51 protein-coding genes and 2 tRNA genes (2 of these 53 running past the window's edge) are annotated in these 57348 nt (G+C 66.4%); 23 read left to right on the top strand and 30 right to left on the bottom strand.

Annotated elements, in window-relative coordinates; genetic code table 11:
- The 3 genes in view from C3E99_RS07860 to C3E99_RS07850 are tightly spaced (at most 10 nt apart) and all read right to left on the bottom strand, a layout consistent with a single transcriptional unit that may run on beyond the window.
- Positions 1-64 carry the 5' portion of a D-alanyl-D-alanine carboxypeptidase family protein gene (locus C3E99_RS07860; protein ID WP_083675084.1) on the bottom strand. 1163 nt of this gene lie to the left of the window's left edge, so only the first 64 of its 1227 coding nucleotides appear in the window; it begins with the start codon at positions 62-64; its stop codon lies off the left edge, out of view.
- Positions 65-74: 10 nt separating this feature from the next.
- Entirely contained in the window at positions 75-1037 is a 963-nt protein-coding gene (locus tag C3E99_RS07855; protein WP_104959661.1) for a septal ring lytic transglycosylase RlpA family protein, read from the bottom strand.
- Positions 1021-2088: a lytic murein transglycosylase gene (locus tag C3E99_RS07850; protein WP_076075373.1), complete on the bottom strand. Its 1068-nt coding sequence runs from the start codon at positions 2086-2088 to the stop codon at positions 1021-1023. Before C3E99_RS07850 ends, C3E99_RS07855 begins: the two co-directional genes overlap by 17 nt.
- A gap of 141 nt (positions 2089-2229) precedes the next feature.
- Between C3E99_RS07850 and C3E99_RS07845 the strand changes: the two genes are divergently transcribed.
- The 6 genes from C3E99_RS07845 (at position 2230) to C3E99_RS07820 (ending at position 8041) form a co-directional block, all read left to right on the top strand.
- A tRNA-Ser gene (locus tag C3E99_RS07845) sits at positions 2230-2319 on the top strand.
- A gap of 89 nt (positions 2320-2408) precedes the next feature.
- Positions 2409-3614 carry a tyrosine-type recombinase/integrase gene (locus tag C3E99_RS07840; protein ID WP_234002643.1) on the top strand — a complete coding sequence of 402 codons (1206 nt, stop codon included), beginning with the start codon at positions 2409-2411 and terminating at the stop codon, positions 3612-3614.
- Entirely contained in the window at positions 3611-3859 is a 249-nt protein-coding gene (locus C3E99_RS07835) for a sigma factor-like helix-turn-helix DNA-binding protein (RefSeq protein ID WP_158682197.1), read from the top strand. Before C3E99_RS07840 ends, C3E99_RS07835 begins: the two co-directional genes overlap by 4 nt.
- A 52-nt stretch (positions 3860-3911) precedes the next feature.
- On the top strand, positions 3912-4829 hold the full coding sequence (locus C3E99_RS07830; RefSeq protein WP_104959658.1) for a HEPN domain-containing protein: 918 nt from the start codon (positions 3912-3914) through the stop codon (positions 4827-4829).
- 330 nt (positions 4830-5159) lie between these two features.
- Entirely contained in the window at positions 5160-6689 is a 1530-nt protein-coding gene (locus tag C3E99_RS07825) for a DEAD/DEAH box helicase (RefSeq protein WP_104959657.1), read from the top strand.
- Complete coding sequence (locus C3E99_RS07820) at positions 6686-8041, top strand: hypothetical protein (protein WP_158682195.1); 1356 nt, start codon at positions 6686-6688, stop codon at positions 8039-8041. Before C3E99_RS07825 ends, C3E99_RS07820 begins: the two co-directional genes overlap by 4 nt.
- A gap of 229 nt (positions 8042-8270) precedes the next feature.
- Here C3E99_RS07820 and C3E99_RS07815 read toward each other — a convergent pair whose 3' ends face one another.
- Complete coding sequence (locus C3E99_RS07815; RefSeq protein ID WP_104959655.1) at positions 8271-9338, bottom strand: tellurite resistance/C4-dicarboxylate transporter family protein; 1068 nt, start codon at positions 9336-9338, stop codon at positions 8271-8273.
- A 713-nt stretch (positions 9339-10051) separates the two neighbouring features.
- Here C3E99_RS07815 and C3E99_RS07805 point away from each other — a divergent pair.
- The 4 genes from C3E99_RS07805 to C3E99_RS07790 all read left to right on the top strand — a co-directional run bounded on the left by C3E99_RS07805 (position 10052) and on the right by C3E99_RS07790 (position 17456).
- Positions 10052-13255: an autotransporter outer membrane beta-barrel domain-containing protein gene (locus C3E99_RS07805; protein WP_076075381.1), complete on the top strand. Its 3204-nt coding sequence runs from the start codon at positions 10052-10054 to the stop codon at positions 13253-13255.
- A gap of 97 nt (positions 13256-13352) precedes the next feature.
- Positions 13353-14045, top strand: a complete 693-nt coding sequence (locus C3E99_RS07800; RefSeq protein ID WP_324787714.1) for an RNA polymerase sigma factor — start codon at positions 13353-13355, stop codon at positions 14043-14045.
- The gene (locus C3E99_RS07795; protein WP_076075384.1) at positions 14035-14958 is read left to right on the top strand and encodes a FecR family protein; all 924 of its coding nucleotides are present in this window, start codon (positions 14035-14037) and stop codon (positions 14956-14958) included. The genes C3E99_RS07800 and C3E99_RS07795 overlap by 11 nt, the downstream gene beginning before the upstream one ends.
- A gap of 2 nt (positions 14959-14960) precedes the next feature.
- Complete coding sequence (locus C3E99_RS07790; RefSeq protein ID WP_104959654.1) at positions 14961-17456, top strand: TonB-dependent receptor domain-containing protein; 2496 nt, start codon at positions 14961-14963, stop codon at positions 17454-17456.
- Between the two features lie 444 nt (positions 17457-17900).
- Here the strand turns inward: C3E99_RS07790 and C3E99_RS07785 are convergent, their stop codons facing one another.
- Positions 17901-19040, bottom strand: a complete 1140-nt coding sequence (locus C3E99_RS07785) for an acyl-CoA dehydrogenase family protein (protein ID WP_104959653.1) — start codon at positions 19038-19040, stop codon at positions 17901-17903.
- A gap of 105 nt (positions 19041-19145) precedes the next feature.
- A complete protein-coding gene (locus C3E99_RS07780; RefSeq protein ID WP_076075389.1) occupies positions 19146-20339 on the bottom strand; it encodes an acyl-CoA dehydrogenase family protein in 1194 nt (397 codons plus the stop codon).
- A gap of 175 nt (positions 20340-20514) precedes the next feature.
- Between C3E99_RS07780 and C3E99_RS07775 the strand changes: the two genes are divergently transcribed.
- Complete coding sequence (locus C3E99_RS07775) at positions 20515-21591, top strand: MBL fold metallo-hydrolase (protein WP_083675212.1); 1077 nt, start codon at positions 20515-20517, stop codon at positions 21589-21591.
- On the opposite strand, the gene C3E99_RS07770 is transcribed toward C3E99_RS07775, so the two are convergent.
- From C3E99_RS07770 to C3E99_RS07750, 5 genes are all read right to left on the bottom strand, one after another.
- Complete coding sequence (locus tag C3E99_RS07770) at positions 21588-22472, bottom strand: PAS domain-containing protein (RefSeq protein ID WP_104959652.1); 885 nt, start codon at positions 22470-22472, stop codon at positions 21588-21590. The genes C3E99_RS07775 and C3E99_RS07770 overlap by 4 nt on opposite strands.
- Before the next feature lie 115 nt (positions 22473-22587).
- Complete coding sequence (locus C3E99_RS07765; protein ID WP_076075397.1) at positions 22588-24216, bottom strand: TadG family pilus assembly protein; 1629 nt, start codon at positions 24214-24216, stop codon at positions 22588-22590.
- Between the two features lie 2 nt (positions 24217-24218).
- Positions 24219-24578, bottom strand: coding sequence for a TadE/TadG family type IV pilus assembly protein (locus tag C3E99_RS20110; protein WP_083675213.1), 360 nt, complete (start codon positions 24576-24578; stop codon positions 24219-24221).
- Positions 24579-25040: 462 nt separating this feature from the next.
- Complete coding sequence (gene yghU, locus C3E99_RS07755) at positions 25041-25925, bottom strand: glutathione-dependent disulfide-bond oxidoreductase (protein WP_076075402.1); 885 nt, start codon at positions 25923-25925, stop codon at positions 25041-25043.
- A 267-nt stretch (positions 25926-26192) separates the two neighbouring features.
- Positions 26193-27398: a CaiB/BaiF CoA transferase family protein gene (locus tag C3E99_RS07750; RefSeq protein ID WP_234002642.1), complete on the bottom strand. Its 1206-nt coding sequence runs from the start codon at positions 27396-27398 to the stop codon at positions 26193-26195.
- A gap of 457 nt (positions 27399-27855) precedes the next feature.
- On the opposite strand from C3E99_RS07750, the gene C3E99_RS07745 reads away from it, so the two are divergent.
- The 3 genes from C3E99_RS07745 (at position 27856) to hspQ (ending at position 31715) form a co-directional block, all read left to right on the top strand.
- On the top strand, positions 27856-31077 hold the full coding sequence (locus tag C3E99_RS07745) for an amidohydrolase family protein (RefSeq protein WP_076075405.1): 3222 nt from the start codon (positions 27856-27858) through the stop codon (positions 31075-31077).
- 82 nt (positions 31078-31159) lie between these two features.
- A tRNA-Ser gene (locus C3E99_RS07740) sits at positions 31160-31249 on the top strand.
- An 88-nt stretch (positions 31250-31337) separates the two neighbouring features.
- Positions 31338-31715 (top strand): heat shock protein HspQ, encoded by a 378-nt coding sequence (gene hspQ / locus C3E99_RS07735; protein WP_076075407.1) that lies wholly within the window; start codon positions 31338-31340, stop codon positions 31713-31715.
- Between the two features lie 12 nt (positions 31716-31727).
- Here the strand turns inward: hspQ and C3E99_RS07730 are convergent, their stop codons facing one another.
- Entirely contained in the window at positions 31728-32600 is an 873-nt protein-coding gene (locus tag C3E99_RS07730) for an ABC transporter permease (protein ID WP_067113577.1), read from the bottom strand.
- Between the two features lie 109 nt (positions 32601-32709).
- Here C3E99_RS07730 and C3E99_RS07725 point away from each other — a divergent pair, with 109 nt between their 5' ends.
- Positions 32710-33393 (top strand): GcrA family cell cycle regulator, encoded by a 684-nt coding sequence (locus C3E99_RS07725; RefSeq protein ID WP_076075410.1) that lies wholly within the window; start codon positions 32710-32712, stop codon positions 33391-33393.
- Entirely contained in the window at positions 33390-33863 is a 474-nt protein-coding gene (locus tag C3E99_RS07720; RefSeq protein ID WP_104959650.1) for a PaaI family thioesterase, read from the top strand. The genes C3E99_RS07725 and C3E99_RS07720 overlap by 4 nt, the downstream gene beginning before the upstream one ends.
- Here C3E99_RS07720 and C3E99_RS07715 read toward each other — a convergent pair.
- On the bottom strand, positions 33851-34672 hold the full coding sequence (locus tag C3E99_RS07715) for an outer membrane protein (protein WP_076075412.1): 822 nt from the start codon (positions 34670-34672) through the stop codon (positions 33851-33853). The genes C3E99_RS07720 and C3E99_RS07715 overlap by 13 nt on opposite strands.
- A gap of 170 nt (positions 34673-34842) precedes the next feature.
- Here C3E99_RS07715 and parE point away from each other — a divergent pair, with 170 nt between their 5' ends.
- A complete protein-coding gene (gene parE / locus C3E99_RS07710; protein ID WP_076075415.1) occupies positions 34843-36822 on the top strand; it encodes a DNA topoisomerase IV subunit B in 1980 nt (659 codons plus the stop codon).
- Between the two features lie 50 nt (positions 36823-36872).
- Positions 36873-38225 (top strand): serine hydrolase, encoded by a 1353-nt coding sequence (locus C3E99_RS07705; protein ID WP_076075417.1) that lies wholly within the window; start codon positions 36873-36875, stop codon positions 38223-38225.
- Here C3E99_RS07705 and C3E99_RS07700 read toward each other — a convergent pair.
- The 16 genes from C3E99_RS07700 to C3E99_RS07625 all read right to left on the bottom strand — a co-directional run bounded on the left by C3E99_RS07700 (position 38194) and on the right by C3E99_RS07625 (position 52421).
- Positions 38194-38985 carry a LysR family transcriptional regulator gene (locus tag C3E99_RS07700; RefSeq protein ID WP_067108945.1) on the bottom strand — a complete coding sequence of 264 codons (792 nt, stop codon included), beginning with the start codon at positions 38983-38985 and terminating at the stop codon, positions 38194-38196. The two genes, C3E99_RS07705 and C3E99_RS07700, sit on opposite strands and share 32 nt — an antisense overlap.
- The gene (gene apaG, locus C3E99_RS07695) at positions 38982-39383 is read right to left on the bottom strand and encodes a Co2+/Mg2+ efflux protein ApaG (protein WP_174521650.1); all 402 of its coding nucleotides are present in this window, start codon (positions 39381-39383) and stop codon (positions 38982-38984) included. The genes C3E99_RS07700 and apaG overlap by 4 nt, the downstream gene beginning before the upstream one ends.
- A 17-nt stretch (positions 39384-39400) precedes the next feature.
- Positions 39401-40609, bottom strand: coding sequence for a trans-sulfuration enzyme family protein (locus C3E99_RS07690; protein ID WP_067108946.1), 1209 nt, complete (start codon positions 40607-40609; stop codon positions 39401-39403).
- Positions 40606-41661 (bottom strand): 3-isopropylmalate dehydrogenase, encoded by a 1056-nt coding sequence (gene leuB, locus C3E99_RS07685; protein ID WP_067108948.1) that lies wholly within the window; start codon positions 41659-41661, stop codon positions 40606-40608. Before leuB ends, C3E99_RS07690 begins: the two co-directional genes overlap by 4 nt.
- A 166-nt stretch (positions 41662-41827) precedes the next feature.
- Positions 41828-42577 (bottom strand): DNA repair protein RecO, encoded by a 750-nt coding sequence (gene recO / locus C3E99_RS07680; protein WP_104959649.1) that lies wholly within the window; start codon positions 42575-42577, stop codon positions 41828-41830.
- A gap of 4 nt (positions 42578-42581) precedes the next feature.
- Positions 42582-43241: a hypothetical protein gene (locus C3E99_RS07675; RefSeq protein WP_104959648.1), complete on the bottom strand. Its 660-nt coding sequence runs from the start codon at positions 43239-43241 to the stop codon at positions 42582-42584.
- A gap of 49 nt (positions 43242-43290) precedes the next feature.
- Positions 43291-43683 carry a PaaI family thioesterase gene (locus C3E99_RS07670; RefSeq protein ID WP_076075423.1) on the bottom strand — a complete coding sequence of 131 codons (393 nt, stop codon included), beginning with the start codon at positions 43681-43683 and terminating at the stop codon, positions 43291-43293.
- A gap of 50 nt (positions 43684-43733) precedes the next feature.
- Positions 43734-45668: an excinuclease ABC subunit UvrC gene (uvrC, locus tag C3E99_RS07665; protein ID WP_067109017.1), complete on the bottom strand. Its 1935-nt coding sequence runs from the start codon at positions 45666-45668 to the stop codon at positions 43734-43736.
- 125 nt (positions 45669-45793) lie between these two features.
- The gene (locus tag C3E99_RS07660; RefSeq protein ID WP_076075425.1) at positions 45794-46342 is read right to left on the bottom strand and encodes a F0F1 ATP synthase subunit B family protein; all 549 of its coding nucleotides are present in this window, start codon (positions 46340-46342) and stop codon (positions 45794-45796) included.
- A complete protein-coding gene (locus C3E99_RS07655; RefSeq protein ID WP_104959647.1) occupies positions 46335-46832 on the bottom strand; it encodes a F0F1 ATP synthase subunit B family protein in 498 nt (165 codons plus the stop codon). Before C3E99_RS07655 ends, C3E99_RS07660 begins: the two co-directional genes overlap by 8 nt.
- A 94-nt stretch (positions 46833-46926) precedes the next feature.
- On the bottom strand, positions 46927-47157 hold the full coding sequence (locus C3E99_RS07650) for a F0F1 ATP synthase subunit C (protein ID WP_067108963.1): 231 nt from the start codon (positions 47155-47157) through the stop codon (positions 46927-46929).
- Positions 47158-47198: 41 nt separating this feature from the next.
- Positions 47199-47981, bottom strand: coding sequence for a F0F1 ATP synthase subunit A (locus tag C3E99_RS07645; RefSeq protein ID WP_067109020.1), 783 nt, complete (start codon positions 47979-47981; stop codon positions 47199-47201).
- A gap of 54 nt (positions 47982-48035) precedes the next feature.
- Positions 48036-48536 (bottom strand): AtpZ/AtpI family protein, encoded by a 501-nt coding sequence (locus C3E99_RS07640; protein WP_419964904.1) that lies wholly within the window; start codon positions 48534-48536, stop codon positions 48036-48038.
- A 96-nt stretch (positions 48537-48632) separates the two neighbouring features.
- The gene (locus tag C3E99_RS07635; RefSeq protein WP_083675087.1) at positions 48633-49031 is read right to left on the bottom strand and encodes a YdbL family protein; all 399 of its coding nucleotides are present in this window, start codon (positions 49029-49031) and stop codon (positions 48633-48635) included.
- 28 nt (positions 49032-49059) lie between these two features.
- Entirely contained in the window at positions 49060-49275 is a 216-nt protein-coding gene (locus C3E99_RS07630) for a YnbE family lipoprotein (RefSeq protein ID WP_067108972.1), read from the bottom strand.
- Complete coding sequence (locus C3E99_RS07625) at positions 49272-52421, bottom strand: YdbH domain-containing protein (protein WP_234002641.1); 3150 nt, start codon at positions 52419-52421, stop codon at positions 49272-49274. Before C3E99_RS07625 ends, C3E99_RS07630 begins: the two co-directional genes overlap by 4 nt.
- A 214-nt stretch (positions 52422-52635) precedes the next feature.
- On the opposite strand from C3E99_RS07625, the gene radC reads away from it, so the two are divergent.
- Together radC and rnk are read left to right on the top strand one after the other, a co-directional pair.
- Positions 52636-53328, top strand: a complete 693-nt coding sequence (radC, locus tag C3E99_RS07620) for a RadC family protein (RefSeq protein ID WP_104960343.1) — start codon at positions 52636-52638, stop codon at positions 53326-53328.
- 265 nt (positions 53329-53593) lie between these two features.
- Positions 53594-54007, top strand: a complete 414-nt coding sequence (rnk, locus tag C3E99_RS07615) for a nucleoside diphosphate kinase regulator (RefSeq protein WP_076075432.1) — start codon at positions 53594-53596, stop codon at positions 54005-54007.
- A 92-nt stretch (positions 54008-54099) separates the two neighbouring features.
- Here the strand turns inward: rnk and C3E99_RS07610 are convergent, their stop codons facing one another.
- Positions 54100-54594: a calcium-binding protein gene (locus C3E99_RS07610; RefSeq protein ID WP_076075434.1), complete on the bottom strand. Its 495-nt coding sequence runs from the start codon at positions 54592-54594 to the stop codon at positions 54100-54102.
- A 201-nt stretch (positions 54595-54795) separates the two neighbouring features.
- Between C3E99_RS07610 and purB the strand changes: the two genes are divergently transcribed.
- The 3 genes from purB to pyrF all read left to right on the top strand — a co-directional run.
- The gene (gene purB, locus C3E99_RS07605) at positions 54796-56112 is read left to right on the top strand and encodes an adenylosuccinate lyase (RefSeq protein WP_076075435.1); all 1317 of its coding nucleotides are present in this window, start codon (positions 54796-54798) and stop codon (positions 56110-56112) included.
- Between the two features lie 386 nt (positions 56113-56498).
- Entirely contained in the window at positions 56499-56828 is a 330-nt protein-coding gene (locus tag C3E99_RS07600) for a lipopolysaccharide assembly protein LapA domain-containing protein (protein ID WP_076075437.1), read from the top strand.
- Positions 56825-57348 carry the 5' portion of an orotidine-5'-phosphate decarboxylase gene (gene pyrF / locus C3E99_RS07595; protein ID WP_067183738.1) on the top strand. It continues 151 nt past the right edge of the window, so only the first 524 of its 675 coding nucleotides appear in the window; it begins with the start codon at positions 56825-56827; its stop codon lies beyond the right edge, outside the window. The genes C3E99_RS07600 and pyrF overlap by 4 nt, the downstream gene beginning before the upstream one ends.

The raw sequence follows: 57348 nt of genomic DNA, 5'->3' as shown, positions 1-57348 counted from the left end.
GCGCCAGCGTCGCGGCCAGCGCGGCGCCACCGCCCTTCGCGATCGGGAAGCGTTGCGACATCATGCGAGGCGTCTCAGCGGTCGCGTATAACGACGGCGTCGCGGAACCCCTTCGCCTTCGCCTTGCCCAGCGCGCCCTGCGCCTCGCCGTCGCTGGCGAAGGGGCCGATCCGCACGCGCCACAGCTTGCCGGCCCGGCTTACCGTGCCGCCGACCGTCTTCGCCGCGGCGGCGGCGCGCGCTTCGGTGCTGAACGCCGCGACCTGCACGACATAGCCGCCGCCGGTCGCTGCCGGCGCCGCCGCGGGCTTTTCCGGTGCCTTGGGCGCGGCCGCGGCAGCGGGTCCCTCGACGATGAAGCGGTCGTCGCCCGGCTTCGCGTGGCCCGACGCGATCGGGGCGGCCGGCTGCGGCGCCGCGACGGCAGCGGGCTTGGGTTTCGGCACGTCCTTCAGCTTGGTGCGCAGAATGGCGAGCAGCGAATCGGGAGTGGCCAGCCGCTCGGGCACTGCCCTGCCCGCGCGAAGCTGCGCTCTTTCGGCGGCGGGCGGATTGGTGCGCCGCACGCGCACCGCCGCCACGCCGTCGGTCAGGCCGAGCTGCTGCGCCGCGCCGCGCGACAGGTCGATCAGCCGGTCGTTCGCCATCGGCCCGCGATCGTTGATGCGCACCAGGATCGTGCGTCCGGTATCGAGCGCGGTGACCTCGACATAGCTTGGCAGCGGCAGCGTCTTGTGCGCCGCGCTGATCGCGGCGGGGTCGAAGGTCTCGCCGTTCGCGGTGGGGTTTCCGGCGCGTTCATCGCCATACAGGCCCGCGTAGCCGACCTCGTCATAATCGGGGATATCGGCGGGGGTGTAGGTGACGCCGCCGATCGCATAGGGCTCGCCCAGCATCGCCGGGCCGTCGGCGGTCGCGGGCACCGGTGCGGGCGCAGGCCCCGGAGCGGACCCGCCGCGCTCGCCGCCGAAACCCCCACAGGCCGACAGCAGCAATGCCGCTCCGGCCAGTACCCCGCCCCTAACGATCGATCTCATCGGCCAGCAACCCCACAGACAGCGCATAAAAGTTGGAGCAATTATAGTCGAGTATCGCACGATAATTGCCGGTCAGCAAATAGGCGGTCTTGCCCGGGCCGTCGGGCTCGAGCAGCGTCGCCTGGATCGCGCCGTCGGGCCAGCGGCCGCCGATCGGCTGGAAACCGTCGGCGCGCCATTCGGCCATGCTGCGCCAGCGGCTGTAGCGCGCGAACACCCGCGGACAGCGCGTCGGCTGGAGGCGCGTCGCGAAGCGGACGCGGTCGAAGCCGTCCGGAACGCGCACCGCGACGCCCCACGGCTCGCCCTGCCGCCAGCCGGCGCGGCGCAGATAGGCGCCGATCGATTCGATCGCGTCGGCTTCGCTCGACCAGATGCGCGCGACGCCGTCGCCGTCGCCGTCCTCGGCGACCTGCAGATAGACCGAGGGCAGGAATTGCGGATAGCCGAAGGCGCCGGCCCAGCTTCCTTTCAGCACGCTGCGTGGCACGCCCTTCTCGACCATTTCCAGCGTCGCGAGGAACTCGGGCTCGAACAGGCTGCGCCGCCGCCCCTCATAGGCGAGCGTCGCAAGCGCTTCGGGCAGATCGAAATTGCCTGTCACCGCGCCATAGGCGGTTTCGTGGCCGAAGATCGCGATCATGATGCTCGTCGGAACACCCGTGCGCTGCTCGATGCGCGACAGCAGCGGCAGCAGCCGGTCGTGGACGCGTCGCCCGCCGTTGATCCGCGCGGCGTCGACATGCTTGGCCTTGTACGGAGCGAAGGCCGGAATCGGCGTGTCGGGTGTCGGCGGACTGCCCAGATTGTCGCGGTCGAGCGCCACCACCCGCGCATTGTAGCGCAGCCCCGCCGTCACGCTGTCGAAAGTCGTTCGCGATACGCCGCGCGCCTGCGCCTTGGGCCACAGCGACTGGACATAGGTATCGAACCCCGCGTCGCCGCTCGCCTGGGCCTGCACCGGCGCCGAAGCGGCCAGCAGCCAAGCCGACAATATCGTGGCCGAAGAACGGAAAAGGCGCCCGAATCCGAATTGCTTGCTGCGTGTCATCGCTTACCCATAGGCAAGGAATGACGCCGATGCACCAGCCTTGAACGCGCGATGCTGCGACGACCCGAGTCAAAGCCGCGCCGGGCCGTGGCGGGATGTTTCGCTTGCCGCGTGTCATCCGCACGCTATGGCGTCCGCAAAGGACAGGTGGCCGAGTGGTTTAAGGCAGCGGTCTTGAAAACCGCCGTGGGTGCAAGCTCACCGTGGGTTCGAATCCCACCCTGTCCGCCAGGTTTCAATCCCACTCTTTCCCGAACCGTCTCCGAGACCCCAGCTTAGCTGCGGGTTTGAGGTGCGATTCGTATCCCTGTGCGTCCCACATGGTCCAGGCCGACATTTTTGCCAATGTGGGACTAAATTTTATGATCAGAGGGATGAAAAGCACTTCGAACGGGCTGACGAAGCCCAAGGATAAACAGCGGCGTGTGAGTCTCGGTGACGGCCTTATGCGCCTCGAACGGCCGGGAGGCACCAGCAGCTGGGTGTGCCGGGTCCAGAGCGATGGCGTGCGCCGCGACTTTGGCCTTGGCAGCTGCCAGAAGGTCAGTCTGGCCCAGGCGCGCGAACTGGCGCAGGAAATTCGTAGCCAGATCGAGATGGGCGTTGACCCGCAAATAGAGCGGCGCAAGCGGCAGGCGGTACCGACCTTCACGGAAGCCGCCGCGAAGACCTACGAGATACACTCGAAGACGTGGCGCAACGGCAAGCATCATGCGCAATGGATGCGCACGATGGAGCTTTACGCCTTCCCGCACATCGGGAAGTTCAAGGTCGATCAGATTACCGGTCCGATGATCCGCGACCTGCTTGCGGAAATCTGGTTGGCCAAGCCGGAGACCGCGCGCCGCGTCCGGCAGCGGATCGGCGCGGTCCTCGATTGGGCCTATGCGTCAGGCTACCGCGAAACCGATGCTCCGATGCGCGCGATCACCAAAGGCCTGCCTCGCCAGCCGCGTCGCGACAATCATTTTGCGGCCATGCCCTATGAAGATGTGCCTGCCTTCGTGCAGCGTCTCCGCGAGCGAGAATCATTCAGCCGCCTCGCGCTCGAATTTGCGATCTTCACCGCCGCCCGGTCCGGCGAGGTTCGTGGCTCGACGTGGGGAGAGTTCGACCTTGAAAAGGGGCTGTGGAAGCTCTCCAAGGACCGCATGAAGGCATATCGGGAGCATGTCGTCCCCCTCACCCGCCGACCGCTGCGTATCGTCGAGCGGTGCGCGCGATTGCGGATCAAGGGCTGCGACCTTGTCTTTCCCGGTCTGCGGCGCAATCGCCCGCTGTCGGATCAGACGCTGACCAAACTGCTCAAGGAAATGGGCGAGCCTTACACGGCGCATGGCTTTCGCTCGTCGTTCCGCGATTGGGTCAGCGAAGAAACGAACCATCCGAGCGACGTCGCCGAAGCTGCCCTTGCGCACACGGTCGCGAACAAGGTTGAAGCTGCCTATCGGCGCGGCAACCTTCTCGAAAAGCGGCGCGTCATGATGGAGGATTGGGCAAACTATTGCGATGGGAGGAAGCGGTGAGCCGCTACACCCGCGCGCGGCGCCACCTGCTCCGTAAGTACGAGCGCGCAGTCGATCGGATCGACGAGGAGGATCGTGCGATCTTCCTCGGCCACCGCGTCGAGGAGCTGAGCTATCGCGACCTTGCGGAGCGCCATGGCGTCAGCGTTGCCGAGGTCGAACAGGCTATGATCCGTAGTTTGCAGGTCATCGCCCAGTCGGTCGATGGAAAGAAGCGCAGATGGTGGCAATTCTGGCGGCGCTGAAGCGGGTTCGATCTTGCCAATCAGCCGCCGCGCCGACAGGGTGCCGCCAGCGATGAAAACCGATCTCGACCATCTTCCCGCCAACAAGCAGCGCGAACTTGAGCGCGTGAAGCAAATCATCTTCGAGGAATTCGAGGACGCGCTGGCGCTTGGCACGATGAGCTGGAAGAAGAAGGGTCGGATCGATAAGATCATCCTCTATGGCAGCTATGCGCGCGGCGGCTGGGTCGATGAGCCTCATACGGCAAAGGGCTACCGCTCGGACTTCGACCTTCTCATCATCGTCAACGATAAGCGCCTGACCGAGAAGGTCGATTTCTGGGGAAAGCTCGAAGACCGACTCATTCGCGAACTGGCGATTGACAAGACGCTCAAGACGCCGGTCAACTTCATCGTTCACACCTTGCAGGAAGTGAACGACGGGCTCGCCCACGGCCGCTATTTCTTCATGGACGTCGCGCGCGACGGGATCGCGCTATACGAATATGACGACAAGCCGCTTCACACCCCTAAGCCAAAGACGCCCGAACAGGCGCTGGCGATGGCGCGCGAATATTTCGACGAGTGGTTTCCGTCAGCAATGGGCCGGGAAAAGCTCGCTCGATACGCGGTCCAAGAAGGCCTATTGAAGCACGCGGCATTTGAGTATCATCAAACAGCAGAGACACTCTACCACTGCGTCCTGTTGGTCTGCACCTTCTACACGCCGCACGTCCACAATCTCGCCTTCCTGCGCACACAGGCCGAACGGATCGACATGCGGCTCGTCGATGCTTGGCCGCGCGAGCGCCGCGAAGATCGAGCGCGGTTTGAGAAGCTGAAAGAGGCCTATGTGAAGGCCCGCTATTCGAAGCACTATCGCATCACCGAAGAGGAGCTGACGTGGCTTGGTAGCTGCGTCGAGGAACTCGGCCGCGCGGTCCACGCGATTTGCTCGGAGCGGATCGCCGAACTCGAAGCCAGAGCCTGAATTCACCCCCAATCAGCCCAATGCCATACGAAAAGCACGCGGCTGCGCGCCGTTTCGCGGGTCGGGTATGCAGAATCATCAGGCGCACGCTGCGCAGGAGAAGAATGACGTAGCGCAGGTCGGCGGTCTTCAAAACAGCCAATCTGCGATACGCCGGGTATCCGGCTGGTTCAGAAAGGGGTGGTCCGAATAGTTTATGAGATGGAAATCTTTTCCTACCACCGCCAAATCGTCTCCTCGACCCAGTCGTTGTCAAATATTTGTACTAACGACTGATAGACCTTGTTGTCGCTGCAACTATCGTCCATCCCATTGCAGGGGGGAAAGTCTATGAAGTTTGGATTACCCGAAGGCCATGGCCTTCCACCTGAGCTACTGGCTAGCGGGTTATTGCATCGCGATGAGTTCGGCGAATATCAGCTTACCGATGTTCAGTATGCAGCGCTAGAGGCAGGTGTCGCAAGCGGAACGAGCATTTTGGCGGTGGCCCCCACCTCCAGCGGGAAAACCGACGTGGGGTTGTTTGCAGCCGCTAGTTGGCTTCATCGCGGGCTCGCGGATGGAGCTAGGGTAGCCTTTCTGACGTCCCACAGAGCTTTGGCGCGGCAAAAGTTCGAGGAACTGCGGCGGCGATTTGCGCCGCTGTTCACGTTGGCTCCGACGGAGATTGTGCTGGCAACGGGCGATGACGTCATCGACGGAAATGGCGATGCCGCAGTCGATGCGTTCGCCGCGCCAGTCCTGATCGCAACGTACGAAAAGTATCTTAATATGCTGGCCGGGTCGGGTTTGCATTTAGGCGCGGCCAACACTTGTCTTATAGCCGACGAGATTCAGCTCATCGGAGACGTCACGCGAGGCCAAAACGTTGAGATTTTAATGACGCTGCTGCGACAATCTGTCGGGCAGATTGTTGGACTTTCGGCTGTTCTAGAGCGGCATTACGCTACGCAGTTAAGCGAGTGGCTAGGCGCTGAGTTAGTGTTTGAGACAGAGCGTGAGATAGAGTTGTTTTACGAACTTCGAACATCTGAAGCGACCTACGAAACATCGACTCGCTCTCAAGATGGGCCGGAACGCTTGGAAAAGCGCGTTTCTGGCACTCTTGAGATTTTAAAGGAGCTTCTGCGCGAAGGCGCGACATACGAGCCGATTGCAGTGTTCTGCATGACAAAAAAGCAAGTTTTTGATCTGGCCGAAGCATGGGCGGTTGAGGCCGGTCGTCTCGGTGCCACACGAACTGAAGACCTCCCTCTGTTCCGCGAGCCGACCACCTCTTCAGAGGAGCTGGGTCGTTATTTGCCGCACCGCTTTGCTTATCACACTGCGGACTTAAATGAAGACGAACGCGTAGCCGTCGAAACGCGTCTTGATAGCAGCACGTTGCGAGTGGTTTTTGCTACAACTACTCTCGCTGCTGGATTGAATTATTCCTTTCGTACTGTAATTATTCATTCGTGGCGCCGATGGGATAGCCGAACGAGGTCCTATGTCCCAATCCAGCGGTCCGAATTCCATAATATGGCTGGTAGGGCGGGCCGACTGTCGCATGTGGATACGCCGGGAAGAGTGATTTATTTTGCCGCTGATGGCCAGGAAGCTCGCGCCGCCGGTCGATATTTATCGTGGTGGGAGTTGGACGAATTCGCCCCCCGCATCGACCCTGTCAGCTTCTCACCGCTTGCCTTGCAGTTGTTCGCCGCGAACGTGGTCGATACTGACGATAGCCTCTGTGCATTCCTCCAAAATACATTCAGCGCGGAACGCGAACTGGAACGAAACCCTAGCCAACCTCAGATTTGGCGCCAAGCTGTTACGCAGTCGCTCTCCGAATTGCGAAATTGGGGCTTCGTCGCGTGAGCGTGCGAGTGACAAATGCGGGCCGCGCAGTAGCGCGCTCAGGCTTGCTCCCGTCGACGGCTCATGAGCTCCTTTCGTATCTTTCATCAAAGGCCGCTGAACTTTCTGCGCTTATGATTTCTTGCGCAAACAGCGAGCTGGAGGATTGCGACGATTTCGCGTTCGTGCTCGTCCACGCCGCCTATAGCAGCACGGAGTACAGCCGGAGCCAGATCAGGCGCAGATTTCTTCCATATCAGTTGCTCACTGCGGAAATGACAGGCCCGCAGATTAGGCTACGAAATCTGCTTTTTCAGCCACACCAATCCGACGCTGTTAACGCCGCCATACTCGCAAGGCGTTGGATGTCGGGCGTGCCAATGCGGCAACTAGAGTCTGCCCTCGATGTGCGAAGCGGCGTCCTCTCTGCGATGTTCGCGGACGCCGCCAACATCCTTCGCGGTGTTGCCGACATCTTGTACGCTGCAACCTCCCCGCAGTCAGTCAACGAACTGCCGACTGGGGTACCGCTTTCGGCTACACCGACATTAAATACTATCATCGCATCGATTCGACGGATCGCCTCGCGGCTGGATGCCGGTTTACCTGACGATGTTTTGTGGATGCGAAGCCTTACGCTTGACGGCGTGCCGGTTTTGACCCGGAACGAAATAATGCTTTTACGAGAAGCTGGAATGCTGAGCCCAACGGACCTGCTGGATCCGGGTAACTTTCCCAAACTGCTGGACGCTTTCGGCCCAAGGTCGAACACGAGCATGGCATCGGCTCAAAACGTGCAGCAGGCAACCCGGACATGGAGATTAGAAGAGCGGGATCGTCTGATTGAATCCCAGCGCAAACGGTTACCGGCTGAATGTAGGGACGTGCTGCTCCGCTTCTACCGCACGAGGGAAACTGAGTTTGAAGGTGTGCTAGAGGAGATATTCCGGTGCTTCGGAATTTCGATAGACGCCCGAGATCAACCAGGCACGACCTCGTTCCCTGATTTCGTGGTATCACCGCTTGGAAAACAACTGGCGATAGAATGTAAATCGAAAGTCGTTGGCGAGGCGGTGACATTCAACGACGCTACCGACGTAATTCGTAAGGCCGGAGTAAACGGCTACGGCGCAGCGTTTAAAGTCACCGTATGTCAACCATACATTAGCCCTGACGTTCCGAGAAAGCTCGCAAACTGTACCGACCTTTGCGTCGTCAACGCGGACGACATTGCTGAGGCGTTCGTTCAGCTCAAGGTGGGGCGAATAACCCAGCAAGACTTCACCGATTGGATCAGTCGGCCAGGACAGGCTTCAAGGGAACATCTAACTCAAAGCAGCCGACCTTTAATCCCCGCGACCTCTGCGCCATGACGTTAACGATATTTTCCGTTGATGAGGTCTATGGCGTAAGCAGGAAAACAATAGACAATGATAGCGTTTCATGGCAGAAGAGTTGCACGGACTGAATCATGAATTCAGATGCGCGGTGGAACCGTGTGGGTCCGAAATCACGTGGATGTAATTTGAAAAATTATTTCAAATACATAGATTTCACTTAACAAAACCACCCTGTCCGCCAATATGACCCCGCCGGCAAGGATCAGCTCCGGCTCGGCCGCGCCCCGCGTATCAGCGCGCGCAGCATGCCGTAGAATGTGATCGTCCACGCGGTCAGGGCGATCCAGAAGAAGGCGCGGGGCAGCGCGAACAGGAAATCGAGTTCCATCGCCCGGTTCATCTGCCATGTGCTGGCCGCGTACATGCCGAGCGGAAACACCGCGCCCCAGTAAAGCGGGTCGTAGCGCAGCGGGAAACGCTCGTAACCGTGCCGCCAGATGCTGAGCAGGACCAGCATCGGGATCCACCAGGTTCCCGTCGCCCAGTAGAACACCGTGACCCCCTTCAGGAACGGCAGCAGCGATGTCAGAAACGGCGCGTGGGGCGCGTTCAGGATGAGTAGCGAGCCGGCCAGCGTCGAGATCGCCATCGCGCCCATGTTGATCCAATAGGGCGGCGCAAGGTCGCCCGGCGAAAAATGAAAGAAGACATAGCGATAGAAGATCAGCGACATCATCCAGATATAGAGCATGCCGCCCCACAGCCACATCGACAGCGCCAGCAGGTTAAACTCGAGCCGGTAGGGCTGGCCGATGCGCGCGGCGAGCAGCGCGCTGGAAACGGAGATCGCCTGGGTCGCCACCACCGCCAGAAGCCAGCTTCCGCTGATCCCCTTGTCGAGCGTCGGCTTGTTGTGCCGCACCGTCAGGGCGGTGAAGATCGTGTAGGTCAGGCAAAGCCAGAGGATGGCAGCGAACAGCCACAGCGCCTTGCCCGCCGCGACATTGCCGTCGAGAATGAGGAACTGGCTCGCCAGAATGCAGGTGCCGGCGACCGCCGTGAAATAGCCCGGCCCGGTCAGATGTTCGACCATGTCGCCGAAGAACCGGCGCGGATAGCGCCACGCCCGCGCCGCATACAGCAGGCACAGCACGGCATATTGCACGATATTGAGATAGAACAGCGCGCGGGCGATGTTCGGATGCGCCATCATCGAGGCCGCGAGAGAGACGATGCCGGTGGCCATGACCAGCCCGAAATAGGCCGGCGACAGATCGGCAAGGCCCGTCCGCGGCGCCAGCGGATCGGATCTGTCGCTTCCCCTCGTCATGCCCCTTCCCCCTCGGAAATGTCCCCGACAAATATGTGGGGCAGGTCGAGGTCGTCCGCCGTTCGCTCGGCCGGCCCCCCGGACAGCTTATAGAGGGGGTATGGGACAGAAAAAGGGCGACCGGATCGCGCCGGCCGCCCTTCTTCTTTTCCGATCCGATTGGATCAGGCCTGCGGGCCCGGAGCCGGTGCGGGCTCTTCGGTCGGAGCGGGTGCGGGCTCGTCCGTCGGGGCGGGCGCCGGCTCTTCGGTGGGCTGCGGTGCCGGCGCGGGGGCCGGTTCTTCGGTCGGCGCCGGAGCGGGTTCTTCCGTCGGGTCCGGGGTGTCCGTCGACTGGGCGAACACGGCGACCGGCGAAATGAGGAAACTCGCCGCCACGACGGACATAATCGCATTCTTACGCATGATCTCTCCTTGAATTGACTGCGTGGCGGAGAGAAAAAATGGTCCTCCCCGCGCTCAATCTGCCGTTCCATGCAGATCGAGGAGCGCAACGTGCGCCATTCCGAAATCGTTCCGGAAGGTTGCCGGCTTCGGCGTGTCGTCGGGATAGATGCTTGGAATTACGCGATGAACTGTTCCGCGTGATCAGCCCTCCCCCGACTTTCGCATGGAGAACGCCTGTCCGGAAAATATGTTTCAAGGCCGCGGCGTGGCGGCTCCGTCTTGCGATTGTCCCGGGAGGACATTCCCTGCGATCAAAAGAGGATTTCCATGCGCAAGACCCTGCTGGCATCGACCTGCCTTGCCGCCATGACGGCGGCGCCCGTTCATGCCGAAACGACGATCGGCACCGCCACGACGACCCCGGTGCGGACCTCCACGGTCAACGCCGGCGCGGCCGACGACATCCGGATCGGCAAGGACGGTTCGATCAAGCCGACCGGCGGCACCGCCGTGACCATCGACAGCAACCACAAGGTCGCGAACGAAGGCACGATCGCGATCGGCGACGCCGACGACGCCACCGGAATCTTCGCCGGCGCGGGAACGACGGGTTCGATCACCAACGCGGCGACGGGCAAGATCATCATCGACGAATCCTACGCACCGACCGACATCGACAATGATGGCGACATCGACGGACCTTTCGCCGTCGGTCGCAACCGCACGGGAATCGCGACCGGCGGCGCCTTCACGGGCGATATCGTCAATTCGGGCGCGATCACGATCGAGGGCAATGATTCGGCGGGCATCCGGCTCGGCGGCCCCCTGACCGGCAAGTTCACCAACGACGGTACCGTCACCGTGCTCGGCGACAATGCGCTGGGCGTCGGGTTGCAGGATGTGACGGGCAATGTCCGGCTGGCCGGGACCATTGCCGCGACGGGCCAGAACGCCACCGCGGCGCGATTGGCGGGCGACATCGACGGCGCGCTCGTCGTGCAGGGAAGCCTGACGGCGACCGGCTATCGCACCACGACCCCGCCGGCCGACCCGTCGAAGCTCGATGCCGACGATCTGCTGATCGGCGGTCCGGCGCTGTCGATCGAGGGCGACGTGACCGGCGGCATCATCCTCGCCGTGCCTCCGAAGGACGGCAGCGGAACGGGCACCGACAAGGATAATGACGGCATCGAGGACGCGAAGGAAGGCTCCGCCGCGGTCCGCTCCTATGGCTCGGCGCCCGCGATGCGGATCGGCGCGACGGGCCGGGATATCGCGATCGGCGCGGTTGCGGGCACCGGAACCGGCTTCGGGCTGATCATCGACGGCACCGTCACGGGCAACGGGCTCTACGCAGGTATCGACGGGCTCGGCGTGCAGATCGGCGGCATGGGCGGCGCGGTCGACATCGCGGGCGGCATGGGCGTCGCCGGGACGGTCAGCGCGCTGTCGAAGGACAGTTCGGCGACCGCGATCCTGATCGGTGCCGGCGCGACGGTTCCGGAGGTCCGCATCGCCGGCAAGGTCGAGGCCGCGGGCGGCGGCACGGCGACGGCCATCTCCACCGCGCTGCGCATCGACAGCGGCGCCGATGTGGCACTGGTCCGCAACAGCGGCACGATCAGCGCGAAGGCAAGCGGCGAGGACGGTACCGCGCGCGCGATCTTCGACGCGTCGGGAACCGTAGACCTGATCGAAAACAGCGGCACGATCAGCGCCACCGGCGCCGCGGTGGGCTCGGGTCGCAATGTCGCGATCGACCTGTCGGCGAACGGCGCCGGCGCGACCGTGAAGCAGACCGAGGTCACGGCTGGCGTTGCCGCGCCCTCCATCGTCGGCGACGTGCGCTTCGGCGCCGGCAGCGACATCTTCGACGTCGCCGACGGCACGGTGAAGGGCAACGCCTCTTTCGGTGCCGGCGACAACCAGCTCAAGCTCTCGGGCGACGCGGCCTATACCGGCAACGCCAGCTTCGGCGGCGGCAATGACAGCGTGACGCTCGCGGGCACATCGAGTTTCCGGGGCGACGTCGATTTCGGCGGCGGGGCGGATACGCTGTCGATCGCCGGCAAGGGCCTGTTCTCGGGCCGTCTCTCCAATGCGCAGGGGCTGGCGGTGAGCGTCGACGGCGGCACGTTCGACGTGACCGGCGCCGCGACCATCGAGTCGCTTTCGGTCGCGGGGAACGGCGTCCTCGGCGTGACGCTCGACGACGGCGCTGCCGGAACCGCGCTGACGGTGCAGGGCAATGCCGGCTTCGGCGAAGGATCGAAGCTCGCGCTCAAGCTGTCGAGCATCGAAAATGCCGAGGGCGAACATATCGTCGTCACAGCGGGGTCGCTGACCGGCGCCGACAAGCTGACCGCCGAAACGACGCTGCTTCCCTTCCTCTACAAGGGCGTGCTGAGTTCGACCGCGACCCAGCTCATCGTCGATGTCTCGCGCAAGAGCGTGGCCGAACTCGGCCTCAACCGCTCCGAAGCGGGCGCCTTCGACGCGGTGTTCGAGGCGCTCACCGCCGACGAGGCGATCGAGGGCGCCTTTCTCGGGATCACCGATGGCGAACAGTTCCGCGGCCAGATGCAGCAGATGCTCCCCGAACATGAAGGCGGGGTGTTCGAAACGCTCACTTCGGGCTCGCGCGCGCTGGCGCGCCACCTTCAGGACCCCAACGCACCCTATCAGGACGAGGGGAAATGGGGCTATTGGGTCAACCAGGCAGTCTGGGGCACGTCCAAGGGGCTCGGCAACACCGCGAGCTACGACGTCTCGGGCTGGGGCATTTCGCTCGGGGCGGAGATCGAGACCGGCGTCGGCAATTTCGGCGGGTCGGTCGCCTTCCTCAGCGGCAAGGACAGCAACGGCAGCAACGACAACGAGGTCAGCTCCAGCCAATGGGAGGGCGCGCTCCACTGGCGGCTGCGCTCGAACGGCTGGCTGGCCAACGCCCGCGTGTCGGGCGCCCCGGTCAGCCTGAAGGGCACGCGCGTATTCCGCGCCGAGGTGGACGGCAAGGCAATCGAAAAGACGATGCGCGGCAAATGGGACGCGACGCTGTGGTCGGCTTCGGGTTCGGTCGCGCACGACGGGCGCCTCGGCGGCCTGTCCTTCCGTCCGACGGTCGCGGTCGACTATTACAAGCTGAAGGAGGACGGCTATCAGGAAACGGGCGGCGGCGACGCGCTCGACCTCAACGTCCTCGGCCGCGACAGTGACGAACTGGCGGTGTCGGGCACCGTGGCGCTCGGTCTCGATTTCGGCGGTTCCGACCAATATGACGGCTGGACGCGTTTCGAGATCGAGGGCGGGCGGCGCGAGATCGTCAGTGGCACGCTCGGCACGACGGTCGCTTCGTTCAAGGACGGCACGCCCTTCACCCTGACCCCCGATGCGCGCACCAGCGGCTGGATCGGCCGCATCCGCGGCATCGGCGGCAATTCGGCCTTCCAGGTCGGCGCCGAACTGTCGGCGGAGGAGCAGCAGAGCCACTTCGGCTGGGCATTCCGTGCGAGCTTGCGGGTCGGCCTCTAACCCCCGAGGCAGCCTCGCGGCAAGGGGGAAGCGCCCCTCCTCACCCATGCTTCCCCCTTGCCAACCGGCCGACGCCAAACGCCCATCGGACACCGCCATGACCGCCCTCACCCTTCCCCGCCCGACCTCGATGCCGTCCGGCATCGCCGCGTCACGGTTGCGGATGTCGCAGGTGGCGCTATATCACGGCGCCATCAGGGGACCGGAGGACCGGGCCGGCGGCGTGGGCGCCGGCGCACTGCAGGCGACGTTCCGAACCAGGTATTTCATGACCCAGGCGACCGATCGAGACGAGGCCGCGCACGGCATCGAAGGCGTATTGCTCGCCCACCGGGCGCAGGTCGTCCGTTTCCTCGAACTGCGCGGCGCGGGCGACCAGGCGGAGGATCTGTTTCAGGATCTGTGGATGCGGCTGACCGAACGGCCGACCGGGCCGATCGCGAACCCGCTGTCCTATGTGATGCGATCGGCCAACAACCTGATGCTCGACCGCTATCGCGCCGCGCGCCAACGCGCGCTGCGCGACCGGGCGTGGAGCGAGACGGCGGCGGCCGAGCCTCCGTCGGCCGAGCGCGCGCTGATCTCGCGCGAGCAGCTGGCGATGGTCGAACGCACGATCGCGGCGACCGGCGAGCGCTCCGCGCACATCTTTCGCCGTTTCCGGGTCGACGGCGTCCAGCAGCGCGATATAGCCGCCGAGATGGGGGTGAGCCTCAGCACGGTCGAAGCCGACCTGCGCAAGGTCTATGCCGCGCTCGCGGCGGCAAGGAGGCAATTCGATGCGCCCTGATCGCGATTCCGCCATCGAGGCGCAGGCGATCGACTGGGTCGTGCGCCAGCGCGATCCCGGCTTTGCCGAATGGGATGCGTTTGCCGACTGGCTCGCGGCCGATCCGGGGCACGGCGCGGCCTATGACGCCATTGCCGGCCTCGATGCCGATCTCGACGCCCTGCCCCCCACCCGGCGATCCGAGCCGTCCGTGCGGCGCGGACCGTCGCGGCGGGCGTGGTTCGGTGGCGCGGTCGCCGCGGCGCTGGTCGGGGCCATCAGCCTCTCGAGCCTCGGCCTGTTCGACGGCACCAGCCGTATCGAGACCGCGGCGGGCGAGCACCGTACCCTTGCGCTGGCCGACGGATCGCGGATCGAGGTCAACGGCGCCTCGCTCCTCATCCTCGACGACGATCGCCCCCGGTTCGCGCGGCTTGAACGCGGCGAAGCGATGTTCCATGTCGTCCACCGTGCGGACGAACCCTTCGTCGTCGAAGCGGGCGGCGCCGAACTCGTCGACCTCGGCACCGCCTTCAACGTCGTGCGCGCGAACGGCCGCACCGCGGTAGCGGTGTCGGAGGGCGTGGTCGCCTACAACCCCCGGCGCGAGAATGTCCGCGTCGTCGCCGGACAGGGGCTGGAGGCCCGCGACGGCGACCGCGCGGCACCGGCGCCGCACGCGATCGACGTCGCCAACGTCGGCGGCTGGCGCACCGGGCTGCTCGTCTACAACGACACGCGGCTGACCGACGTGGCGGAAGACCTGCGGCGCACCGCCGGCATCGACCTGCGGATCGCCCCCAACGCTGCCGACACCCGCTTCCGCGGCGCGTTGATCCTCGCAAAACACCCCGCCCGCACCGTAACAGACCTCGCTGCGCTGTCGGGGACGCGCGCCGAGCGGCAGGGCGATGGCTGGGTGCTGTCGCGCTGACGATGCGGTTCCGGCTCTCCCCCCTCCTGTTTAACCCCCTTCTTGTCACTGGCGCAGCCTTGGCGCTGGTCGCGCCGGCGCAGGCGGCCGAGGAGTGCATGTTCGATGTCCCGAAGGGCAATCTGTCGGCGGCCCTTCCGCTGCTCAGCCGGCAGGCCGGGGTCAGCATCAGCGTCGCCGACGCCGAACTGTGGAAAAGCCGCGTCCGCCCGGTGCGCGGGCGGATGAGCGTCGATGCGGCGATCCGGCGGATGCTCGACGGAACGCAGGCGCGCGCCGTGCGCGTCAGCGACACGAGCTGGCGGATCGAGCGCCGGCCGGTTCAGCGGGTCGCACGGCGGTCAACCTCGCCACCGCGCGCAACGCCGCCGCCGCGGGCGCAGGTGCCCGATCATCTCGTCGCCCGGCCCGAGGACGAGATCATCGTCACGGCGAGCAAGGCCGACACCCCCTATTCGCGTTTCGCGGGCGTCGCCACGATCCTCGATGGCGGCGATCTGGCGTTCGGGGGCGAGCGCGGGATGGATTCGATCCTCTCACGCGTAGCGACGGTGTCCTCGACCCACCTTGGCTCGGGGCGCAACAAGCTGTTCATCCGCGGCATCGCCGATTCGAGCTTCACGGGGCCGACGCAGGCGACCGTGGGGCAATATCTGGGCGACATCCGTCTCAGCTACAACGCGCCCGATCCCGACCTGCGCCTGTACGACGTTGACGCGGTGGAGGTGCTCGAGGGGCCTCAGGGCACCCTCTATGGCGCGGGGTCGCTCGGCGGCATCATCCGCGTCGTGCCGAAGGCGCCGAATCCAGGCGCCATGGAGCTTCAGGCGATCGCGGGCGCCTCGATCACCCAGCATGGCGATCCGGGCGGCGACATCGCCGCCATCACCAACCTGCCGGTCGGGGACGATGGCCACGCGCTGCGCCTCGTCGGCTACATGCTCACCGACGGCGGCTATATCGACAATCCGCTGCGCGGGCAGAAGGACATCAACCGCGTCCATGTGCGCGGCGGCCGTGCGACCTTCCGCTTCGATGCGGGCGACGCGTGGACGATCGACCTCGGCGGCGTCTATCAGGCGATCGTCTCCGACGATGCGCAATATGCCGACCGCGACGCGCCACCGCTCACCCGCAATTCGCTCGTCGAACAAAATGCTAAGGCCCGCTACGGGCTCGGCACGATCGTCATTGCCAAGGATTGGGACGGGCTGCATTTCCAGTCGTCGAACGCCTTCATCCGTCATCGCCTCTACGAGCGCTTCGACGCGACCAGCGAGCAGAACCCCTCGCAGGTGCTCGACCAATATAACGCCTTCATCCGTCATCGCCTCTACGAACGCTTCGACGCAACCGGCGAGCAGAACGCCTCGCAGGTGCTCGACCAATATAGTGCAACGCGCATGCTCGTCAGCGAGAGCCGGTTGTCGCGCCCCTTCCACGCTGGGCTCGGCTGGGTCGTCGGCGCGAGTGTCATCGACAATCGGACCCGGCAGCGCCGCGAATATGGCGCTACGGTGCTGCGCGCGCCGCTGACCGGAGTCACCAACCGGATCACCGAGTTCACCGGCTATGGCGAAGCGACGCTCGAACTGCTTCCGCGCCTCGTTGCGACCGCCGGGCTGCGCTTGTCGCACGCCCGGCTGGGCGGCAGCGGCGAGGACGTGCCCTTCGTCATCGCGATGGCGGGCCGCGCGATCACCGCGCACCGGACCGAAACCGATCTCCTGCCCTCTGCCTCTCTGCTCGCTTCGCCCTTCGCCAATCTGACACTCTATGCGCGCTATCAGGAGGGATTCCGCCCCGGCGGGCTCGCGATCGACAGCCATTTCGTCCGCCGCTTCCGCAACGACCAGGTGCGGACATGGGAAGCCGGCGTGCGCTTCGGCGAACGGGGGACCAGCCCCTTCGACGCCAATATCTCGCTATCCTACAGCCGCTGGCGCGACATCCAGGCTGATTTCATCGACGCAAGCGGCTTTCCGACCACCGCCAATATCGGCAACGGCCGGATTACCAGCGTTTCAGGCGCGCTCGCCTGGCAGCCGGGTCCGGCGCTGTCGTTCGAACTCGGCGCCGTCTACAACCACAGCCGGGTCGACGAACTGTCGTCGCTGATCGCGCCGATCGCGATGGCGGCGCCGGCGCGACTTGGCCGCATCCCCAATGTCGCCAGCCACGCGGTGCGCGGCGCGGTCCATTATGTCGCGCCGGTCGGCGACGAGGAATTGCGCGTCGGCGGCTGGGCCAACTATGTCGGTCCGTCGCGCCTCGGCATTGGCCCGGTGCTCGGCGAAGGCCAAGGCGACTATGTCGACACCGGGTTCGCGATGCGATTCGGCAATGCCCGGCGCGGGCTGTCGCTGACCCTCACCAACCTTTTCGACGCCCGCGGCAATCGCTTTTCGCTGGGCACGCCGTTCGTCGAGGACGGGCCGGGCTACGCAACCCCGCTTCGTCCTCGCACGCTGCGGATCGCGGTGGACGTCGCCTATTAGAACATGATGACATTGGGCGGACTCGTCATTGCGAGCAGTGGCGAAGCTGCGCGGCAATCCAGAGTTGTGCGGCAAACGCCCTGGATTGCTTCGCTTCGCTCGCGATGACGAACTACTTCAATCGAAAGTCAACGGAATCCAGATCGACCCGCCTCGTCTTTGCGTGCCAGAAAAGCGCTTTCCCACATCGCCGCGTGCCAGCCTCCGTGCATGGCCCCTTCATCGCATGGAACAGGCGGCCTTCTGTCAGAAGGAAGGCTTTTTCGGAAGGCGCGCGCCGGCATAGGAGGCCAAACGAGGGGTACGTAATGTGACCTTTGTATACTTTGAAATAATATTACGCGCCTCGAAGCCCATCGCGGTCGGCTCGCGTCGCCCCTTCCCCTGAGAGTAAGGAGTGATTCGATTTCGAATGGAAAAAGCCCGAAAGCGAATGGCCTCGCCTCACTCCGCCAGCACGAGCCGCTCGTAACGATCCATATGATAGTCGGCGCTCCCGAACTGGCCTTCGATCAGGGTCGCGCGCTTGAAATAATGGCCGATCGCCAGTTCCTGCGTGATGCCGATACCGCCGTGGGTCTGGATCGCATTCTGCCCGACGAACTTCGCGCCGCGGCTGACCTTGTTCTTCGCCGCCGATACCGCCGCCATGCGCGCCGCCGCGGGCAGGTCGAGCTTCAGTGTCCCCATGATCGTCATCGAACGAGCCTGTTCGACCTCCATGAACATGTCGACCATGCGGTGCTGAAGCACCTGGAACTTGGCGATCGGTACACCGAACTGCTTGCGCTGCTGGGTATATTCGAGCGTGCCTTCGTGCAGTTTCTGCATCACGCCGGTCGCCTCGGCGCACACCGCGACCGTGGCTTCGTCGACGATCTGCTCGATCAGCGGCAGGCCGTCCCCTTCCTGTCCGAGCAACGCGTCGCTGGGGATCGCGACATTCTCGAAATAGATTTCGGACGCACGGTTGCCGTCGACCGTGGAATAATCGCGGCGGACGATGCCGGGCAGCTTCGCGTCGATCAGGAACAGCGACACGCCGTCGCGGTCGCGCTGGCCGCCGCCGGTGCGCGCGGTGACGAGCAGGTGCGTCGCCCACGGCGCCGCATAGACGACGCCCTTGTGCCCGTTCAGCACCCAGCCGGCGCCGTCCTTCTTCGCGCTGGTCTTCAGGTTCGCAAGGTCATAGCGGCCCTGCGGCTCAGCATAGACGAAGGCCACGATGGCGTTGCCCGCGATGATCTCGGGGATCAGCGCGTCGGCCTGCGCCCCGCCCACCGCCTTCAGCGCGCCACCCGCGATGACGACAGTCGGAAGATAGGGCTCGATCGCGATGACCTTGCCCAGTTCCTCCATAATGATCGCATTTTCCAGCGCGCCGCCGCCCAGGCCGCCATGCTCCTCGGCAAAGGAAGCGCCGAGCATGCCGAGATCCTGCGCAAGCGCGGTCCAGATCGCCGGGTCGCGGCCCGTGTCGCTGGCAATGAACTTCTGGCGCGTCTCGAAGCCATAGGTGTCGGCCAGAAAACGCGACAGCGTGTCGCGGATCATGTCCTGCGTTTCGGTGTAAGTGAAATCCATTTTTTCTATCCCCGTCGCCCCCGCGAAGGCGGGGGCCGCTGTAGGTTCACATTGCGGCGCCGAATAAGGCCGATTGCTGCCCCCGCTTTCGCGGGGACGCCGCCGTCACAATCCCAGAACCATCTTCGCGATGATGTTGCGCTGAATCTCGTTCGACCCGCCATAGATCGTCGTCTTGCGCATGTTGAAATAGGTCGGCGCGGCGCGATGCGCATAGTCAGGCCCGATCGGATGCTCGTTGTCGCCTTCTCCGAAGCCTCGGAAATAGGGCGCGCCGTAATGGCCGACCGCTTCGAGCGTCAGTTCGGTCAGGCGCTGCTGGATTTCGGAGCCCTTAATCTTGAGCAGGCTCGACTCCGGTCCCGGCCCCTTGCCCGCGTTCGGACCGGCAAGCCCGCGCAACTCGGTGAATTCGAGCGCGGTCAGGTCGATCTCCAACTCGGCGAGCTTGCGTTTGAAAAAGGGGTTGGCAAGCAGCGGCCGATCGCCGTCGAGTTCGGTGCGCGCGATGGCCTTGACGCGCTCGACGCCGCGCTTCGACGATGCGACCCCGGCGATGCCGGTGCGCTCGTGCGCGAGCAGGAACTTGGCGCAGGTCCAGCCCTTGTTCTCTTCATAGACGCGCTGGTCGACGGGAACACGGACGTCCTCGAGGAACACCTCGTTCACCTCATGCTCGCCGCCCAGCGTGATGATCGGGCGCACGGTGATGCCGGGCGACTTCATGTCGATGAGCAGGAAGGAAATGCCCTCCTGCTGCTTGGCATCCTTGTCGGTGCGGACGAGGAAGAAGCCCCAGTCAGCATATTGCGCCATCGTCGTCCAGGTCTTCTGGCCGTTGACAACATATTCGTCGCCATCCCGCACCGCCACGGTGCGCAGGCTGGCGAGGTCGGACCCCGACCCCGGCTCCGAATAACCTTGGCACCACCAATCCTCGCCCGACAGAATGCGCGGCAGGAAGCGTGCTTTCTGTTCCGGCGTGCCGAAGGTGTAGATGACGGGACCGACCATCGCGAGGCCGAACGGCATCAGGCGAATGCAGTCGGCGCGAGCGGTTTCCTCGGAGAAGATGAAGCGCTGCGTCGGCGTCCAGCCGGTGCCGCCATATTCGACCGGCCACGCGGGCGCCACCCAGCCCTTCTTGTAGAGAATCCGGTGCCAGGAGAGGAAATCCTCCTTGGTGAGTTCATCGCCCTCGTCCTGCTTGCCGCGCAGTTCGGCGGGATAGTTTTCGGCGATGAAGTCGCGCACTTCCTTTTGGAAGGCGAGGTCTTCGGGGCTGAACTCCATGTCCATCTTTTGATTCTCCCTTGGGCAGTGGCCCCTTTTAACGGGCGCTCACCTTTACGTAAACGGCAAGTTGCGCCTCGCAACCTTCACCACTGTGAACAGGGCGCAGGTTGCGCCGAACGGCACGGCTTGTCCAGCGGCCTTCCGTGCCGCATGAAGGGGGAAACAAGTGGGGGACATGATGACAAGAGGCAGGCGTGCGGCGCTTTGGGCGCTGCTGATCGTAGGTATGACCGCCACGGCGGCTTTCCTGTTCCAGCGTCCGATCGGGCTGTGGCTGTTTGAGCGCGGGGCCGAGCGGGCGGCCGGACGCGATCGGCTGGCGGACCTGCCCGACGGCCTGCACGTCGCTTTATGCGGCACCGGATCGCCCTTGCCCGATCGCCGCCGCGCCGGATCATGCACCGTTGTGATCGCCGGCAAGGCGATGTTCGTGGTCGACGCGGGCGAAGGCGGAGCGCGCAACATCTCGTTGATGGGATTGCCCAATCCCCGGATCCGCGACCTGTTTCTCACCCATTTCCACTCGGACCATATCGACGGCATGGGGCCGATGATGCTGCTGCGCTGGACCGCGAGCGGCAACGAAAGCCCCCTTCCTGTCCACGGCCCAGAAGGCGTCGAGGCGGTGATTGCCGGCTTCAACGCCGCTTATGCCGCCGATAATGGCTACCGTACCGCGCACCACGGCGCTACGATCACGCCACCGGCGGCGGCGGGCGCCGTCGCGATGCCTTTTGCAATGCCTACGGCGCCGACCGCCATCTACGCGGCGGATGGTTTGCAGGTCATGGCCTTTCCCGTCGATCATCGCCCGGTGTGGCCCGCGGTCGGCTATCGCTTCGACTACAAGGGACGCAGCGTTGTGATCAGCGGCGACACTGCGCCGTCGCCTTCGCTCGAAGCCGCGGCGAAGGGTGCAGACCTGCTGATCCACGAGGCTCTCCAGCCGAAGATGGTACAGCACCTCTCCGATCGCCTGACGGCCGCCGGGCGGCCTCAGACGGGCCGGATCATGCACGACATCCTCGATTATCATGCCAGCCCCGCGCAGGCCGCCGACAGCGCACGCCGCGCGGGCGTCCGGATGCTCGTCCTCAGCCACATCGTCCCGCCCCTCCCTTCGCGCTACTTCGACGCGGCGCTGCTCGACGGCGCCGATAATCGCTTCGACGGCCCGATCATTGTCGGCGAGGACGGGCAATATTTCTCCCTGCCAGTCGGCAGCCGTGCGATCGATCGTGGAAGCTGGTTCTAGCGGCGCACCGCCAGGATTACCGCGCCTTCGCTCGCATAGGCCGATCGCCGCTCGACCATGGCGAGCGTGACTGACACAACACTGCCGCCACGAGTCACCAGTTCCGACGCGATGCGAACAGGGTCGCCTGTACGGAACAGGCCTTCGAAAGCCTCGGTGAAAGCGTGCCGCTGCCCGGCCGCGAGCAGCGCTGAGAAGCGGAGGTGGGGGATTGCGGACTGTTTTGCGCCGATCATGGCGGCGAGCGCCGGGTTGGCCGCCTCGATCGCCTCGCGCACCGACACGCGAGCGACCCCGATCGTCCCGTCGATCTCGACCGCGTCGGCGAGCGCGCGCCGGGCGTCCTGTTCGGCGCGCGTCCCCCACGCGTCGCTGATGTCGCGCAGCACCATCGCCCCGCCGATCGGCAGCGGGAGGAGGTCGACACGCAGCCAGCGCTGCGGCTCGATCAGCCCCGGCACCTCGCCGGAGAAACGCTCGCGATGGTCGAGCATCCGCAGGAAATGCGCGAACAGCACCGAGCGCGCGAACCCCGGCAGGACGTCGGGCAAGGGCCGGCCGATCAGCGCGGCCGCCGCCCGTTCGAGCAGATCGGCGGCCGCCGGATTGACCCCCGCGACGCGGCCTGTGCGGTCGACGAGGATCACCGCGTCACGGATCGCCTCGATCAGCGCCGCCTGCGATGCCGCCAACGCGTCGCGCCCTTCCGCCTCCCCCTTGCCGTCGAGGCGGCGATAGTCGGCGAGCGAGATCAGCACATGCGCATCCTTGCCGTGATGCGTGACCATGACCGGCTTGCGCGACGCCTGCAGGCGCCAGTTCGCGAAACCGCGAATGAATTCGGCAGCGGGCACGCGCTGCGGTTCCCTGACCGTCTCCATATCCGTCTCCCCGGATCGAGCCTTTCCCTCGCATTATGGCATGCCGGTGCGGCATTTGCCTCGAAACCCGACGCAAAAATGCGGATTCGCGTCCGGAACGGCACCGGATCGGTCCTCACACCAGCCGGGTCCGTCCGCAACGCAGCGCGTTGACCCGCGCGTCGGCCTCACCCAGGTGGAGGCCCAGCACGCCCGTCAGCCCCTCGATCACCCCATCGAGCGCCGGCGCCGCGGCGCCCACGGTTTCGCCGACCAGCGATGTCAGCGCGCCGGCATTGAGCCCGAGGCCCAGCAGGTTGACCCGCAAATCCATGTCGCGGGCCAGCGAGCGCGCCACCCCGCCGGCAAGGCCGCTGCTCTCGACCGTTTTGACCGTGCCCGCCGCGATCTCGGCGCGCGAGAAGGCGAGCGATTTTTCGGATTGGTCCGCCAGCGTCAGTTGCGCCCGGGCATCGACGCTGGCGAGCGGCAGGCGCAATACGCGCGCCATCTGGGGCGCGAGCGGGCGCTGCATGTTCGCGAAATCGCCGTTGCTGACCGTCCCGATCGCGAACGTCGCGGGCGAGGTGGTGACGGCCAGCGTCACGCCTTGATCGCTGCCGCCGCAATCCATGTCCGAAATCCGCGCCGCCGCCGATCCCAGTTCTGCGACGATCGGCAGTTCGACGCTCGTCAGCAGCGGCGTCGCGATCCGGCTGACGATCTTCAGCCGCACCTGCGCCGTGCGGACGACCACGTCCTGATCGTCGGTCACCGCGATCAGCGGCGATTGCGCCGGCGGCTCGCCGATCAGCAGCGCGACGTCGATCGCCGAGCCGCCCGGCAGGTCGCTGGCCAGCGCGAGTTCGAGTTGGCGGTTGGCGTTGCCGAGCGCCAGCATCGCCTGCATCAGGCTCATCAGGTTCACGTCGACCCGGTCGGCGGCATCGGCGCGGATGCTCGACGCGCGCGGGCCGAGGTCGATCGCGCGCGACGGGATCAGGGCGCGCGGCAGCGCCTTGTCGGCGATCGTCTCCAGCGTATCGGCGACCTGTCCGTCGCTCGCGCGCGCCAGCGCCGACAGCACCTGCGGCAACGTCGCCTGCATGTCCAGCGTCTCGCCGAACGTCAGCGCGTCGGCGTGCAGTTCGGTCCGCAACGCTTCGGAAAAGGCGAGCAGATCGACATCGGCGCTCGCCAGCGCCTGATAGTCCATCAGCGACAGTTCGACGCGGCTTCCGGTCAGCGCGGAGAGCAGCGCGTTGGGAACGCCGCCGCGCAGCGCCGCGACGCGCGAGCCCAACGAAAAGGCCGCATAGCCGCGCCGCGCGCCCGTGGCGGTGACCGCGACGACGCTATGGCTTCGGCCGGTCAGGAAACCGCCGAAATAGAGCGGGCTCGGCCGCGTCAGGCGGATGCGGACGGCGTTGGGCGATACGCCCCCGGCGACGAAGCGCTGTTCCGCCGCGACGGCGGAGTCGGGCGTATAGCGTCCGGGCTGGAGCGCGGCGATCGCTATGCCGCAATCGCAGTTCGCGGCGATGATCCGCTCTGCCGCCGCGCGCTCGGCGCCCGGATGCGCGGCGGCGGCGAGCGCCGCGGCGTCGGCAATCCCCTGAAGCTGGCGGCGGTCGAGATAGAGCGAGCCGATATCGACCGCGAAGGCGGCGGAGCCGATCAGCATCGTCATCGCAAAGGCGGTCAGGACGCTGACGCCGCCGCGCCGGTCGCAAGGTAAAGCGGAAAGGCGATATGTCTGGAGCATGGTCAATCCACCGGCAGTTCGAAGGTCGCGCTCGACCGGATCGGGCCGGCGGGCGACGGGACGAGCGAGGAACGCAGGAAGCTGTCTTCGGGCACGCTGAAACTGACGGCGACGGTCAGCGCGTCGGCGGTTTCGGTCACGGCGACCGTGCGCGCCCGGGCGGAAAACCCCGCGACGCCGCTGAGGCTGCGGTCGACCGCTCGCTCCGCGATGCCGCGCCGGTCCGCCGCGTCGAGCCCGACGATCGCGGCGCGGGCGCCGTCGTTGGCGGCCTGCTGCACCGCGTGCGCGAGCAGGAAATATTGGCCATAGACCAGCACGCCCATCAGCAGCGCGATGAACAGCGGCAGGACGAGCGCCATTTCGATCACCGCCGCGCCCCGGTCGCATCGGGCAAGCGCATGATGACATCGAATGGACCCGTCATTGCGACCCCGGATCAGGTCGGCAATTATCCCTTTTCGACAGGTGACTGTTCCCCGGCGAAAGCCGGGGTCCAGATGGCACAGCGCTACCCCGCATGGACCCCGGCTTTCGCCGGGGAACAGCTCCCCATTTGCCTGAAGGGTATGTATCCCGATCAGGTCCGGGGTCGCAATGGCGGCACGGCGGGTCGATGGATCGAGGGAATGCGGACCTGTCATGGGTCCGATCATCGCCGATGGACGTAAAAAGGCGGTCGCGAGGGCGATTCGGCGCTTTTACCGGAAATGCGTAAAATCGCCGCGCCGCAATCGGCAGAAAAATGCTTTTCTGCCAACCGCTTGCGGGAAAGGCTTATCGAATGCTGAAGGGCTCCGCAGGCGCCTTTCCGTGCAATTGCGTCATTCGGCGGGCTGTTCGGCCTGCACCTTGTCCTGCGTCCGCAGGTCGAAATCCGACGCGTCGTGCCGTTCGTGAAGCTGGCTCGCCGGGTCGCCCATGACCCGGTTGACCATGCGGCCACGCTTCACCGCGGGGCGCGACGCGATCTGGTCGGTCCAGCGCTGGACGTTCCGATAATCCTGCACGCCCAGAAATTCGCCGGCGTCATAGACCAGCCCCTTGGCGAGCGCGCCGTACCAGGGCCAGATCGCCATGTCGGCGATCGAATAGGCGGAGCCCGCGATATATTCATTCTCCGCCAATTGCCGGTCGAGCACATCCATCTGCCGCTTCACTTCCATCGCGTAGCGGTTGATCGGATACTCCATTTTGGTGGGCGCATAGGCATAGAAATGGCCGAATCCGCCGCCCAGGAAAGGCGCGCTGCCCATCTGCCACATCAGCCACGACAGCGTCTCGGCGCGCTGCGCGGGCTCGGTCGGCAGGAAGGCCCCGAATTTCTCTGCAAGATAGATCAGGATCGCGCCCGATTCGAAGACGCGGATCGGATCGGCGCCGCTGCGATCGACCAGCGCCGGAATCTTGCTGTTCGGGTTGGCGGCGACGAAGCCGCTCGAAAACTGGTCGCCCTCGTGGATGCGGATAAGCCATGCGTCATATTCGGCGCCGCCGTGCCCGGCCGCGAGCAGTTCCTCCAGCATCACCGTCACCTTCACCCCGTTGGGGGTGCCGAGCGAATAGAGCTGGAGCGGATGCTTGCCGATCGGAAGCGCCTTGTCGTGCGTCGGTCCCGCGATCGGGCGATTGATGTTGGCGAAGCGTCCCCCGCTTTCCTTGTCCCACGTCCACACCCGGGGCGGCACATAGTCGGTCTGCTCGGTCATCGGAGGCTCCTCGCGCTGATTATCGGTCGGTTCCCAAACTTAAGGTCTTGGGGGGATTTAGCGTTCGGCGCGCTGCATCATCCGTTCGTCATGCTGAACTCGTTTCAGCATCCATGGCCGGACCCTCCCTTTTGTGCTGCCTTTCATTCGAGGGCAGACCATGGACCCTGAAACAAGTTCAGGGTGACGAAAGGGAGAAACTGCGCAGAAACCCAAATCCCCGCAGACCATAGGAAGGCGTCGGCCGGACGTCCACCGCCGCGCCGTTCAAATTATCCTTTGCGCGCGCAAAGCCGAAATGGCGTCGGCGTCATAGCCGAGTTCGGCCAGGATCGCGTCGCTGTGCTCGCCGACCTGCGGCGCACGGCACGGCGGAATCTTCGCGCTGGCGGACAGGTCGATCGGAGCGCGGATGACGGGCGCCGGCGCGGGCGTGCCGGGATAGGCGACCGGCTCGACCAGCCCCATCGCGGCGACCTGCGGCTGCGCCAGCGCTTCGCCCGGCTTGAGCACGGGCGCCGCTGGAACGCGCGCCTCTGCGAGTTCGGCCAGCGCCTCCGCGCTGGTCCTTGCGATGCACCAGCCCTGCATGATCGCGCTCAGTTCCTCGCCATTGTCGCCGCGCAAGATGTCGCTTGCGAAGCGCGGATCGGCGGGCAGTTCGGGCCGCCCCACCAGCGCCGCCCAGCGGGCGAAGATCGGGCCGCCGACGATCTGCGTCACGATCCAGCCGTCGCGGGTGCGGAACAGGTCGGTCGGCGCCGATCCGAAGCTGCGATTGCCGATCGGCTGGCGCTCGATGCCGTTCAGCGCCTCGTCGATCGTCAGGCCGTTCGACATGGCGAGCGCGGTGCCGAGCAGCGATCCCGACACGCACTGCCCCTGCCCCGTCGCCTCGCGCTCCCGCAGCGCGAGCAGCACGCCGAAGGCCAGATGCAGCGCGGTGCCGAAATCGACATAATTGACCTGCGCGCGATAGGGCTGGCCGGGCGTGCCGGTCAGATGGACGGTGCCCGACATTGCTTGTCCGATGGCGTCGAAGCCGACGTTGCGCGACAGCGGCCCATCGCGGCCGAAGGCGGACGCCGTCGCCAGGATGATCCGCGGATTGATCGCCGACAGGCTGTCATGGTCGAGCCCCAGCTTCACCAGCGCATCGTGCGGCAGGTTGGCGACGACGACATCCGCCGTCTCGACGAGCCGCCGGACGATCCCGCGCCCTTCGGGACTGGCCGGCTTCAGCGTCAGGGAGCGCTTGGCGCGGTTCATCTGCAGGAACATCGCCCCCGAACCGTCGGCGGCGACCGGGACGGTGAAGCGGTCGTCGTTGCCGCCCGGCGCCTCGATGCGGATGACGTCGGCGCCATAGTCGGCAAGCAAGGCCGCGCAATAGGGGCCGGCGATATAGCGCCCGAAATCGAGCACCCTGATTCCCGTCAGCGGCAAGACATGCTTCTCCTCCTGCTTCGCCACCGTCCCATGGCCTGTGGGGATTCGGATTTCGGCACGGTTTGTCCCTTTCGTCACCCTGAACTTGTTTAGCAATTATCCCCTTCCGACAGGTGGGCGTTCCCCGGCGAAAGCCGGGGTCCAGATGGCACAGCGCTGCCTCGCATGGACCCCGGCTTTCGCCGGGGATCACCAGCGTCCCTGTCTCTAAGATATAAACGCCAACTTGTTTCAGGGTCCATGGTCTGCTCTCACCTGAAAGGCGGCGCAAAAGGAGAGCTCCGACCATGGATGCTGAAACGAGTTCAGCATGACGAACGGATGAGGCAGCGCGCCGAACGCCAAATCCCCACAGGCCATAGGACGACATGGGACGACCGTCACCTGTCGAGCCTGCCAGGCTTCTCATCGAAAGCCGCGCCTTGCAATGATGGGGCAAGGTCATATGGTCGCGGCATATTTCAACAGGGGATCATCATTCATGGCGCGTTTCGCAATCGCCTTCGCGGCGGCTCTGGCCTGTTCGACTTCGGCTCACGCGCAGGCCGCCGCCGAAGGAACCGGTACCGACACGTGGGACGTCAACGCCCCGCCCGGCATGACGACGCGCACGGTGCCGATCGCGGTCGACGAGGGAAGCTGGATGAACGTGGACGTCGCGCCCGACGGCCGCACCATCGCCTTCGACCTGCTCGGCGACATCTATACGATGCCGATCGAGGGCGGGACGCCGACGCGGATCGCCGAGGGGCTCGCCTATGAACAGCAGCCGCGCTTCTCGCCCGACGGTTCGCGCATCGCCTTCGTCTCCGACCGCGGCGGCGGCGACAATATCTGGGTGATGAACCGCGACGGCAGCGACAAGCGCCAGCTTTCCAAGGAGGATTTCCGCCTTCTCAACCAGCCGAGTTGGAGCCCCGACGGCCAGTTCATCGTCGCCAAGAAGCATTTCACCACCGGCCGCTCGCTCGGCACCGGCGAGGTGTGGCTGTATCATATTTCTGGCGGCGGCGGCGTTCCGCTGGTCAAGCGCCCGAGCGAGCGCCACCAGAAGGAACTCGGCGAGCCGACCTTCGCGCCCGACGGCAAGGGCGTCTATTACACCCGCAACGTTTCCCCCGGCCCGATCTTCGAATATGCGCAGGACAGCAACACCGACCTGTTCCATATCGAACGCTATGACATGGACAGCGGCGCGATCACCACCGTCGCCGGCGGTCCCGGCGGCGCGGTGCGGCCGACGCCCTCGCCCGACGGCAAGCGCATCGCCTATGTCCGCCGCGAAGGCATGGAATCGAAGCTCTATGTGAAGGACCTCGCCTCGGACGCCGAGCGCAAGCTCTATGACGCGCTCGATCAGGATGTGCAGGAAACCTGGGCCGTCACCGGCGTCTATCCGAACATGGCGTGGACCCCCGACAGCCGCGACATCCTGTTCTGGGCCGGCGGCAAGCTGCGCCGCGTGGCGGGCGACGGCGGCGAAGCGCGCGTCATCCCCTTCCGCATCTCCGACGACCGCGTGATCGTCGACGCCGTCCATCCCGCGGTGGCAGTCGCGCCCGACAGTTTCGAGACGCAGATGCCGCGCTGGGCCGAAGTGTCGCCCGACGGCGGTCAGGTCGTGTTCGAGACGCTGGGCAAGCTGTGGATCAAGCCCGCGACCGGCGGCACCGCCCGGCGCCTGACCGCGGCGAAGGATGCTGCGTTCGAGATGTGGCCGAGCTGGTCGCGCGACGGCAAGTCGGTCGTCTTCGTGCGCTGGACCGATGCGGGGCTCGGCGAAGTCCACGTCGTCGGCGCCGGCGGCGGCGCGACGCGCAGGGTGACGAGCGTGCCCGGCCACTATGCCGAGCCGCGCTTCTCTCCCGACGGCGGGACGATCGTCTTCGAACGGCGCGGCGGCGGCTACCTGACCTCCGGACGCTGGGGCGCGAACCCCGGCGTCTATCGCGTCGCGGCGGCCGGCGGCACGCCCGAACTCGTCGACGCGGACGGCGCCAAGCCGCAGTTCGGGGGATCGGGCGACCGATTGTTCATGGTCGCATCGGGCGGCGGCAAGAGCCAGCTTGTCAGCACCGACCTGTCGGGGCAGGACAAGCGCGTTCATGCCAGCGGCGAACTGGTCAGCGATTACGAGATTTCGCCCGACGGCCGCACCCTCGCCTTTCGCCAGAACCACGACGTCTATGTCACGCCGCTGATGCCGGGCGCGCAGGATGTCGCGCTGGGGATGAAGGGCGGCGCGCTGCCCGTGACGCGCGTCAGCGACAGCGGCGCCGATTATGTCCACTGGTCGAACGGCGGCCGCCGGCTTCACTGGACGCGCGGCCCGACGCTGTTCAGCGCCGACCTTTCCGCCCTGTTCGCCGGCGCGCCGGGCGCGAAGGCGGCCTTCACACCGCCCACCGCCGGCGTGTCGCTGTCGATGACGCAGAGGGCGGCGAAGCATCGCGGCGCGGTGCTGATCACCGGCGCGAAGATCGTCACCATGGCCGACAAGCAGGGCGGGATCGTCGACAATGGCGCGATCCTGATCGAGGACGACCGCATCGCGGCGATCGGCCCGGCGGGGTCGCTCACCGTCCCGGCGGGCACGGTGACGATCGACGCGGCGGGCAAGACCATCGTTCCCGGCTTCGTCGACGGTCACGCGCACGGCCCGCACGGCGACGACGAACTGGTGCCGCAGCAGAACTGGTCGGAGATCGTCAATCTGGCGATGGGCACGACCACCAGCCACAACCCGTCGTCGCGCGCCTCCGAAATCTTCGTCTCGTCCGAAATGCAGCGCGCGGGCCTGATCCTCGCGCCGCGCATCTTTTCGACCGGCGAGGCGATCTATGGCGCGAAGGCGGCGGGCATCTATGCCGAGATCGACAGCTATGCCGATGCGCTCGCGCATGTCCGGCGTCTGAAGGCGCAGGGCGGGCACAGCGTCAAGAACTACAACCAGCCGCGCCGCGAACAGCGCCAGATGGTCGTGCGCGCCGCGCAGGCCGAGGGGATGACCGTCGTGCCCGAAGGCGGGTCGATGTACGCGCAGGGCGTGACCCTGATCCAGGACGGCAACGCGACGGTCGAGCACAATATCCCGCTCCACATCTTCTACGGCGATCTGGTGCAGCTGTGGGGACAGACCAACGTCGATTATACGCCGACGCTCGTCGTCACCTTCGGCGGCCTCGCGGGCGATCCCTATTGGCGGGCGCACACCAATGTCTGGGAGCAGCCGGTGCTGGCGCGGCACATTCCGCCGACCATCCTCGCGGCGGAGAACAAGCGCCGCGTGATCGCGCCCGAAAGCGACTATGTCGACGACGATTCGGCGCGCGAGGCGGCGAAGATCGCGGCGGCCGGGCGCAACGTGTCGATCGGGGCGCACGGCCAGCAGGCGGGCCTCGGCGCGCATTGGGAGATGTGGTCGTTCGTCCGCGGCGGCTGGAGCGCCATCGACGCGCTACGCGCCGCGACGATCATGCCCGCGACCGCGCTCGGCTATGCGAAGGATGTCGGCTCGCTCGAGGTCGGCAAGCTCGCCGACCTCCTCATCCTCGACGCCGATCCGACCGAGAATATCCGCAACAGCGAAAGCATCCATCGCGTGATGCTGGGCGGCCATCTCTATGACCCGTCGACGATGAACGAGGTCGATACCGGGGCGCGGAAGCGCGCGCCCTACTGGTGGGAATCCGACCGTCCCTGACCATCGGGCGGCGACGCTCCGCTTTTGCGACTTGAGGGTTGCAAAGGCGGGGCATCGCCGCTAGGGGCGACGGCCTCAGCGAGGAGAGTTGGCTGAGTGGTCGAAAGCGTCGCACTCGAAATGCGAAGTGCCGGCAACGGTACCGAGGGTTCGAATCCCTCACTCTCCTCCATTTTCTTCCTGGTTCGCGGCCGTGTCGTGGACGGCAAGATTCACCGGCAGGCGGTTGAAACGCAGCGCCGCGGTCATAAATTGGCGTCATGACGGCAAAATCCTCGCCCTTCACCGACATGCCCGGCGTGCGGGCCCCCTTGATCGAGCGCGCGCGCTTTGCGCCGGGCGACATCGTCCGCCACCGCATGTTCGATTTCCGCGGCGTGGTCTTCGACGTCGATCCCGTCTTCTCGAACAGCGAAGAATGGTATGAGGCGATCCCCGAGGCGATCCGCCCGGCGAAGGAGCAGCCCTTCTATCACCTCATGGCCGAGAGCGACGACTCCTCCTACATCGCCTATGTCAGCCAGCAGAATCTGGTGGCGGACGGCGAAGCCGGGCCGGTCGATCATCCACAGCTCGCGGCGATGTTCGACGGGCTCGACCGCGGGCGCTACCGCGTCCGCGCGATCCACCGGCACTGATCCGCCGCGCGATCAGGCCTTGAGCTTCCAGCCCGATGCCAGCAGGCGATAGGTCAGGACGCCCAGCGCGACATTGACCGCGAGGAGGATCAGCGCCGCGGTCAGCACCGGATGCGCCATCGAGGAATCGACGGTGCCGATGAAGCCGTAGCGGAACCCCATGATCGCATGATAGACGGGGTTGGCATGCGTGATCGACTGGAACCACGGCGCCAGCCGGTCGACCGAATAGAAAGTGCCCGACAGCAGCGCGAGCGGCGTCACCACGAAATTGGTCACCGCGGCGGCATGATCGAACTTTTCGGCCCAAACCGACGTGATCAGTCCCAGAAAGCCGAGCATCGTCGCGCCGAGCAGGCCGAAGGCCACGACCGCACCCGGATGGCGCGGCATCACGTCGACACCGGGCCACAGGAGCATCGCCGCCCACAGCGCCAGTCCGACCAGCACCGCGCGGGTGACCGCGGCGCCGATCATCGCGACGATCAGTTCGCCGACGCCCAGCGGCGGCATCAGATAATCGACGATCGTGCCCTGAATCTTGCCGACCAGCAGCGAAAAGCTCGAATTGGCGAAACTGTTCTGGAGCATCGCCATCATGATCAGCCCCGGCGCGACGAAATCGGCGAACGGCACGCCGATGACCTGGCGCCCCGCCCCGCCCAGCGCCACGGTGAAGATCACCAGGAACAGCAGGGTCGTGACCGCGGGCGCCCAGATTGTTTGCAGCTGGACCTTGAAAAAGCGCCGCACCTCCTTGACATAAAGGGCCTGTGTGCCGGGAATGTTGAGCGTGCGGATGCGTGGGACTCCGGGTTCGGCGAAGGGCTGCGTCGCAGCCGGAACGCCGGAGTCGGATCGCGAAATTTGGGGCTGGTCGTTCATGGCGTTCTCGCCTATCGCCTCCCCGACTTCACCGCAAGCTGGGCCTTGACGCCCTGGCCCGCCGGTTCGCGTCGCGATACCGGCGACCGGTAAAGATGAGGAATAGAGCATGTCATGGACCGATGAGCGCATCGAGCAGCTGCGCAGCATGTGGGAAAAGGGGCTGACCGCCAGCCAGATCGCCGACGAGCTTGGCGGTGTCAGCCGCAACGCCGTGATCGGCAAGGCGCATCGCCTTGGCCTCAAGTCGCGTCCGTCGCCCGTGAAGGCGACCGAAAAGGCGAAGCCGGCGCGATCCGCCCCGGTGCCGAAACCGGCCGCGCCGACACCGACGCCCGCGCCGCGCGCTGCCGAGCCCGCGTCCGCTCGCCCTGCCCCGGCGCCGCGCGCCGAGCCGCGCCCGGCGGCGGCCGTTCCGCCGACGCCCGCTCCCGATGCGGCGCCGAAGGCCGATGGACCGCGGATCGTCTCGATCGGACCCGGCGGCTTCATCCGGCAGGGACCGGGCGACCAGCAGGCGCCGATTCCGCCCGCGCCGCCGCGCCGTCTGGTGCCCGCCAAGCCGAGCCCGGAAATCGCCGACAAGACGAGCCTGCTCGACCTCAACGACCGCATCTGCCGTTGGCCGATGGGGCATCCGGGCGAGCCGGATTTCCATTTTTGCGGTGAAGCGGTGAATCCCGGCTTTCCTTATTGCGTCGAGCATTGCGGCCGCGCCTATCAGGCGCAACTGCCGCGCGGCACACGCCGCCCGCCGCCGCCGCCGCCCTTTGGCGGACCCCGCGTCCGGTGACGCCGTTCGGTCAGGATTTCCATTTCGCGCGAACGCTCGGCCTCCAGATGATCGAGCGCGGCGGCGGCGGCTGCAAGATGGCGATCGCGATCGATTCCGAACGGCATTTCAATCCGCATGGCGTCGCGCACGGCGGTGTCGCCTACACGCTGGCCGACACGGCGATGGGCGGCGCGCTGTCCAGCCTGCTCGACGACGACCAGTGGTGCGCGACGCTGGAGATCAAATGCAACTATCATGTCGGGGTGCGCGAAGGCCTGCTGACGTGCGAGGCGCAGGTGGTCCATCGCGGCAAGCGCATCGCCAACATCGATGCCCGCCTGTTTCAGGATGGGCGAATGGTATGTAGTGCCAACGGGAACTTCGCGATCTTCGCGGCGCCCGACGCGGCACGTGAAAAGGGCGCCGACTCTGCCGAGCCGGCGCCCCTTGCGCTGGATCAGACCCTTGCGCTGGATCAGAATCGATAGCTGATCGTTCCGCGCACGCTGTGGGTGCGGAAATGGGGGTCGCTGCGCTGGATGTCGACACCGGTGAGCGGATCGGGCGCCGGCGCGCTACCCTGGCCGACGCTGACGGTATAGTCGTCGTCCTTGAGGTCGGTGTAGAGATATTCGAGGCCGACGGACAGATTCCTCGCCGCCATCACCTCGACGCCGCCGCCGGCCGAATAGCCCCAGCCGTTGGTCTTGCCGCTGTCGGCGAAGCTGTTCACGCTGTTCGTCGTCGCGAACTTGTTGTTGAGCCGCGCATAGGCGCCGCCGCCCGTGACATAGAAGAGCGCGCCGCCGCCCGGCGTATAACCGGCGCGCAGGCGGGCGCCCGCCTGCCAGTCGGCCTCGCGGCTCATCATATAGCTGTCACCCGCGTCCGAGAAACCGCTGACGCTGTCGCGCGCCTCGCTGCGTCCGCCTTCGATCACGGCGCCGAGCACGAAATTGCCCATGCGGCGATCATAGCCGATCCGCCCGAAATATTCGGGGCCGTCCTTGTCGTTGCGGCACCCGATATTGGCGGTGCTCGTCGCGGCGCCGTTGCAGAAACCGGGCGCGAACACATCGCCGCCCGCCGCGTCGAGGACCGGGTCGCCATAGGCGCCGTCCTGGTTGGTGTCGAAGACCAGCGTCTCGCCGCGGTCGCTGCCCTGGAGCGTGCCGCCGCCGCCGATCGAGACATAGGGACCGTTGAAGTCCTGCGCCGGGTCGTGATTGTCCTGCGCCATCGCCGGGACGGCCAGGATCGTGGCCGCCGTGGCGGCAAGAAGGGAGGGGAATCGCATGTTATTTCTCCATTATTCGGTGGCTTTGCAGCCGCCCCCCAAACCCGCGGTGTGCGCGCGAAGTTCCTGCGCCACCGCGAAATGCGACGAGCCGAGCGCCGCGCACGATGCATGAAAGGGTCCGAAAACCGCGCTTGCCAGCCCCCTTTGCGCCCTCCTATAGCCAGACCATGAGTCACGATTTGTTCGATGCCGCCAGCCCCGCGACCGACAGCTACAACGCCTCGCAGATCGAGGTTCTGGAGGGGCTGGAGCCTGTCCGCCGCCGTCCCGGCATGTATATCGGCGGCACCGACGAGCGCGCGCTGCACCACCTTGCCGCCGAGGTCATCGACAATTGCATGGACGAAGCGGTCGCCGGTCATGCCAACCGCATCGAGGTGACGCTCGATGTCGGAAACCGGCTGACGATCGTCGACAACGGCCGCGGCATCCCGATCGACCCGCACCCGAAATTTCCCGGCAAATCGGCGCTCGAGGTCATCATGACCACGCTCCATTCGGGCGGCAAGTTCGAAGGCAAGGCCTATGCGACGTCGGGCGGCCTGCACGGAGTCGGCGTCAGCGTCGTCAACGCGCTTTCGGTCGAAACCACCATCGAAGTTGCGCGCAGCAAGCAATTGTATCGCCAGCATTTCTCTCGCGGCGTTCCGCAGGGGCCGCTCGAAGCGCTCGGCACGACGCCGAACCGGCGCGGCACCAGCGTCAGCTTCGTTCCCGACCCGGCGATCTTCGGCGAGCATGGCCGTTTCAAGCCCCAGCGGCTGTTCCGCATGGCGCGCGCCAAGGCCTATCTGTTCGCGGGGGTCGAGATCCGCTGGAAATGCGCGCCCGAACTGATCGGCGACGACACGCCGACCGAAGCGGTATTCCAGTTTCCCGGCGGCCTCGCCGACCATCTGAAGGACCAGATCGGGACGCGCGAATGCGCGACCGCCGAACCTTTCGTCGGGCGGCAGGATTTTCCGGGCGATCAGGGACGCGCCGAATGGGCGATCGCCTGGCCGCTGTGGTCCGACGGCAGCTACGCCTGGTATTGCAACACCATCCCCACCCCGGCGGGCGGCACGCACGAGGCGGGGCTGCGCGCCGCATTGACGCGCGGGCTGCGCGCCTTCGGCGAACTGATCGGGCAGAAGAAGGCGGCGCAGATCACCGCCGACGACGTGTTCAACAGCGGCGAGATGATGCTGTCGGTGTTCATCCGCGATCCCCAGTTCCAGAGCCAGACCAAGGACCGGTTGTCGAGCCCCGAAGCCGCGCGGCTGACCGAAAATGCGGTGCGCGACCATTTCGACCATTTCCTGTCCGACAATATGGATCGGGGCCGCGCGCTGCTCGGCCTGATCCTCGAACGGATGGAGGAGCGGCTCAAGCGCAAGGCCGAGCGCGAGGTGAAGCGCAAGACCGCGACCAGCGCGCGCAAGCTCCGCCTGCCCGGCAAGCTCACCGATTGTGCGAACGACGGCCCCGAAGGCACGGAATTGTTTATCGTCGAGGGCGACAGCGCCGGCGGCAGCGCCAAGCAGGCGCGCGACCGCAAGACGCAGGCGATCCTGCCGATCCGCGGCAAGATATTGAACGTCGCGAGCGCCAGCGCGGACAAGATCCGCGCCAATCAGGAGATCGCCGACCTCGCGCTCGCGCTCGGCTGCGGCATGCGCAAGGATTGCGACGCCGACCGGCTGCGCTACGACAAGATCGTCATCATGACCGACGCCGACGTCGACGGCGCGCATATCGCGACGCTGCTGATGACATTCTTCTTTCAGGAGATGCCGGACATCGTGCGGAACGGGCACGTCTATCTCGCGCAGCCGCCGCTCTATCGGCTGACGGCGGGCGCGATGACGGCCTATGCGCGCGACGATGCGCATCGCGCCGAGTTGGAAGCGAGCGTCTTCAAGGGCAAGCGGGTCGAGGTCGGCCGTTTCAAGGGGCTGGGGGAAATGAACCCCAACCAGCTCAAGGAAACGACGATGGACCCGAAGTCGCGTTCGCTGCTGCGCGTGACCCTGCCGCAGGAATATGAAGGGCGGCATCAGGTCAAGGACCTCGTCGACCGGCTGATGGGCAAGCACCCCGAGCATCGCTTCCAGTTCATCCAGGCCAATGCCGCGACGCTGGACGAGGCGGCGATCGACGCCTGAGGCGGGTCAACGCCTCTGAAGGCGAAGAGGGCAGAAGGGAAAACGACGCCATGACCCGCCTCCGCACCGCCCTGCTCTCCTCCCTCCTGCTCGCCCCCGCGCTCCCCGCCCCCGCGCTGTTCGCCCAGCCCGCAGAAACTACCGCGCCGGCGGCGGCATCCTTCGACGCGCGCGCGGGACAGATCGTCGGCCTGCTCACGGGACGCGTTCCCTTTGCGGACAGCTTTGCCCCGTCCTTTCAGACCGCGGTTCCCGAGGCGCAGTTCCGCGCGATCGCGGCGAACCTGATCGCGCAATATGGCCAGCCGATCGCGGTCGACAGCACGGCGTCCGACAATGGCCGGTCGGGAACGGTGCGGCTGCGGTTCGAGCGCGGCATCGCGACGGTCCGCCTCGACATCGGACCGCCGCCCGAAGCGCGGATCACCGGCCTGCAGTTCACCGGCTTCACGGTGTCCGACGACACTATGGAGCGCGTGACGGGGGAAATCGCGGGCTTGCCGGGGCGCAGCGGCTTTCTGGTCGCCGAAATCGACGGTAACGCGATCCGCCCGATCGCCAGCGCCAACCCCGACCGGCAGTTCGCCACCGGCTCGACCTTCAAGCTCTATGTCCTCGACGAGCTGGCGGCGGCGGTCGCGGCGGGCGAGCGGCGCTGGCGCGACGTCGTGCCGCTGTCGCACCTCAGCTTCTCTTCCGCGGCCACCGGAAACTGGCCGCCAGACACGCCGGTCACGCTGCAGACGCTCGCCAACTGGATGATCTCGGTCAGCGACAATGGCGCGGCCGACACGCTGATCCACCTGCTGGGCCGCGAGCGGATCGAGGCGCGGATGCGGGCCGCCGGCCACAGCGCGCCGTCGCGCAACATCCCCTTCCTGACCACGGTCGAGGCCTTTGCGCTCAAAGGCGACAATTTCGCCGACCTGCGCGCGCCGTTCATCGCCGGAAACGACGCGCAGCAACGGCGGATCCTCGACGCGAACCGCCATCGTTTCACGCTCGCCCAGGTCGACGGCGTCAGCTTCGGCGGCGAACCGCGCTTCATCGACAATCTCGAATGGTTCGCCTCGCCGATGGACGTCGCGCGGGTGCTCGTCGACCTGAAGGCGCGCCGGTCGGATGCCGCGATGGCGGCGATGGCGATCAACAACGGCGTGGGTCCGGCGGCCGCCGCCGACTGGTCGTGGCTCGGCTACAAGGGCGGGTCCGAACTGGGAGTGCTGTCGATGAGCCTGCTCGGACGGCGCAAGGTCGACGGCAAATGGTTCGTCGTCACGGCAAGCTGGAACAATGACAAGGCCGACCTCGACGGCGCGAAACTGGTCGGCCTCGTCACGCGCCTCCTCGCCCTCGCGGCGAGGGATGGCGTCACGCCGTCAGCGCCGCCACCAGCGCCTTGACCTTCGCCTGCCGCCATTGCGGCAAGGGGGCGACGAGCCAGTAGCCGCGCTTCACGGCGAAAGGCTCGCGCACCAGCCGGACGCGCCCCGCCGCCAGATCGGCCTCCGCCAGCATCGCCGGGACATTCGCCTGCCCCAGCCCGTTCGCCGCGGCGTCGATCGCAAGGCCCGCATCGCCGAGCCGCAGCGCGGGCTCGCCGTCCTCGACCGGGCAGCCGGGCCACGCGATGCGCGTCTCGCTCTCGCTGCCGTGTCCCGCGACCGTCACCATATGCGCTTCGGACAGCGGCACGCCCTCATGCTCGCCGGCGCCGTCGGTCCAGAAGATCGCGAGGTCGAGGTTCGCCTCGGTGAAGTCGATGCCGTCGTCGGCCGACACCAGCGTGAAGCGGACGTCGGGCGCCTGCTGGCTGTAACGCGCGAGCCTGGGCGCGAGCCATTTGGCGGTCAGGTCGCGCGGCGCGGCGATCGTCAGCGATTGCGACGACTGGCCCGCCTGCATCGCGCGCACCGATTCCTCGAACATCAGGAACCCCTGCCGCAGCGCGTCGAGCCCGGCGGTCGCCTCTCCCGTCAGTTCCAGCCCCTTCGGGGTGCGGCGGAACAGGACGACGCCGAGCATATCCTCCAGCGCGCGTATCTGTTGCCCGACGGCGGCGGGAGTCACCGCCAGTTCGTCGGCGGCGCGCGTGAAGCTGAGGTGCCGGGCAGCGGCATCGAACACGCGCAGGGCGTTCAGCGGCAGGTGGGTGCGCTTCATGACGCGGTTGCCGGTGCCACCAGCGGGAATTGCGGGATCGCGACGAGCATCTGCGATCCGTCGCCCATCTCCATCATATAGCTGCCGACCATCGACCCTTCGGGGGTGGACAGCGGACAGCCCGATACATAGTCGAACGACGCGCCGGGCGCGATCAGCGGCTGTTCGCCGACGACGCCCTCACCCTCGACCTCGCTCACCTGGCCGCGTCCGTCGCTGATCCGCCAATGGCGGCTGATCAGTTGCGCCGCGACCGCGCCGTCATTTTCGACCCGGACGTGATAGGCCCAGAACCAGCGACCGAGGGCCGGATGCGACTGTTCGGGCAGATAGCTCACCGCCACGCGCACGGTGATCGGCCCGGTGGTCGCCGCAAAGGGGAAGAGAGAGTCGATCATCGTCCGGGCAAGGTCGCTCAAAGCCCCACCCTGGTCAATGCCTGGTCGAGGTCGGCGATGACGTCGCGCGGATCCTCCAGCCCGATGTTGACGCGCAGCAGCCCCTCGCCGACGCCCATGTCGAGCCGCACGTCGGGGCTGACGCCATAATGGGTGGTCGTCCACGGATGGCAGCACAGGCTGCGCGCGTCGCCGATGTTGTTGCTGATGTCGACGAGTTCGAGCGCATTGAGGAAGGCCATCGCCTGCGCGGCGCCGCCGGGCAGGTCGAAAGCGAAGATCGGTCCGCACGCCTCCATCTGGCGCGCCGCCAGTTCGTACTGCGGGTGGCTGGGAAGCCCCGGATGCAGCATGCGCGCGACGCGTCCCTCGATCGCCTTGCCGACCGCGAGCGCATTCTCCGACTGGCGCCGCGCGCGCAGGTCGAGCGTTTCGAGGCCTTTCAACACCACCCACGCGCTGAACGGCGACAGGTTTGGACCGGTGTTGCGCTGAAACGGCAGCAGGACGTCGTTGATGAACGCCGCGCTGCCGCACACCGCGCCGGCGAGCACGCGCCCCTGTCCTTCCATCAGCTTGGTCGCCGAATAGGCGACGACGTCTGCGCCATAGTCGAGCGGGCGCTGGAGCACCGCGGTCGCGAAGGCGTTGTCGACGACGCTGGTGATGCCGTGCGCCTTCGCGAGCCCGCAAACATGCGCCATGTCGACGATGTCGAGCGTCGGATTGGCGGGGGTCTCGAAGAAGAAGACCTTGGTATTGGGGCGGATCGCCCTTTCCCATGCGGCATTGTCGCGCCCGTCGACCACCGTCGATTCGATCCCGAAGCGCGGGCACAGCGTGTCGACGAGCCAGCGGCACGACCCGAACGCCGCCTTGGCCGCGACGATATGGTCGCCCGCCGACAATTGGCACAGCAGCGCCGTGGTCATCGCCGCCATGCCACTCGCCTGCGCGCGGCACGCCTCGGCCCCTTCGATCAGCGCGATGCGTTCCTCGAGCATCGCGACGGTCGGGTTCTGCAGGCGCGAATAGGTCATGCCCTGCTCTTCGCCGGCGAAGCGCGCCGCGACGCTCTCCGCGCTGTCGTAGCTGTAGCCCGAGGTCAGGAAGAGCGCTTCCGACGTCTCACCATGCTCGCTGCGCCACGTGCCGCCGCGCACCGCCTGCGTGGCCGGATGCCAGCGGCGCGTCCTGTCGCGATCGAAACCCGTCGTCTTCTTCATCTGCCCTGTCCGTTCAAAGCCGAAACCACCGCATCGCCGAGCGCGGTCGTTCCCATCGTGCCGCCAAGGTCGGCGCCGCGGCAACCGTCGGCGAGCACCTGCCCCACCGCCGCCTCGATCCGCGCCGCATTCGCCTCGTCGCCGCCCGAATGGCGCAGCAGCATGGCGAGCGACAGGATCATCGCCAGCGGGTTGGCGATCCCCTTGCCCGCGATGTCGGGTGCGCTGCCGTGGATCGGCTCGTAGAGCCCGCGGCGTCCCTTGCCCAGCGAGGCCGAGGCGAGCAGGCCGATCGAGCCGACGCACATCGACGCCTGGTCGGACAATATGTCGCCGAACAGATTGCCGGTGACGATCACGTCGAACTGGCCGGGATTGCGGACGAGCTGCATCGCGGCATTGTCGACATACATGTGGCTGAGCGCGACGTCGGGATATTCGGCCGCGACCTCGATCACCACGTCGCGCCAGAGCTGCGAGGTTTCGAGGACATTGGCCTTGTCGACCGAGCAGAGCCGCTTGCCGCGCCCCTGTGCCGCGCGGAAGGCGACCTGCGCGATCCGCCGCACTTCGCTCTCGCTGTACGCCATGACGTCATAGCCCTCGCGCTCGCCGCCTGCGGTCGTGCGCGTGCCCTTCTCGCCGAAATAGACGTCGCCGTTGAGTTCGCGGACGATCAGCAGGTCGATCGCCGACGCGACCTCTGGACGCAGCGCGGAGCTGTCTTCGAGCCCCGGAAACAGCTTCGCGGGGCGCAGGTTGGCGAACAGCCCCAGTTCGGCGCGCAGGCCCAGAATCGCCTGTTCGGGCCGCAGATGGCGCTCGACCGCATCGAAGCGCGGATCGCCGACCGCGCCGAAAAGAATGGCATCGGCCGCCTTCGCCTTTGCCAGCGTTTCGGGCGGCAGCGGGTGGCCGCTCGCTTCATAGGCTGCGCCGCCGACCAGCGCGCGGTCGAGCGTCACCGGCAGCGCCAGCGCGTCCAGCACCTTCCCGGCCTCCGCCATGATTTCGGGACCGATGCCGTCGCCGGCCAGCAGCAGGATCTTCAATGCTTCGCCTTCCCGTCCGGATCTGGCCGTTCGCCCTGAACGTGTCGCCGGGCTGGTCTTCTCTGTCACGCCGTCGAAAGAAGGACGGTGCTTCGACAAGCTCAGCACAAACGGAGGAAGCGGATGGCCTTGGTTTGACGGGGACGCTCTAAGCAGGCTGGTCGCTTCACGCAACCGCCCTCTTGAGCCGGTCGAGCAATCTTTCCCTTGCCGTCAGCAAGTCGCGGTTGCGCCCGTCGAGCCCGTCGCGGTCGAGAAAATGCCCGGTCAGTGCCAGAAAATCGATGACATCCGTCATCGTGGGTTCGGCCGCCGTCCCGTCGGGCCGATCGTTGCGCAGGAACGGCGGCAGGCGGAGAAGCCGGCTTTCATATCCGGCGGCGGCGGCCGTGCTTACGGCGCCACCCGACTTCGGGCTGACATAGGCCAGATCGTCGGACGTTCCCGTCACGACGCATTCGCCGAGGTCGAGCCCGAAACCGAGTTCGGCGAGCAGCAACAATTCATAGCGCCCGAGCGCAAGCGCCCATTGCCGCGCCGATGGCGCAACGCCGATGGCATCGAGAACGGCGGCCAGCGCGACGTAGAGGGCCGGATAGGGCTGCGCTTCGGGCAGCGTCGCCGCGGTCAGGCTGGTCGCCCATTCGATGGCCGCCGCGGGCAGCGGCTCGGCAAGCAGCGGCGCCCGGCTCGCCAGCAGCTCGACCGTCGCGCCGCCGAGCTGCTCCTCGGTCCGCGCCCGCAGGTCGAGCGCGACCAGATTCCCCGGCATCAGGATCGGCCGCAGGCGCCGCGAGCGGCCACCGCGCACATAGCCCGCGACCAGCCCCGCCTCGCGCGTCAACGCGCGCAATATCGCGCCATGCTCGCCGTGCGCGCGCACTGCGCAGACGATGGCCTCGGTAGAGAATTGCACAGCGCTACCGGATGCCTGCCTGCAATTGACGGAGTACAATCGTAGCTTCCGGATGAATCGATGTGTCTCCGATTCTTCGTTTAAATTCGATAATCTGCCAACTTCTGGTCGATAGCTGCGCGTCAAGCACTTTGTATGCTTTGGCACCTAGAGCGATGATACGTGCCGGTCTTAGCGCAGATATCGCCGGTTGCGTTGTCATCCTCCATACTCTTCCGATTTCGCCGCGCCGTGGCTGGACATCTTGCCGAGTTCGAAAGGGCAGAATGTTCATGAAGGCAATGTCCGATTCCCTTTCTCCTGTGGCGTCGATGATTTTGGAAATGATGCGCCAAATATTGTGAGTTCTTTGCGTCTGCATCCATAAACTAGACAATGCGCCCATTGCTTCTTTCTGATCTGATACAGAGCGGGCTTCTTTGAGGCGGCGACATGCGTCATAAAGTGCTTTGTCAGAGGGATTGCCACGATAGTTGTCGCCACCGCCGCCTGGGTTGATTCCCACGAGCAGCGTACCACCATCCCATGAAGAACCCACCCAACCGGGTGCGGCCTGCATTGCATCATCAACTGACGTTTGGGGCATCAAACGCTCATCATCGAACACCTCTTGTCGCTTGAGGCGCGCGATTCGAGCAAATGCCTGCACTATTTCTTCGTTCACAGCTCAGCCCTTTCCCACCTTCAGAGAATTCAACCCAAGAATCAGGCGGTCAGGCTGGCCAAAGCACCATCTGCGTCTGCGTTACCAGCGCGACATCGGCGCCGTCCTCGGTCCGGATGCGCGTCTGCCATACCGAGAGCCGCTTGCCGATCCTGACCGGCGTCGCCTCGCCGATCAGCACCGACCCTTCGGGACCGGCGCCGAGGAAATTGGTCTTGCTCTCGATCGTCGTCGTGCCGCTCGCCCCCTCGGGCAGCGTCAGGAACGCGCCCACCGCGCCAAGGCAGTCGGCAAAGGCCATGATTGCGCCGCCATGGACGATATGCCCGGCGGTGCAGATTTCGGGGCGCACGGGCAGTTTGCCCGCGACGCGATCCTTCGTTCCTTCGTGGATGGTGACGCCCAGCGTTCCTGCCAGCGGCATCGCGGCTGCAAAATCCATAGTCTATCCTTCCCTTTCACCCCCTCCTCTGAAGAGGAGGGCATCAAAGATCATCCCCCCGCATGATAGAAATCATACACCGCCTGCGCGACGCCCGCGCTCACTCCGGGCGCCTTCTGCAAATCCTCGAGGCTCGCCCCGCGCACCGCGCGCGCGGTGCCGAAATGCATGAGCAGCGCCTTCTTGCGCGCCGGCCCGATCCCCGGCACCTCGTCGAGCGGCGACGACCCCATCGCCTTCGCGCGCTTCTGCCGATGCGCGCCGATCGCGAAGCGGTGCGCCTCGTCGCGCAGGCGCTGGATATAGAAGAGCACCGCGTTGTTGGGGGGCAGTGTGAATTCGCGCCCGTCGGGCAGATAGAAGGTCTCGCGCCCCGCGTTGCGGTCGGGCCCCTTGGCGACGCCGACATAGGGCAGATCGTCGATCCCCAGTTCGGCGAACACGGTCGAGACCGCCGACACCTGTCCGCGCCCCCCGTCGATCAGCACCAGATCGGGCCATTCGCCCCTGGTCCGTTCGGGATCTTCCTCGATCGCGCGCGCGAAACGGCGCTGGAAGACTTCGCGCATCATCGCGAAATCGTCTCCGGGCTGCGTCTCAGCGCGCTTGATGTTGAACTTGCGATAGGCGCCCTTGATCCAGCCCTCGGGGCCCGCGACGACCATCGCGCCGAGCGCGTTGGTCCCCTGGATATGGCTGTTGTCGTAGATTTCGATGCGCTGCGGCGCCTCGTCGAGGTCGAACAGCTCGGCGAGTTCGCGGCCGAGCTTCGCCTGCGTGCTGCTTTCCGCCAGCCGGCGGTCGAGTTCCTCCCCCGCGTTGCGCACCGCCTGTTCGAGGAGACGGCGGCGGTTGCCGCGCTGCGGCACGCTGATCTCCACCTTGCGTCCTGCCGTTTCGCTCAACGCCTCGGCGAGCAGCGGACAATCGTCGGGCTCGCGATCGACGAGGATCAGCTTGGGCGGCGGCACGCCTTCGTAGAATTGCATCAGGAAGCTCGCCATCACCTCGGCTTCGGGCACCCCCGCGACGTGCGCGGGGAAGAAGCTGCGATGCCCCCAGTTCTGCCCGCCGCGGATGAAGAAGCCCGCGACGCAAAGCTGCCCGCCCTTCGCCGCGAGCGCGAAGACGTCGGCGTCGCCCAGCCCGTCGGCGTGGACCGACTGGCTGCCCTGGATGAAGGTCAGCGCCTTCAGCCGGTCGCGCAGCACCGCCGCCAGTTCATAGTCCATCGCCTCGGCGGCCCTGGTCATCGCGGCGCCGAGCCGTTTCTGCACCGCGGTCGAGCGGCCTTCGAGGAAATCCTGCGCGTCGCTCACCAGTTCGGCATAATCCGCCTTGCCGATCCGCCCGACGCACGGCGCCGAACAGCGGCGGATCTGGTAGAGCAGGCAGGGACGCGAGCGGTTGGCGAAGAAACTGTCGGTGCAGCTTCGCAGCAGGAAGGTCTTTTGCAGCGCGTTGAGCGTGCGGTTCACCGACCCGGCGCTCGCGAACGGCCCGTAATAGCGCCCTTTGGCGCGCCGCGCGCCGCGGTGCTTCTGGACGCGCGGGAAATCATGGTCGGCGCGCAGCAGGATGAAGGGGAAGCTCTTGTCGTCGCGCAGCAGCACATTGTAGGGCGGGCGATAGCGCTTGATGAGCTGCGCTTCGAGCAGCAGCGCCTCGGCCTCGCTGGTGGTGGTGACGATCTCCATCGCGCGCGTCTGCGCGACCATGCGCTGGAGCCGCTGCGGCAATCGCGCGACCTGCGTGTAATTGGTGACGCGGTTCTTCAGCGCGCGCGCCTTGCCGACATAGAGCACGTCGCCGCGCGCATCGAGCATGCGATAGACGCCGGGCCGCACCGGCAATTTGCGCACCACGCCGCGGATCACCTCGGCCCCGCGCGTCAGGTCGGGCTTGTCGCCCTCCGCCCCGCTGCCGCGGACGACATAGGTCGCCTTCTCTTCGTTGAACCGGTCGGGAGCGTTAGGGCGAGCCATGGCTGCCATGTAGGCGATGACGCGACGGGTCGCCATAGGGGCGGGCCAGAAAGCCGCGATAGCCCCCAGAAACAAAAACGCCCGCGGATTTTCCGCGGGCGCCTTGGTCCGGCGATGCCGAACGATCAGCCCTTGGCGACCGCCGCGATGGCCTTATCGACGAGGGCCGCGTCCGCCTTGGCATCGTGCCGGGCGGCGATCAGAGCGGCCGCCGCGTCGGTGGCGGCCTTCGCCGCCGCTTCGCGCACATCGGCGAGCGCGCTGGCTTCGGCGGCCGCGATGCGGTCCTCGGCCATCTGCTTGCGGCGCCCGATCAGCGCGGTCGCGTCGGCCTTCGCCTTGGCGACGAGACTCTCGGCCTCGGCTTCGGCGCGGGCGCGCAGTTCCTCGGCTTCCTTTGCCGCGTGGGCGAGCTTCGCCTCATATTCGGCCTTCAGCGATTCGGCGTCGAGCCGGAGCTGTTCGGCTTCGCTGAGCTGTCTGGCGATTTCGGCGATCTTCCTGTCGAGCATCGCGCCGATCCCGGCGGGCGCCTTTTTCCAGACGAGAACGCCGAGGAAGATCGTCATCGCCAGCGCCACCCACCAGCTCGGCGACGACAGGATCGAGCCCGCCGCGCCGCCGCCATGCGCCGCACCGGCGGCTTCGGACAGGATCAGAGTCAGATTAGCCATGGAGCACCGCCTTCACCGCCTGCTTCGCGTCCGCGGCGGCGACCTTCACACCCGACAGCTTCGCGACGAGTTCGCTCGCCGCTTCCGCCGCGACCGACTCGATCTCGGCCATCGCCGATCCGCGCGCCGCGGCGACAGCGGCTTCGGCCGCCGTCATTTTCTGAGCCAGTTCGGCATCGACCTTGGCAAGGCGCTTTTCGGCGTCGCGCGCCGCCTTGTCCTTCGCATCCTGCACCGCCTTTTGCGCGGCGGCGCGGCTGAGGTCGCTCTGCTGGCGATATTGTTCCTCCAGCCCGTCGGCGGAGGCGTGCGCCGCCTTGGCCGCGGCCAGATCGTCGGCGATCTTGCGGTCGCGCGCGTCGACGGTCGCCTCGATCTTGGGATACATGCCGAGACCGATCACCACGAAAACCGCGCCGAAAATCAGCGCGAGCCAGAAAAGCTGCGATGCGAAGAACCAATTTTCCGCAAGCTGGTTGATCTGTGGCATTTCTCTTCTTCCGATTGACGACTGCCCGGCGCACGCGCGCCGAAAGGCCGCCGCGCCGTCCCGCCACACGGCGGAACCGGCGCGGCGTCGACCGTCAGGCCGCCTTCAGATAGAGCAGGATCGCGATCAGGAACGACAGCAGGCCCAGAAGCTCCGCCGCGGCGAAGCCGATGAACAGACGGCCCTGCTGACCGTCGGCCGCCGCCGGATTGCGCAGCGCGCTTTCCAGGAAGCTGCCGAAGACATTGCCCACGCCGATCGCGGCCATGCCGGCGCCGATCGCGGCGAGACCGGCACCGATGAGCGTCGCTGCTTGTGCGTCCATGAACTTAACTCCTTGAGATAAACGTTTGGATTAAAACGGGATTAGTGAAGATTGACCGCGTCGTTGATATAGAGCGAGGTCAACAGGGCGAAAACATAGGCCTGGATGCCCGCGACCAGCAGCTCGAGCGCGCTGATACCGATCATCAGGGCGAGGCTGGCGATGCCGACCGGGAGCCCGATCGCGACGCCGGCGCCCGAGCTCTGGACGATGAAGTTCGCGAACACCTCCAGCAGCACGTGTCCGGCGGTCATCGCGACGAACAGTCGCAGGCCGAGGCTGAACGGGCGCACCATGAACGACACGAACTCGATCGGCGCGATGAACGGGATCATCGGCCACGGCGTGCCGTGCGGGACGAAGAGCGAGAAGAAATGCAGCCCGTGGCGCCAGAAGCCGACGACCAGCACGATCGCGAAGGACAGGATCGCGAGGATGCCGGTGATGGTGAAGTGGCTCGTCACGGTCAGCGGGTGCAGGCCGGCCAGCGCAAAAGGCACCATTCCCAGCACGTTGCAGAACAGAATGAACATGAAGAGCGAAAAGACATAGGGCGTATACTTGCGCCCTTCCGGTCCGATGTTCGTCGACATCATCGACGACACGAAACCGGTGAAACCTTCGACGGCCATCTGCCAGCGCCCGGGAACGAGCTGCCGCTTCATGCCGCCGAGCATGAAGAGCCACAGGATGACGGCGGCGGCGGCCATCCAGACCGCACTGGTGGTCAGCCACACCTCCCGTCCCTCGACCGCGAACAGCTTCGCGATCGGTTCGACGGTGAACTGGTGCATCGGGTCGAATTTACCGGCCTCTGCGGACACGCGCGTCACTCCAAACTATCCCCGCGCCTGACGGTGCCGGGCTGAACCTTGAGCCTATGCCGAACCGCCCTTGTCGCGCGATGCGGCATTGGCGATCCGAAAGATATTCCTGAAGGCGACGACGACCCCGAGAGCCAGCATCCCCAACAAACCCCAGGGCGAGGTGTCGGCGAAGCGGTCGATCAGCCAGCCGATCAACGCACCGCCCAGCATCCCGCCCAGCAATTCGGCCAGAACCCGGTTTCCGAGCCGATAATTGGCGTCGGATTCGGGCGCACTGACCCCGGCCCGCCTGGCTTCTGCGGCTTCGGCCCGGTCCAATCGCTCTTCGAGCGAGACCAGGCGCGAATCCTCCGAAGCTGGTTCCGGATCGCTGCCATTCCCCGTCATCTTCCGCCATCCTCCTGAAACAGAACCGGAATGCCCCGATTCTGCCTGCGAAAAAAGGCCCGAAAAATCGGGGGACCCCTGAGGCGCGGTCCGTTTAGAAACGCCGCCCCATGAAGTCAATGCCCGCACGCGAGCGCGCGGCTTAATCTTGCTGCGCTGCGGCAATATCGTTCGGAGCGTGCCTCTTGCGGACGCAAAAATGCCGCCGCGTTTAGGGGCGCGGCGGCATCAAGCGCCCGCGGGCGCTGCGAAGCTCTGATCTCAGGGGCAGCGCGAATCCCGCACCGGCGCGCCGCTGTCGCGGGTCAGCCAGCGGCCGTCGGGCGCCTTGTACTTCTCGCCCGCCCTGGTCTTCGCGATCAGGTTGCATCCGGTCGCAAAGGCGAACTGCTCGACCGTGCTGCCCTGCGGCGCATTGCTGGTATAGGCGGCCTTGCGCTTGATGTTGATGTCGGTGACGAGCTTGCGCACCGCATCGGTCGGCGTCGACACGAAGCCCAGATAGCCATCGGGCTGCTCGCCGATCTGGCCGTCGGCCCGTGCCTGCTCATAGGCCGGATCGCGCTGCGCCATCGCCGAGGGAACGGCGACCGCCACCGCGGCGGTGACTGCAATCGCCGCCATCGCCATCGTGCCGGGTTTCCACTGTTTCACACGCATCTCTTTTGTGTCCCCAATCCAGTTCGCGTCAGAATATCTCGCTATTCTGCTCGATGAGCTTCTTCGCATCGCCATCCAGCCTATACACGACTTCCTGCTTGATGTTGATGTTCAGGTTGATCTCGATCGGCTTGTCCGGCGTGTCGATCTGTACGCAGCCCGCGAGGGCAGGCGCAAGGATCAGGCTCGCCAGAGCATGCGCGCCGATGGCATGCCTCCTTGCTCCGGTCTTGATGGCGGTCATGGCATGGGCTCGCTTTCTGGGGGCTGAACGGGTTTCGATGCGGCGGCGGCCGCGGCTTCGGCCTCTTCCTGCACGCGCAACAGGGTCGACAGATTCTGTTCGATCAGCAGCGTCGGATCGTAGAATCCCTTGGCCGATGTGATGAGCTGGCGGAAGGGCGCCTGGATCTTGACGTTGAAGACCAGCGGCAATCGGGCGATCTGTTTGGTCAGGAAATTGCGCGTCGCGCCCTCGCCCTGCCCCACGCCGCCGAAGCGGATGTCGGTCACCATCTCGCCGTCCAGATCCCCGTTCAATATGATCGTCAGGTCGTCATATTGGAGCGATCGCAGCGCGCCAAAGGCAAAATTGGCGATCGCGCCCAGATTGTGGTTCGACAGTTCGCCGACATAGGCGAGCGTCCCGCCGCCGGCGCGCGCGTCGATCCGCCCGCCGACGATGCGCCCGCCGAGCCCGTCGAATTCGACCGGCAGCGTCCCGTCGAACAGGCCGGTCGCGTTGATGTTGTCGAAGCCGAACTGCTGGAGGAAAATCGCCGCATCGACGCCGACGATGTCGAACGACAGGCGCCGCGTCTGGCTGGCGTTGAAATCGAGCGTCGTCGGGTGCAGCGACAGTTCACCGCCCGCGAACGGCCAGCGCCCACCGTCGATCCGCACGCGATTGTCGCCGAGCAGCCGATAGGTGATCGTCCCCCCGATCACCGGGATGCCCGGGTTGATCTCGTCGATCCGGGCCACCTGCCCCGGCGCCGACCGCAGGCCGATCAGATCGTCGAAGGTCAAGGTCGCGGTCAGCCCCGTCACCGGACCGAAGGCAGCGGCCAGATTCGCGTCGGCGGTCGCGAAGGTGCCGTGGCTGGTGACGCCATCGGGCGTCCATTCGATCCGCCCGTCGCCGACGACCGATCCCTGGACGTTGGCGACGACGCCGAGCGCGAGGCGGGTGAGCTGATCGGGCTGGAACCGGTCGTCGAATCGCAGTTCGCGGACCTTGAGGTCGGCGGCGCCGGTGCCGCTGTCGAGCCGGTGGGTGATCGTCGTGTCGACGACCGATCGCCCGCTCTTCTCTTCGCGAAATGCCGCCTCGGCATCGATCGCGCCGTTCGCGAAGCGCAAATGCGCGCCTTCGGCGACGAGCGGAAAGAAGCGCGCGTCGGGCTCTGCGTCGGTCAGGCGCACGCCGCCGTCGAGCGTCAGCCCGCCGCTGTCCCAGCGCCATGCCCCCGCAATGTCGGACAGGATGAGCGGAACGGCGCCGATCTTGCCGCCCGCGCCCTTGAGGTCGCCGCCCATCCCTTGCGCCGCCCGGCGACCGGTCAGCGATGCGGCGGCGAAACGCGTCGCGCCGTCCCCCTCGCCCAGCCGCACCTCGGCGCCGGCCAGCGCCCAGCGCATCGCGGCCAGATCGATGTCGGCACCGCGCGCATCGAAAGCGAAGGGCGAGGTCCCGCTCGTCCCGCGCAGCGCGATGCCCGGCACGCGGATATGCCCGCGCAGCCCCTGCGGCCCCGCGCTCAGCAGCGGCGCGCCGGGACGGCTGCACAAGTCGATTCGCGTGGGTGCCAGCCGGAACCCGCCCACATCGACCCGGTCGGCGCCGATTCGCGTGCAGCCGCCGTCGAGCGCGAGCGCGCCGTTCGGCGCCAGCACGCCGGCGAGCGGCACCGACAGCCGCTCGACGCGCCCATCTCCGACCGGCCCCGACAGCTCGGCGCGGGTCGCGAAACGCAGCAGCGCGCCGCCCGAGAATCGCACCGGAGCCAGCGCAAGGCGCGCGCCGCCGGCGGCATAGGGTTCGACTGTTGCGACGCCGGCGATCGTGCCATCCGCGTGCCGGTCGAGCTGGAGCGATCCCGACGGCAGGCCGCCGCCACCGAATGCCCATTGTCCGGCGGCGATCACGGCGGATTCGGGCGCGCCCAGCAGATAGGCGATGCGGCTGTCGTCGCTGCCGGTGAAATAAGCGCCGCTGGCACCGCGCAATTCGGGAGCGATCAGCTCGATCCGGGCCGATTTCCCCTCCCCCGCCAGCGCGAATCGCGCCTTGCCTCCGGTTTCGGCGAGCATGGCGGCAAGCGCCGTCGCCGCGCGCTCCGCCAACGGGCCGACCGGGGTGCCGTCGAGCGAGCGACCACCCTGAACGATGGCGCGCCGCAGCGCTTCGCCGGCGCGGGCGCGGGCGAATGTCAGTTCGCCGTCGACCTTCGGCGCCTGCTCGCCGACCGTGGCCCTGGCGGTCAGCGCCACCTGCTCGGCGGTGACGGCATCGGCGCGCAGCCCCGCCATCGCCGCCTCCACGCTGATCGCGGTGCGACCGGCGTCGCCCGAGAATTGCGCGCGGGCGCCGATCCGTTCGGCCGCCGCCGGTCCCGCCGCGAGCCGGACAATGCTGGCATCGGCGGTACCCCGCCATTGGCGCAGATCCTCGGACAGCGAGAGATCGAGCGCAATCTGCGGCGACGCAGCCGTCAGCTTGCCTTCGGCGCAGGCGAGGCTTGCGCCGCGGAGCGGCCCGACAAGCTGCGGCCGCACGTCGCGCACGCGCACGCTGCCGTAAAAGCTGACGTCGCGACCGCTGCACCCGGCCGCGGCGAGCGTCGGCGCGACCAGCGCGAGCCTTCCGTCAAAATCCCGGCGCAGATTGCCCTTCCCGTTCAGAGCCGCACCGACGGCGCCCCACGGCGTCCTCACGCGCGCGCGCGCATCGTCGAGCGTCACCGCCAGATCGGGCAGCACGAAAGGCGACGTGCTCGTCGGATCGCGGAACTTGTCGAGCGCGCCGAAAGACAGGCGCCCGTCGGCGAAGGCGCCGTAGAGACGCACGCCTTCGGCGTCGATCCGCGCCACATAGGGACCGGTGAAGCCCCAGTCGAGCACGACCTCGACGCGGCGCGCGGTCAGGTCGGGACGCGCGGGATCGCCGATGACGATGTCGGTCAGCCGCTGGGTGCGGAAACCGATCCGTTCGATCGTGTAGCGCGCGGGCACCCCGCGCTGGTCGAGCTGGTCGCGAATGAAGCTGTCGGCGATCGGCGCGCGCGCGAACCACAGGCCCGCCGCGATCGCGATCAATGCCCCGCCCGCGATCCAGCGCTTGCGGAGCCGGGGCCGCGATGCCGAATCTGCGGCGACAGGCTCGTTCATGCGCGCGACCGCGACGAAAAAGTGGCGGATCGCGAAACCGGCGATGACGTCATGCGGTCATATTCCAATCTCGCCCGTTCCCCGTCCCCGGTCTGCCCTTCCTGTCAGCAACGCCGGAATTCCCGTTTCGCTGCAAGATATTGCACCGCATCGAAGCAAAAGCGTTTCTATGACCGTTGAGCGTGCCTCACAAGGCGGTTATTCCGGTCCCGACATGGCCGACGCGCCCGCCCCGATCCCGGACCACGCCGGTCATCGCGCTCGCTTGCGCGCGCGGCTGCTCGGCGGCGATGCCGATGGCATGGCCGATTACGAGCTGGTCGAATATCTGCTCGCGCTCGCCATCCCGCGTCGCGACACCAAGCCGCTCGCCAAGGCGCTGCTGCGCGAATTCGGTTCGCTGGCGCAGCTCGTCAGCGCCGACCCCGAATCGCTGCGCCGCGTCGCCGGCATGGGCGACACGGCGGTCGCGGCGCTGAAGATCGTCCAGGCGGCGAGCCTGCGGATGCTGAAGGGCGAATTTCGCGATCGGCCCCTGCTGTCGAGCTGGGACGCGCTGCTCGACTGGCTGCGCGCCGACATGGGGCCGATCGACATCGAACGCGTCCGCGTCCTCTACCTCAACGCGCGCAACATGCTGATCCGCGACGAGGTGATGAGCGAAGGGTCGATCGACCAGTCCGCCATCTATGTCCGCGAGGTCGTCAAGCGCGCGCTCGAACTGGGCGCGGCGGCGATCGTCCTCGTCCACAACCACCCGAGCGGCAGCCCCGAACCGAGCCGGCAGGACATCGCGATCACCCGCGACATCGCGGAGGCGGCGCGGAAGCTGGGGATCATGCTCCACGATCACATCATCATCGGCGGCGGCGATCATCGCAGCTTCCGCGCGATGGGCCTGTTGTAAGGCGGCGCGGACGCGCGCCCGGCTCCGGCCCGCGCCGCGACGCCATCGGAATGTTTGACTTGCGCCGCGCGGCACGACATCATCGCGCCATGCCGACTCAGTGCACCCCTTCCCGTTTCGACCTCCGCGCGGGTCAGATTCTCGTGGGCCTCTAGCCCCGGGTCCGGTGCCTCCTGCCCCGAACCCGGGGCGAAAATCCACCCAACCCGATTCCAGCGGCGCAGCCGAGCCTCGCCCGCAATCCTCTTTCGGAAAAAAAGAACCCATGACGACCACCAGCAAGGCGACCCGCCGGCCGCCCATCCACATGATCGATACCGAAGCCGACGCGCTGACCGACCTTGCTATCGCCAAGGAAGACGATCTGCCGCAGGTCAGCGAAATGCTGCTGAACGAAATCGCGCGCGCCACCATCCACAAGGCCGAGCGCATTCCGTCCGATGTCGTGACGATGCGCTCGACCGTCGAGTTCGTCGACGAGAACAGCGGCGCGGCGCGGACCCTGCAGCTCGTCTACCCGCGCGACGCCGATATCTCCGCGGGCCGCATCTCGATCCTGACCCCGGTCGGGGCGGGACTGATCGGCCTGCGCGAGGGCCAGACCATCCGCTGGCCCGACCGTGACGGGCAGGATCATAATCTGTCGATCGTCCGCGTCACGCAGGCCGAAGCCGCCTGATCCACGCGCACCGCGGACAAACGGAAACAGCCGCCGGATCGCTCCGACGGCTGTTCCGCCGTGTCTGGGACCTATTCAGGTCAGGGACGCATTCAGGCGCCGCGCGACAGGAAGCCGATGAGTTCGGTCTTGCTGACGCCGCCCGACTTGTCGGCATCGGCGGCGCCGAACGCCTGGGCAACCCAGCTCTTCACCTGCTCCGATTCGGGATCGACCGTCGGGTCGGTCGCGGTGCGCAGCTTCTTCATCCAGGCGGAGAATTCCGTCTCGCTGAGTTCGCCGTTCGCGTCGCCGTCATAGGTGGGAAATTCCTGCTCGACGATCTGCGCGATCTGGCTCGGGGTCGCAGCGCTGTCCGACGGGGCGGGACTCGACTGCGGCGGCGGGCTCGACGGAGCCGGCTGGGCCGTCATGTCGTCCACCGGCGGCGGCGTGTCCGGTTCGACCGGTGCCGGTGCGGTCGTTTCAGCCGGCGGCATCGTTTCGGGCGCGGTCTGCGTCGCATCGTCGGGCGGCGGGGCTTCCGTCTGCGCGAACGCGGGGAAACTCACCGCGGCCGCGCCGATCATAAGCATATGTTTCAACATGATCTGTCTCCATTGGCGGCGACGGGGCCGGATTCGACAACCCGCGGCCTTGGTTCGAAGGGGCATGAGAACAACCGCCCGCGCGCCGCGAAAGTTGCCGCAGGCGCCCGATTGGCGTAGCCGCCTGCCCCTGCTAGGGGGCGGCTGGTCGCGATTCCGCCTGCATAACGCGACAAGGCGCCGCAAAAGGAAGGAAATTCAATGGTTCCGCGTTACGCCCGACCCCAGATGACCGCGATCTGGTCGCCCGAGAATCGCTATCGCATCTGGTTCGAGATCGAGGCGCACGCGACCGACGCGCTGGCCGAACTGGGCGTCGTGCCGCAATCGGCGGCCAAGGCATTGTGGGACTGGTGGGCGACCGGACCGGCGATCGACGTCGCGGCGATCGACGCCATCGAGGCGGTGACGAAGCACGACGTCATTGCCTTCCTGACATGGGTCGCGGAGCATGTCGGCGACGAAGCGCGCTTCATGCATCAGGGCATGACGTCGAGCGACGTGCTCGACACCTGCCTTGCCGTGCAACTGACGCAGGCGGCCGACATATTGCTCGCCGATCTCGACGCGCTGCTCGAGGCGATCAAGCGACGCGCCCATGAGCACAAGCTCACCCCGACGATCGGCCGCAGTCACGGTATCCACGCCGAACCCGTCACCTTCGGGCTCAAGCTCGCCGAAGCCCATGCCGAATTCGCGCGGTGCAGGACCCGCCTGATCGCGGCGCGCGCCGAGATCGCGACCTGCGCCATTTCGGGCGCGGTCGGCACCTTCGCCAATATCGACCCGCGCGTCGAGGCGCATGTCGCGGCAAAGCTCGGCCTGGCGATCGAGCCCGTCTCGACCCAGGTCATCCCGCGCGACCGCCACGCGATGTTCTTTGCCACGCTGGGCGTCATCGCCTCGTCGATCGAGCGGCTCGCGGTCGAGATCCGCCACCTCCAGCGCACCGAGGTGCTGGAGGCCGAGGAATATTTCTCGCCGGGCCAGAAGGGCTCGTCGGCGATGCCGCACAAGCGCAACCCGGTGCTCACCGAGAATCTGACCGGGCTTGCGCGCATGGTGCGCAGCGCGGTGACTCCGGCGCTGGAGAATGTCGCGCTGTGGCACGAACGCGACATCAGCCATTCGTCGGTCGAGCGCTTCATCGGTCCCGACGCGACGGTCACGCTCGACTTCGCGCTCGCGCGGCTGACCGGCGTGGTCGACAAGCTGCTCGTCTATCCCGCGCGGATGCAGAAGAATCTCGATCGCATGGGCGGGCTCGTGCATTCGCAGCGCGTCCTGCTGGCGCTGACGCAGGCGGGCGCGAGCCGCGAGGACAGCTATGCGCTGGTCCAGCGCAATGCGATGAAGGTCTGGGAATCGGATGGGCAGCTGTCGCTGCTCGACCTGCTGAAGGCCGATGCCGACGTGACCGCGCGCCTGTCCGCCGACCAACTCACAGACCTGTTCGACCTCGGTTATCACATGAAGCATGTCGATACGATCTTCGCGCGCGTCTTTGGAGCCGCATAGAGCAACGGCCGATTAGATTGAATCGGCCATTGCTCTATTTGCTTTCGTTTTCCGCATTCTGCGAGTCGTCGGCTGTGCCAGCCGACTTCAGAATGCTTTAAGATCTGTGGGGATTCAGAGTTTATCGCCGCGATATTGTGTGAAGCCGTGTTCCCCCGCCCTTCGACTGCCCGCAGGGCGGGCGCTCAGGATAAACTTCCGCCATAGGCGGAAGGCGGGGGTCCATCTTCGGCCGGTTCCATCTCGAAACCACCGCAGATGGGTCCCCGCCTTCGCGGGGACACACGATAAAGGACAGTCGCAAGATGAATCCCCACACGCCTTAGGCTGGCGTCCGGAGCCGAAGTCGCCTAGAAACCGTCCGAGGCCAAGCAAGGAGCGGAACAGTGGGAATCCTGCGCACCATCATCTGGGTCCTGCTGACCATCGTCCTGCTGCTGTTCGCCTTCGCGAACTGGAACGCGGTGACGGTGACCATCTGGCCGGGCTGGGAAGCCGAGACCAAGCTGCCGGTGATCGTGCTCGTCGCCTTCGCGCTGGGCAGCCTGCCGACGTGGATCGCGCTGCGCGCGACGCGCTGGTCGCTGAAGCGTCGTCTCGATGCGAGCGAGCGCCAGCTCGCCGACCTGCGCGCGATGGCCAATCGCCCTGCCGATCCCGCGCCTTCGACCGTGCCGGTCAACGATATCCCGCCCTCGCCCCTGGAGTCCGCATGACGTCGCCGCTCTATCTCGCCATCGACACGCCGCACCTCGACGCCGCGCAGACGCTGGCGCAGAAGGTCCGCCATCACGTCGGCGGGCTGAAGCTCGGGCTCGAATTCTTCTGCGCCAACGGGCATCATGGCGTGCTCGAAATGGCGAAGCTGGGTCTGCCGATCTTTCTCGACCTCAAGCTCCACGACATTCCGAACACGGTGGCCAAGGCGATCCAGGCGCTCCGCCCGCTCGAACCGGCGATCCTGACCATCCATGGCGCGGGTGGCCGCGCGATGATGGAGGAGGCGAAAGCGGCGGCGGGCGCGAACACCAAGGTGGTCGCCGTGACCGTGCTGACCAGCCTCGATTCGCCCGACCTCGACGACATCGGCGTTGGCGGAACCCCGCACGATCAGGTGGTGCGCCTCGCGGCGCTGGCGCGCAGCGCCGGCCTCGACGGCATCGTCTGCTCGGGGCAGGAGGTCAAGGCCGCGCGCGCGGCCTGGCCCGGCGGCTTCTTCGTCGTTCCCGGCGTCCG

The organism is Sphingopyxis sp. MG, assembly GCF_002953155.1.
Classification (GTDB): Bacteria; Pseudomonadota; Alphaproteobacteria; order Sphingomonadales; family Sphingomonadaceae; genus Sphingopyxis; species Sphingopyxis granuli.
The sequence above is the reverse complement of the archived record's forward strand: the minus strand, read 5'-3'. Positions and strand labels throughout refer to the sequence as shown.

Excerpts from the sequence above, each read along its gene's own strand:
- C3E99_RS07855 (WP_104959661.1), bottom strand. The coding sequence starts at position 1,037 with ATGAGATCGATCGTTAGGGGCGGGGTACTGGCCGGAGCGGCATTGCTG.
- C3E99_RS07850 (WP_076075373.1), bottom strand. The coding sequence starts at position 2,088 with ATGACACGCAGCAAGCAATTCGGATTCGGGCGCCTTTTCCGTTCTTCG.
- C3E99_RS07840 (WP_234002643.1), top strand. The coding sequence starts at position 2,409 with ATGGTCCAGGCCGACATTTTTGCCAATGTGGGACTAAATTTTATGATC.
- C3E99_RS07830 (WP_104959658.1), top strand. The coding sequence starts at position 3,912 with ATGAAAACCGATCTCGACCATCTTCCCGCCAACAAGCAGCGCGAACTT.
- C3E99_RS07825 (WP_104959657.1), top strand. The coding sequence starts at position 5,160 with ATGAAGTTTGGATTACCCGAAGGCCATGGCCTTCCACCTGAGCTACTG.
- C3E99_RS07815 (WP_104959655.1), bottom strand. The coding sequence starts at position 9,338 with ATGACGAGGGGAAGCGACAGATCCGATCCGCTGGCGCCGCGGACGGGC.
- C3E99_RS07805 (WP_076075381.1), top strand. The coding sequence starts at position 10,052 with ATGCGCAAGACCCTGCTGGCATCGACCTGCCTTGCCGCCATGACGGCG.
- C3E99_RS07800 (WP_324787714.1), top strand. The coding sequence starts at position 13,353 with ATGACCGCCCTCACCCTTCCCCGCCCGACCTCGATGCCGTCCGGCATC.
- C3E99_RS07795 (WP_076075384.1), top strand. The coding sequence starts at position 14,035 with ATGCGCCCTGATCGCGATTCCGCCATCGAGGCGCAGGCGATCGACTGG.
- C3E99_RS07790 (WP_104959654.1), top strand. The coding sequence starts at position 14,961 with ATGCGGTTCCGGCTCTCCCCCCTCCTGTTTAACCCCCTTCTTGTCACT.
- C3E99_RS07785 (WP_104959653.1), bottom strand. The coding sequence starts at position 19,040 with ATGGATTTCACTTACACCGAAACGCAGGACATGATCCGCGACACGCTG.
- C3E99_RS07780 (WP_076075389.1), bottom strand. The coding sequence starts at position 20,339 with ATGGACATGGAGTTCAGCCCCGAAGACCTCGCCTTCCAAAAGGAAGTG.
- C3E99_RS07775 (WP_083675212.1), top strand. The coding sequence starts at position 20,515 with ATGACAAGAGGCAGGCGTGCGGCGCTTTGGGCGCTGCTGATCGTAGGT.
- C3E99_RS07770 (WP_104959652.1), bottom strand. The coding sequence starts at position 22,472 with ATGGAGACGGTCAGGGAACCGCAGCGCGTGCCCGCTGCCGAATTCATT.
- C3E99_RS07765 (WP_076075397.1), bottom strand. The coding sequence starts at position 24,216 with ATGCTCCAGACATATCGCCTTTCCGCTTTACCTTGCGACCGGCGCGGC.
- C3E99_RS20110 (WP_083675213.1), bottom strand. The coding sequence starts at position 24,578 with ATGGCGCTCGTCCTGCCGCTGTTCATCGCGCTGCTGATGGGCGTGCTG.
- yghU (WP_076075402.1), bottom strand. The coding sequence starts at position 25,925 with ATGACCGAGCAGACCGACTATGTGCCGCCCCGGGTGTGGACGTGGGAC.
- C3E99_RS07745 (WP_076075405.1), top strand. The coding sequence starts at position 27,856 with ATGGCGCGTTTCGCAATCGCCTTCGCGGCGGCTCTGGCCTGTTCGACT.
- hspQ (WP_076075407.1), top strand. The coding sequence starts at position 31,338 with ATGACGGCAAAATCCTCGCCCTTCACCGACATGCCCGGCGTGCGGGCC.
- C3E99_RS07730 (WP_067113577.1), bottom strand. The coding sequence starts at position 32,600 with ATGAACGACCAGCCCCAAATTTCGCGATCCGACTCCGGCGTTCCGGCT.
- C3E99_RS07725 (WP_076075410.1), top strand. The coding sequence starts at position 32,710 with ATGTCATGGACCGATGAGCGCATCGAGCAGCTGCGCAGCATGTGGGAA.
- C3E99_RS07715 (WP_076075412.1), bottom strand. The coding sequence starts at position 34,672 with ATGCGATTCCCCTCCCTTCTTGCCGCCACGGCGGCCACGATCCTGGCC.
- parE (WP_076075415.1), top strand. The coding sequence starts at position 34,843 with ATGAGTCACGATTTGTTCGATGCCGCCAGCCCCGCGACCGACAGCTAC.
- C3E99_RS07705 (WP_076075417.1), top strand. The coding sequence starts at position 36,873 with ATGACCCGCCTCCGCACCGCCCTGCTCTCCTCCCTCCTGCTCGCCCCC.
- C3E99_RS07700 (WP_067108945.1), bottom strand. The coding sequence starts at position 38,985 with ATGAAGCGCACCCACCTGCCGCTGAACGCCCTGCGCGTGTTCGATGCC.
- apaG (WP_174521650.1), bottom strand. The coding sequence starts at position 39,383 with ATGATCGACTCTCTCTTCCCCTTTGCGGCGACCACCGGGCCGATCACC.
- C3E99_RS07690 (WP_067108946.1), bottom strand. The coding sequence starts at position 40,609 with ATGAAGAAGACGACGGGTTTCGATCGCGACAGGACGCGCCGCTGGCAT.
- C3E99_RS07670 (WP_076075423.1), bottom strand. The coding sequence starts at position 43,683 with ATGGATTTTGCAGCCGCGATGCCGCTGGCAGGAACGCTGGGCGTCACC.
- uvrC (WP_067109017.1), bottom strand. The coding sequence starts at position 45,668 with ATGGCTCGCCCTAACGCTCCCGACCGGTTCAACGAAGAGAAGGCGACC.
- C3E99_RS07660 (WP_076075425.1), bottom strand. The coding sequence starts at position 46,342 with ATGGCTAATCTGACTCTGATCCTGTCCGAAGCCGCCGGTGCGGCGCAT.
- C3E99_RS07655 (WP_104959647.1), bottom strand. The coding sequence starts at position 46,832 with ATGCCACAGATCAACCAGCTTGCGGAAAATTGGTTCTTCGCATCGCAG.
- C3E99_RS07650 (WP_067108963.1), bottom strand. The coding sequence starts at position 47,157 with ATGGACGCACAAGCAGCGACGCTCATCGGTGCCGGTCTCGCCGCGATC.
- C3E99_RS07635 (WP_083675087.1), bottom strand. The coding sequence starts at position 49,031 with ATGCGTGTGAAACAGTGGAAACCCGGCACGATGGCGATGGCGGCGATT.
- C3E99_RS07630 (WP_067108972.1), bottom strand. The coding sequence starts at position 49,275 with ATGACCGCCATCAAGACCGGAGCAAGGAGGCATGCCATCGGCGCGCAT.
- C3E99_RS07625 (WP_234002641.1), bottom strand. The coding sequence starts at position 52,421 with ATGAACGAGCCTGTCGCCGCAGATTCGGCATCGCGGCCCCGGCTCCGC.
- radC (WP_104960343.1), top strand. The coding sequence starts at position 52,636 with ATGGCCGACGCGCCCGCCCCGATCCCGGACCACGCCGGTCATCGCGCT.
- rnk (WP_076075432.1), top strand. The coding sequence starts at position 53,594 with ATGACGACCACCAGCAAGGCGACCCGCCGGCCGCCCATCCACATGATC.
- C3E99_RS07610 (WP_076075434.1), bottom strand. The coding sequence starts at position 54,594 with ATGTTGAAACATATGCTTATGATCGGCGCGGCCGCGGTGAGTTTCCCC.
- purB (WP_076075435.1), top strand. The coding sequence starts at position 54,796 with ATGGTTCCGCGTTACGCCCGACCCCAGATGACCGCGATCTGGTCGCCC.